Here is a 57,671-nt window from a genome sequence, read left to right as displayed (position 1 = left end):
TCCCTGCCGCGTATCCGAACCTCCTCGTCAACGGGACGTCCGGTATCGCGGTCGGCATGGCGACGAACATGCCGCCACACAACCTGGGCGAGGTGATCGCCGCCGCCCGCCATCTGATCAAGCACCCGAACGCCGATCTGGACACCCTGATGCGCTTCGTGCCGGGTCCGGACCTGCCGACGGGCGGCCGGATCGTCGGCCTGGGAGGGGTACGGGACGCGTACGAGAAGGGCCGCGGCACGTTCAAGATCCGGGCGACGACCACGGTGGAGAACGTCACCGCCCGCCGGAAGGGCCTGGTCGTCACCGAACTCCCCTTCACGGTGGGCCCGGAGAAGGTCATCTCCAAGATCAAGGACCTGGTCGGCTCGAAGAAGCTCCAGGGCATCGCGGACGTCAAGGACCTCACCGACCGCGAACACGGCCTGCGCCTGGTGATCGAGGTCAAGAACGGCTTCAACCCCGAGGCCGTCCTTGAGCAGCTCTACAAGCTCACGCCGATGGAAGAGTCCTTCGGCATCAACAACGTCGCCCTGGTGGACGGCCAGCCGCTGACCCTGGGCCTCAAGGAGCTCCTGGAGGTCTATGTCGACCACCGCTTCGACGTGGTGCGCCGGCGCAGCGAGTTCCGCCGCACCAAGCGGCGCGACCGGCTCCACCTGGTCGAGGGCCTGCTGACCGCCCTGGTCGACATCGACGAGGTCATCCGCCTGATCCGCTCCAGTGAGAACAGTGCGCAGGCCAAGGAGCGCCTGATGGAGCGCTTCTCGCTGAGCGACATCCAGACCCAGTACATCCTCGACACCCCGCTGCGCCGGCTGACCAAGTTCGACCGGATCGAGCTGGAATCGGAGCGCGACCGGCTGCGGTCCGAGATCGAGGAGCTGACCCGGATCCTGGAGTCCGACGCAGAGCTCCGGAAGCTGGTCTCCAACGAGCTGGCCACGGTCGCCAAGAAGTTCGCCACGCCGCGTCGGACCGTCCTGCTGGAGTCGGCGGGTGCGCCCGTCACCGCGGTTCCGCTGGAGGTGGCCGACGACCCCTGCCGGGTGCTGCTGTCCTCCACCGGCCTGCTGGCGCGCACCACCACGAGCGAGACGCCGTTCGACGCCGACGCCAAGCGCGTCAAGCACGATGTGATCTTCTCGGCGGTGCCGGCCACCACTCGTGGCGAGGTCGGCGCGGTGACGTCGCTCGGGCGGCTGCTGCGGCTCTCCGTGGTCGATCTGCCGCAGCTCCCGGAGACCGCGGCGGCCCCCAACCTCTCCGGTGGCGCGCAGCTCTCGGAGTTCCTGACGCTCCAGGAGGGCGAGGAGCTGATCTGCCTCACGACGCTGGACGAGTCCTCGCCGGGCCTCGCACTCGGCACCGAACAGGGCGTTGTGAAGCGCGTGGTGCCCGACTACCCGTCCAACAAGGACGAGTTGGAGGTCATCACCCTCAAGGAGGGCGACCGCATCGTGGGCGCGGCCGAGCTGCGTACGGGTGAGGAGGACCTGGTCTTCATCACCAACGAGGCGCAGCTGCTGCGCTATCCGGCGTCGCAGGTACGGCCGCAGGGCCGTCCGGCGGGCGGTATGGCGGGCATCAAGCTGGGCGAGGGCGCGCGGGTGCTCGCCTTCTCGGCGGTCGATCCGGCCGCCGATGCCATGGTCTTCACGGTCGCCGGGTCGCACGGCACCCTGGACGACTCGGTGGCGACGGCCAAGCTCACGCCGTTCGACCAGTATCCGCGCAAGGGCCGGGCGACCGGCGGTGTGCGCTGCCAGCGGTTCCTGAAGGGCGAGGACTGCCTGACGATGGCCTGGGCCGGCACCGCTCCGGTGCGGGCCGCGGACGCGAAGGGCGCCCCGGTCCACCTGCCGGAGCCGGACCCCCGCAGGGACGGCTCCGGAGTGCCGCTGGCGAAGCCGGTGGCGGCACTGGCCGGACCGGTGTAACCACGCGTTCCCGCAAGCTCTGAGACTGACGCCGCCGGACCGGTGAAGAACCGACTCGGCGGCGTCAGTTGTGCGCCGGGGAAGTCACCCTTGCGTGTGCCGAGGAAGTCACCTCTGCCTGTGCCGGGGAAGTCACTCGTGCATGTTCCGGGGGCAGCCCCTGGGGAGAAGCCGGTCGCCGACGGCTCGGCGGCGGGTGCGCGACGCAGCGTAAGCGGGTGCCGAGTCGCGAGGTGGCTGGGGTTGGGGCAGGTCGTCGCCGTTGCAGCGGTGGTCAACGTTGATTCGTGATTGCCGTTGCCGGCGTTCACCCCGCCCCCTCTTACGACGTCAACCCACCACACAGGAAGGAGCCCCTCCCCATGCGCCCGCTCATCGCGTCAAGGGGCTTGCCTCGGGGCTCACTCCTCCTGTGAAGCCACGAACCGCAACACACCCCACATGCTGTTCACGTCAGCATCCGAAGGGGTGACCTGCCGGCAGTTTTCCAGTTCCTTGCGCAATGCGGGAGCATCGATACCACTCCCGATCAGCACCAACTGGGTGCACGGCTCCTCGCCCTTCGGCCACGGCGAGGGGTAGAAGCGCAGGAAGTCACCGACCGCGTGCAGCGTGAACTTCTGACGGTTCTCCGGGACATCGAAGTACACGAAGCCTTTGATGCGGTACAGGCCGGCAGGGCGACTGTCGAGGAAATCCATCAGGCGCCGCGGATGCATCGGCTCATCCGAGGTGAACTCCACACTCTGGTACGCGGCATGAAGATGCCCCACATGCTCATGGCAGCCGTTGTGACAGCTCTGATGGCCGTGCCCATGCCCCTCGTGTGGCACGTGCTCGACGCCGTCCTCGATTCCGTACCCCGGCTGCCCATTAGCGGCGGCTTCGCGCAACACATCCTCCAAGGACAGCTGCCGTACGACTACGTCACGGTCCTCCCCCGCTCCGCTGTCGAAGAGCAACTCCGGATCGATCCGCCCATACGCCGCGCAGAGCACCGGACCTCCGGGAGCAAGATCCGCCAGCGTGTCCAGGAGCTCCTGACGCACCTCATTCCCGATCCGGTCAGCCTTGTTGAGCACCACGAGATCCGCGATGCCCACGTGCCGGTCCAGTTCGGGATGCCGGACCCGGGTCTCCGCGAACTCAGCGGCGTCGACGACCTCAATCAGTCCGCCATAAACGATGCGGTGATTGTCACTCGCCAGGATCATCCGGATGAGTTCCTGCGGCTCGGCCAGGCCACTGGCTTCGATGACGATCACGTCGATACGGGCGGCAGGGCGGGCCAGTCGCTCCAGATAGGTGTCCAGCTCGCTGGTGTCGACGGCGCAGCACAGACAGCCGTTGCCGAGCGACACCATCGAATCCACCTGCCCTGCGACGGTCATCGCATCGATCTCGATGCTACCGAAGTCATTGACGATCGCACCGATACGGGTGCCGTCGCCGGCGCGGAGCAGGTGGTTGAGGAGCGTCGTCTTACCCGACCCCAGGAACCCCGCGAGCACGACGACTGGGATCTGCTGCGTGGCCAAGCGGGTGCCTCCATGGTGCGGGTGGCGTGCCGCCCGAACCGGCGGCGAACGAGCTGTCGATCGTAACGGACTGCCTACGGGACAGCCCCCGAGCCGCGTCTGCCAACGGGCAGCGCCTATGACCTCAGCGTGTCCCGTGCCACCGCAGGCACGCGCATACCGCCGTAGCCAGGAGGGCCCTCCCAGTATCGGCAGGTGAAGTCCCCATGCCACGCCATCGCAATCCCACACTGGCCCCAGATCCGAGACACTGAGCCGCGTGCCGTCTCATGCGGCGGCTGCGGAACGTCTCGCGCTACGCTCCGGCAAAGCCCACCACTCGGGCCAGGCCCCGTACACACACAGCGCTCACCGGAACGTCGCCCCAACGCCCTCACGCCGGGCCGCACACCCCCATTGCTCGTACGGCTCCAGGAAACACTCACCGGACGTACCACAACCCTGTGCTCGGTCTGACGGCCCGCGCAGCGCTCATTCACACGTTCCGGCGAGTCATCCGTGACCTCCTCGAAGCCGGCCCTCGCCGTGGCGTCCCGGAACGTCGCCGCAGCGCGCGACTTCCATGCCCGACACCGCCGTAACGCAAGCACGACCAACCGCCGCCACTCGTGGTGGCCTCCTCCGTCACCCTCCCAGGATCCGAGGTCAGACACTCCGAGTTAGGCTCACCTTTGTGAGCACCTGCGCTACCGCTTCCCGTGAATCGGCCGAACCCGTCGCCGGGACGGCAGCCACAGCCCTCACCTGGCTGCTCATCGAGCAGACCGGACCGTGGGGAGCCAAGGCGCTGACGGACAGCCACCTCGACCCGCACGTCGGCCGGGCCCTGGAGGCCGCGGCAGAGGGGACAGGGGTACGCGTCGCCCTGATCCGCCGGCCGGGACGGCACGCCGACTGCCACGGTGTCCCCCGGCGTCGGCTGTTCCTCGCACACACCGCTCCGGGCCGTTCCTGGATCCGCACCACCACCGTCACCGACCCGCGGACGGCTCTGGGGCTGGACTTCGCCGCCTTGGGCACGGGCGAGCATGGTGGCCTCTGGGAGCCGTACACCGGAGATCCTGTGGTTCTTGTATGCACGAACGGCAAGAGGGATCGCTGCTGCGCCATCCTCGGCCGCCCGTTGGCCACCGAGCTCGCCGCCAGTAGTTCTGCGACCTGGGAAGTCACCCACATCGGCGGACACCGCTTCTCCCCCACGCTCTTCGTCCTGCCCTACGGCTACGCCTACGGACGAGCCTCGGCTCAGTTGGTCAAGGACGTCGTGGAAGCGGCGCGTCACGGCCGAGTCGGGCTCGACCACTGCCGCGGCCGCTCGACGTGGGACCGGCCGGCTCAGGCCGCTGACCTTGCGGTCCGCGAGCTGATCCGGGAGCAGCGGGCGGACGCACTGGACGTCGTACGGACCGACGCGGTGCGGCCCGAAGCGCGGTGGCGCGATGGGTCGGCGTCGGGTGGCGGGGCGGTTCCGGTGGCTCCCCCCTCCTGGGTTGTCACCGTCACGCATTCCGACGGCCGCACCTGGCACGTTGTCGTCGATCAGCGGGCCGACGGTGCTCCGGCGCCCGCCAGCTGTGGTGCGCCGCTCGGTCCACCGACGCGAATGGCGGTCACGTCCATCACCGCCATCCCGGACGCCGGCACCCCTGACCGCCCCTTCTCGCCCGCCCCGCCGCTCACCTGAAGCCGGACGCGTCGTCTGCTCACCGAGTTCGCTCATGCACCTGCAGCGCTGTTTGCCATCTGGTTGCTTTTCGCCTGTCATAGCCCGAGCCAGCACCGCGCCTGCCGCCAGCCCCAACGTCGCGGCAAGCCCCAAGCTGAACATCGCCCTCACAGCAGGCCGACGCCTACCGCCCCCCGCTGCCACGCGCCAGGCACTGGCGCCATCCCCCGTCACCCACATACCGACTCCCCTCCGCGTGCCTCACCGCACGCTTCCCCGGCTCCTCGGGCCCCAGACCTGTCCCAGCCGCCTGCCGCGCGGCACTCGCGCACTCGTCACCGAGTCCGCCGCGCCCTGCCGGAGCGCCGCTCAGCGACGTCCGCCAGCCGGAACGAGACGGCCCGTCCAGCCCCGAACTTCACTTTGCGAGGCTACGCGCACACAATCCGCAACCGCCGAGCCTGTGGATAACTCCACACCACGCCTGAATTCCTACCGACGCTCCGCAACCGCCGGTCGCACAGGTACGTCCCGGTCGGCAGCCGGTACCCGCAACACACGCGCCGAAAGGCCGTCGTAGCCTGCCCCGCATCCCACTGCTGCCATCCAGTACCGGAAGCGAGTCCGCGATACCCGACCGCGCTACCCACCCCGGATAGTGGTGTGGCAACTCAGCTGATTCGCTGATCGAGATCCTCGCCAAACACCCAACTCTCCAGATCCACTGCCCCCTTGGCCGTCCAGGCAACAGCAGATCGTTCACATGGGCAGAACGAAAGGAATGGCCCAAGACTCTTCGACGAGGGGCCCTCGCCGCGCCATCAGGTTGCAGCCGACCCTGGCGGCTCCGCGAGACCATGCCGGTACGCATAGTGGATCGCTTGGGCGCGGTCCCGTAGACCCGCCTTTGCGAAGAGGTTGTTGATATGCGTCTTCACCGTCGCAGTGGAGACATGCAACGTGCGCGCGATCTCTGGGTTTGATTGTCCCTCGGCCACGAGCCGTAGCACCTCCACCTCCCTGGCGGTCAGTCCGTCCGGGGGCTCGTCCGGCGGCGTCGGCAGGCTCCGTACAGGCTCGGCGAAGCGCTCCAGGAGGCGGCGCTGGATCTTCGGCGACAGGCCGGCCTCGCCCGACAGCACGTCTTCGACGGCGCGGACGATCTCATCGCCGTCGGCGTCCTTGGTGAGGTAGCCACGGGCGCCGGCCTGCAAGGCGGGGAAGAGCGAGTCGTCGTCGGCATACGTGGTGAGCACCACGACCTGGGTGCCAGGATGGTCCATACGGATCCTGCGGGTCGCCTCGACACCATCGCAACGCGGCATCCGCAAGTCCATCAGGACGACGTCAGGGGCGAGTTCGGCGACCATACGGACGGCCTCCTCACCGTCCGCGGCCGATCCGACAACCTCGATACCGGGCAACAGCCCCAGCAGCATCACGATTCCCTCGCGTACCACCGTCTGGTCATCGGCCACGACGACGCGCGCCACCGTGCGTGCCGTCATACGGGCACCCACAACCGCACCACGAAACCCTCCTCATCGGGGCCGGACTCCAGCGTTCCGCCTAGGAGTTCGGCGCGCTCCCGCATCCCGAGAAGACCGTACCCGGAACCGCTCCTCGCGAGCTCACCGGGCTTACCGCGCCCTCCCGAATTGCGCACCACCAGTCCTACGTGGCTCTCGGCGTACTCCAGTTGCACAGTCACCCGAGCACCCGGTGCGTGCTTGCGTACGTTCGTGAGCGCTTCCTGCGCGACCCTGCGGACCGCGAGCCCCGCCTCCGCCGGCAGCGTGCGCCGTTCGCCCACGACGTCCAACTGCGCGCCCTCAGCGGCCGCCAGACGGCCCAGGAAGTCTTCGACCGAGACCATCTCGCCGCGCAGCGCCGATAGAGCCTCACGGGTGCCGTCCAGCCCTTCTCGCGCCATCCCTCGGCATGCCACCACCCGCTCCAGGAGCTGCTCGCGGTCCGATTCCAGGTCGGTGCTGCGCTGGATCATCAGCCGAGCCGCCTCCAGGTGCACAAGCTGGGCGCTGAGGCTGTGGGCGAGGACGTCATGGATCTCACGCGCGATCCGCCCCCGTTCGGCAAGCGCCGCTGTTTCGGCCTCGGCTTTACGAGCCGCCCGTTCCTGCGCCAGCAGACGCTGGGCATTGCCGCGCGCCTCGGCGTCCAGCCGCACGACGTAGCCGGCGAGACCCAACCCTCCTGTGGTCACAGCGGTCGTCAGCCAGGTGCCCGTGTTGACCACCGCGAACGCACCCAGTGCGACGGATGAGCACGGCACGGCGATGCTCAGCGGCAGCCGCTCCATGGCCGTGATGGCGCAGGCGCACCACAGGACGATCGCCGCCATCCGGGCATCGGCCAGGTAGAAGCCGAATGCCGCGGCCTCCAGCACTGCGAACAGCCCGATAGAGGGCCACAGCCGACGCTCGCGCGTCATCCGGAGAAAGTACCAAAACATCACAAAGGCCATGGCGATCGCGGCACACGCCGCAACCAGGCCCCAGCCGCTGAAGGTCCCCCCTACCAGGGTGGTCCACAGCAGGCCCGCCACCACCAGGACACGCACGGAGCGGCCGATCCACAACCGGGCCTCGCTGAGGCCCTCGCGGGAGAGCGCCTCCCGCAGGGGCCAGCTGGTCCAGGGGTTCGGCGGCACGTACGGTCCTTTCGGTGCGCGGCGCGGAGCGTCAGCCCGCGACAGGGACACGGTACGTCTGCTGCACGGCCTGGGCCCGCCAGGTGGTGACGCCGGCACGGGTGAGCAGCATGGCCGCTACGGACAGCAGCGTGGCCTGGCTCCCCTGGTGGACGCCCAGGACCGCAGCTATGCCCATGAGGCCGAAGCGCAGTGCCATACCGCACAGCCACACACCGGCCGCCGCCCAGGTTCCCTTGGTCCAGACCGCACCGTCCGCGTCGGTCCAGATACGCGTGGTCCAGGCCCATGCCGCACCGCTGGCCAGCCCGAGCAGAAGGGTCACCGCCAGCAGGACGGCCGACGCTGCATGGTGCGCGGGGTCCAGGAGGCCAGGTTGCCGCAGCGCCATGACGCACAGGATGACGGGCATCAGCCACCACTTCTTGCCTTCCGAGGTGATGCGCTGCGCCGTGAACTGCCGGGCGAACACGATGACGACAACCGCGATCATCACAACGATGTTGAGCCAGCCGCTCATGTCCTGAAGCCTCCGTGGACGGGGAATTTCGACGTTCCCGACGCTACGGAGAGCACCCCACCGCCCGGATCGGAGCCAGGGTGGGGCGCGGGTGGAAAAGACGGCGGGCGCCCGTCCACCCGTAGGTGGAGGGGCGCCCGTACGGAGCCGCGGCCGGCTCAGGTGTCGATGCGCGAACGGTCCAGAGTGGATGCGGAGTTGGTGATGAACTCCTTGCGGGGAGCGACTTCGTTGCCCATCAGGAGGTCGAATGCCTTCTCCGCCGCTTCGAGATCACTGATGTTGATCCGGCGCAGGGTGCGGTATCGCGGATCCATGGTGGTCTCGGCGAGCTGGTCGGCGTCCATCTCACCCAGTCCCTTGTAGCGCTGGATGCTGTCCTTGTAACGGACCTTCTTGCGCTGGAGCTCCAGCAGCGTCTGACGGAGTTCGTTGTCCGAGTAGGTGTAGATGTACTTCTCCTGGCCCTTCTTGGGGTTGGTGAGCTCGACGCGGTGCAGCGGCGGGACGGCGGAGAAGACCCTGCCCTGCTCGACCATCGGCCGCATGTAGCGCTGGAAGAGCGTCAGCAGCAGGCAGCGGATATGGGCACCGTCGACATCGGCGTCGGCGAGGAAGATGACCTTGCCGTAGCGGGCGGTGTCGATGTCGAAGGTGCGGCCGGATCCAGCCCCTATGACCTGGATGATGGCGCCGCACTCGGCGTTCTTGAGCATGTCCGAGACCGACGACTTCTGGACGTTCAGGATCTTGCCGCGGATCGGCAGCAACGCCTGGAACTCCGAATTCCGCGCCAGCTTCGCCGTGCCCAGCGCCGAGTCACCCTCGACGATGAACAGTTCGCTGCGGTCGACGTCGTCGCTGCGGCAGTCCGCCAGTTTGGCCGGCAGGGAGGAGGACTCCAGCGCCGTCTTCCGCCGCTGAGCCTCCTTGTGCTGGCGGGCGGCGATACGCGTACGGGCCGCGGCGACGACCTTGTCCAGTACGGAACGCGCCTGCTGCTTGGCATCGCGCTTCGTGGACGTCAGGAACGCCTTGAGTTCCCTGCTGACCACCTGGGCGACGATCCGGGACGCGGCGGAGGTACCCAGCACCTCCTTGGTCTGCCCTTCGAACTGCGGCTCCGCGAGCCGCACCGTGACGACCGTGGTGAGGCCCTCCGTCGCGTCGTCCTTGACGACGTCGTCCTCGGCGACGCGCAACAGCTTGGTGGACCGCAGCACCTCATTGACGGTCCTGGTCACGGCGCGCTCGAAGCCCGAGACATGGGTGCCGCCCTTGGGGGTGGCGATGATGTTGACGAAGGACTTGATCGTCGAGTCGTAGCCGGTCCCCCACCGGAGGGCGATGTCGACGCCCAGTTCACGGGTGACTTCGGTCGGTGTCATGTGACCACGCTCGTCGAGCACCGGCACCGTCTCCTTGAAGGTGCCCTGGCCGGTCAGCCTCAGGACGTCGCACACGGCCTTGTCCTGCGCCAGGTACTCACAGAACTCACTGATGCCGCCGTCGTAGCGGAACGTCTCCTCCGACTTCCCGGCGCCGTCGATACCGCGCTCGTCACGGACGACGATGGTCAGCCCCGGTACAAGGAAGGCGGTCTGCCGGGCGCGGGCGTACAGCGTCTCCAGGGAGAGCTTGGCGTCCTTGAGGAAGATCTGCCGGTCGGCCCAGTAGCGCACCCGGGTGCCGGTCTTCGTCTTGGGGACCCGCTTGCCCTTGATGAGGCCGTTGCCGGGGTCGAAGGGGGCGTCAGGCCCGGATTCCGTGAAGATGCCGGGCACGCCGCGCCGGAAGCTGATGGAGTGCGTCTTGCTGCTGCGGTCCACCTCGACGTCCAGCCGCGCGGAGAGCGCGTTGACGACCGAGGCGCCGACGCCGTGCAGGCCGCCGGAGGCGGCGTACGAGCCGCCGCCGAACTTTCCGCCGGCGTGCAGCTTGGTCATCACGACCTCGACGCCGCTGAGTCCCGTCTTGGGCTCGACGTCGACAGGGATACCGCGGCCGTTGTCCTGGACCTCCACCGACCCGTCGTCGTGGAGGACCACCTCGATGTGGTCGCAGTAGCCGCCCAGCGCCTCGTCGACGGAATTGTCGATGATCTCCCAGAGGCAGTGCATCAGGCCACGACTGTCCGTGGAACCGATGTACATACCGGGGCGCTTGCGGACGGCTTCCAGGCCCTCGAGGACGAGCAGATGCCGCGCGGTGTAGTTGGAACCGTCCCGGTCTGCCCCGGTCAGCACTGCGGTGGACGGCACGGACATCTCGGCGGTCACGCGGTTCGCTCCTCGCTGAATTTCTGGCAGTCCGCATTCCGCGGACTCGGTTGTGGCGGTGTCGCCGGTGAGAGGGTACCGAGGCCCAGTAGAGCCGATGTGACGCCACCCGTGAGCATGACCATGGTAGTAGAATTTCGCTCACGCGTTCGATAGCTCGATGGGGTGACGTCCGAGTGACGTGCACATCACGTTCCCTTCGAGGCATGAACCATTTAGGCTCCGGGCACGTCCTCATCAACAACCGGCAAGCCAGCCGGGAGGGCAGACCTCCAGTAACCAACGTGAATCAGACCACCACGCAATACGGCTCATTCGCCGCCACCCGGCAGCACCCGGCCCCCTCGGAAATATTTTTTCGAGGAAAAGGCACGAGCGGGAACGTTTTCGGCCTGGTTGGATGTTGACCCTGGTACGACAGCTCGTCGAGCTAGAGAAGAGGCGACGTGACTACTGTTCTGACACCCGCGAGCCCGCTGACGGCCGCTGACCGCTGCGACCGCTGCGGCGCCCAGGCATACCTGCGCGTCGTCCTGATGTCCGGCGGAGAACTGCTCTTCTGCGCCCACCACGGTCGCAAGTTCGAGCCAGAACTCAAGAAGATCGCCGCGGAAATACAGGACGAGACGGAGCGGCTGACCGCTTCTCCGGCGTCCGCGTCCGACGAGGAACGCTGACACATCGCATCCACGACGAGCGAGTAGCGGCCCAGGGCCGTACGGCGGGCGGTTCTCCCGGCATCACCGGGGAGGCCGCCCGCACTCGTGGGCCGCGGCACCTCTGACGATCCTCGGCGGCGCTCAGCCCGCCCCGTGCTCGCGCACCGCCGGGAGCAGCGCGGAAGCGCGCGCGTAGACACCGGGGCTTCCCGCCTGCCCGCAACCGGTCCCCCACGACACCAGCCCCACCAGGCGCCCGTGCACCACCAGCGGCCCCCCGCTGTCCCCCTGGCAGGCGTCCCGCCCGCCCTTCGGCGCCCCCGCGCACATCATCGATGCGGCCTTGTACGTCCCGTCCGCGCTCCCCGGATAGGCCCTCGCACAGACCGAGTCACGCAGCACGTTCACGCGGGCCGACCGCAGCTGCGACGCATAGCTGCCCTCTCCGGTCGTATCGCCCCACCCGTAGACCGTCGCCGCGCTGCCCGGCCGGTAGGCTCCGTCATCCTCGTCGGCTATTCGAATCGGACGGTTCCGGACCTGCTCCTGCAGCGTCAGGACCGCCATGTCGCCCTCGTTGGTCCAGCTGTTGTAGCGCGGATTGACCCACACATGGGCGACTTGGACCTCCTGGCCACCGCCGTCAGCGAGGTTGTCGCGTCCGACAACGACCCGTAGATCACGCACCTCTTTCCAGGGGAGTCCCAGCACCTCCTTGCCCAGACAGTGCGCGGCCGTCACCACCGTCGCGTGCCCGACCAGCACGCCGCCGCAGAACTGCCCGGAGCGCTGGGTCCCGAACCGCTGATGTGATGCCAGGGCCACCGCCCACGGGCTGCTGGAGGGCCGTACGGGCTTGCCGCCTATCACCACCCCGTCCGCAGCGGCCGAGGTCGGTACGGCGAGTATCAGCGCGAGGGCTCCGAAGGCGGCGGGTACGGAGGGACGCATACGGACTCCTGACTCTGGGACAGTGGTCGCCCACCCAGAGTGACCCAAACGGCCGCGCCCCGCACCCGGACGGCCGCGAGCCCGGCCCGTCCACCGAGGTGGGAGGGCCGGGCTCGCGGCGCGAACGGGGCAGGTTCGGTCAGTCGAGGTAGTCGCGCAGCACCTGGGAACGCGACGGGTGACGCAGCTTGGACATCGTCTTGGACTCGATCTGACGGATCCGCTCACGCGTGACGCCGTAGACCTTGCCGATCTCGTCCAGCGTCTTGGGCTGGCCGTCCGTGAGACCGAAGCGCATGGACACCACGCCGGCCTCGCGCTCGGAGAGGGTGTCCAGCACGGAGTGCAGCTGCTCCTGCAGGAGCGTGAAGCTGACCGCGTCGGCCGGGACGACGGCCTCGGAGTCCTCGATGAGGTCACCGAACTCGCTGTCGCCGTCCTCGCCCAGCGGGGTGTGCAGCGAGATCGGCTCGCGGCCGTACTTCTGGACCTCGATGACCTTCTCGGGGGTCATGTCGAGTTCCTTGGCCAGCTCCTCCGGGGTGGGCTCGCGGCCCAGGTCCTGGAGCATCTGACGCTGGACGCGCGCGAGCTTGTTGATGACCTCGACCATGTGGACGGGGATACGGATCGTACGGGCCTGGTCGGCCATGGCGCGGGTGATCGCCTGGCGGATCCACCACGTCGCGTACGTCGAGAACTTGTAGCCCTTGGTGTAGTCGAACTTCTCGACCGCGCGGATCAGGCCGAGGTTGCCCTCCTGGATCAGGTCCAGGAAGAGCATGCCGCGGCCGGTGTACCGCTTGGCCAGGGAGACGACCAGTCGGAGGTTGGCCTCCAGGAGGTGGTTCTTCGCCCGGCGGCCGTCCTCGGCGATGATCTCCAGCTCGCGCTTGAGCTTCGGCGCGAGCTTGTCGCTGTTCGCGAGCTTGTCCTCGGCGAACAGGCCGGCCTCGATGCGCTTGGCGAGTTCGACCTCCTGCTCGGCATTGAGGAGCGGGACCTTACCGATCTGCTTGAGGTAGTCCTTGACAGGGTCGGCGGTGGCACCGGCCGCGGCGACCTGCTGCGCGGGGGCGTCGTCCTCGTCGTCGTCGGACAGCACGAAGCCGGCGCTCTCGGCACCTTCGGCGGCCTCGGGAGCGTCGCCCTTGCCGGGCGCCGCGGTCTCCTCGGTCACGTCGTCGTCGAGCAGCTCGTCGACGTCCTTCTTGGACGTCGTCTTCTTGGCCGTGGCCTTCTTGGCCGTGGCCTTCTTCGCGACCGTCTTCTTGGCGGCCGTCTTCTTCGCCGCCGCCTTCTTCGCAGGCACGGACTCGGACTCGCCCGCCGGCGGGTCCGCCAAGGGGGCGGGGGCGGCGGCGGTGGCCTTCTTCACCGTGGCCGTCTTCGCGGCCACGGTCTTGGTGGCGGTGCGCTTTGCGGGACTCTTCGCTGCGACGCTCTTGCGCGTGCGCTTGGGCGCCTCTGCGGCACTGACCATCAGCGTCACACCCTCCTCGTCGAGGATCTGGTTGAGGCTGCGCAGAACGTTCTTCCACTGGGTTGGCGGAATCTGGTCAGCCTCGAAGGCCCGACGCACGTCATCGCCGGCGATCTGCCCATCTGCCTTTCCCCGCTCGATGAGCGCCATCACAGACTCGGACTCGGCGATCTCCGGCGGGAGCGTACGGGATGTGCTGGCCGACACGAACAACCTCTCGGAACGATGGAAACGGCTTCCGGCCCCGTCCATACGGATCGGAGCCGACGACCGCCGGTGGGGATGGACCGACGGCGCAGGGGCAACCGGGGAGTTGAACAGCGTCACGAACGCCGCTCGTATTCCCTCCTCGGCTATCACCTCTTAAGTCATCGCGCTTCTCCGGAGAGCGTTACGCCCAATCTGCGTGGCCCGAGTCACACCCCATAACGACCCATTCCCAGTCATATGACATGCAACCCTCTCAAGGTCTGCCGCCGGATCCGGACGACGCCCCGGATCCGGCGATCTTGCGCTCCTTCGGTACGCACGGCACGCCCTCCATCGGGGCATGCGGGGCACGAGGTCGCGCGGGGCTTACGGTCCGCACGTGGTCAGGTACGGCCCTTCAGTGCTCGCGGGGCGCGGGGACGACGTGGTCCACGGGCGTCCCGGTGCCCTGCGCGCCGGCCTCACCATGCGCGGCGAGGAGCTGGCGCATCGCGGATTCGGCAGCCGTGGCGTCGCCGGAACCGATCGCATCGACGACCCGCATGTGCTGGCCCACGGACGTCTCGACCGGCCGCTCGCAGCCGCCTCCGGATCCGCCGGAGACATGGAGGGCGGAGGTGACGATGCCCGAGAGGTGCTCAAGCATCCGGTTGCCGGCGAGCTGGAGGAGCAGGGTGTGGAACTCGACGTCGGCGCGGGTGAAGGTCATGGTGTCGCCCTGGGCGGCGGAGTGGCCCATGATCTCGACCATGTCGGCGAGCCGCTGCTGGATGTCCTCGCGGCCGTGCCCGGCGGCGAGCCGGGCGGCGAGCGGCTCGATCGTCCAGCGCAGCTCGCACAGCTCGCGCCGCTGGTCGTCGCGCTGCGGCCCGTAGGCCCGCCACTCGATGATGTCGGGGTCGAGGAGGTTCCAGTCGCTGACCGGGCGCACCCGGGTACCTACGTTGGGACGCGCGCTGACCAGCCCCTTGGCCTCCAGGACACGCAGCGACTCACGGACGACGGTGCGGGAGACCTCGAAGCGCTGGCCGATCTCCTCGGGGACGAGCGGGCGGTCGGCGCCGAGATCGCCGGAGACGATCATCTGGCCGAGCTGTTGCACGAGTTGGCCGTGGAGGCCGCGGCCACGGCTGCCGGCCGCGCGACGGCCGACCCGGCCGATGTCTGCTTCGGAGCCTTCCCAGACCGGCGAAACGCGCTCTGCGCGCTCCTGGCCGGTCGCGTTGGCGGCGTTGGCGTAGGAGTAGCGGTCAAGCTCGCCGGGGCCTGCGAGGCCGGTGTCGCCGGGGCGAGCCGCGGTCATCATGGTGTGCGCAAGGGTACTCACGCATCCTTTGTCGGCGACACCCTGAACGGCCTTGAGGTCTTTGGTGAAAAGCACACGAAAGGGTGATCGCCCGTTATCTCGCAATTGACGCTTTATCGGAAAGAAATGCGCTTTCGGCGGCGAGTTGTGGACAGCGGGTGCAACAACGGAGCCCGGAAACGGGCGTCTTGGCCGGTCAGCGTCCCCCGGCCCGTTAGCACGGTGAACACATAAGCGCAGACCAGGGCGGACGGCGGCAACGCGGGTGCACCGCCTGAGGGTTGGGCGCACATCGCGTCGCCATCGATACGCCTCGGTCGAATCCGGACGGACGGCGAACCGCCGCCGGCAGGCTCGTGGACCGGGCACTTCGGCTGGGGCTCGGGCCGCCGCGTTGGGCATGGCGCGTGCCCCGACGGCCCACGTCGGATGGGCGTGGCGAGTTCGACCGTCCACCGCATCACCGGCCGTGGCCATACGCCGGTGACCGGTCCGTCGCGTACACCGACAGCCACCGGCGCGAGGCAACCAGTGGGGTGTACAGACCACTCGGGGATGCGGTCGGACACATGCCGGGCGAACTGCAAGCGAGTGGTGGCCTCGTGGGCGATGCATCGTGCGTAGTGAGGTGTGGTGGTGAGTACCGGGGGAGGTGCGAGGCGTCGCACTGTCGCCGAAATGGACCCAAGTTCGCCGTGGAGCAGAGGAGTTGGCGGAGCGCAAGCTGTGACCACTGAGGGTGCCGAGGCGGTGGAGTCACCTCGTCCGGTGACTTCGCGGGCGGCACGTTGACCCACGGGGTGACGCCGCGGACAGCATCGGCGGCCGGTGCGACCGGGTGGGTGGCGGCCGGCGCGTGCCCCATGAGGTGTGAGTCGGTCGGAAAGCCGACGTGGTGGCGCGAGGCCCGACGGGGGCGCGTCGGTGGGTCAGACCTCGGGGCGCAGCATCGGGGGGTTGAGGAGGGTCGCGCCGCCGGCTCGGAACAACTGCGCGGGGCGTCCGCCCTGACGGGTCGTGGTGCCGCCGGTGGGGACCAGGAAGCCGGGGGTACCGGTGACCTTGCGGTGGAAGTTGCGGGGGTCGAGGGCGACGCCCCAGACCGCCTCGTAGACCCGGCGGAGTTCGCCGACGGTGAATTCCTGCGGGCAGAAAGCCGTGGCGAGGGAGGAGTATTCGATCTTCGAGCGGGCGCGTTCCACGCCGTCGGCGAGGATCCGCGCGTGGTCGAAGGCGAGCGGGGTCGTCAGCTCGCCATCGCGGGCGTGCGCGCTTCCCTCGTGCTCCAGGAGGGTGTCCACCGGCGCCCAGCGGGCGCTGTGGGCGTCGCCGCCGGCCCTGGGGGCGGGCAGGTCGGGAGCCAGGACCAGGTGCGCCACGCTGACGACGCGCATCCGGGGGTCGCGCCTGGGGTCGCCGTAGGTGGCGAGCTGTTCGAGGTGCGCGCCGTACGTGGGCGGCGGGCCGGCCTCCGGGTGGGCGTGCAGGCCGGTCTCCTCGGCGAGTTCCCGGGCAGCCGCCTCCTCAAGATCCTCGTCGGCGCGGACGAAACCGCCGGGCAGGGCCCAGCGGCCCTGGAACGGCGGCTCACCGCGGCGTACCGCCAGCGCGCACAGGGCGTGGCGGCGCACGGTGAGCACGACCAGGTCGACGGTGACAGCAAAGGGCGGGAAGGCCGACGGGTCGTAGGGAGGCATGACGTGATCATAGTCGTCCGCCTGACGATAAACAGGTCATGCGGCCCTTCACGACCCCAGTTGCAGGCCGTCCGCCGCCGCCTCGACCATGCCCATCCCCAGCCGGCTGATCCGTACGGCGAAGGGCTGCTCGGCGATCGTGAGACCCGTGAGCTGCATCGCGCCGAGCGGGGTGGTGCCGAGCGGGCGGACGGCCACTGTTCCCGAGGGGACATCGGGGCGCAGGCCCGCGAGGGCGACGAGCATCTGGACCGCCCCGGCCGCAGCGACGGAGGCGGGGCGGCAGGCCGCCGGGTGGGGGACGGGCGCGCCGTCGGCGGTGCGCTGGTCCCCCGCGTACATCTCCGGGAGGCGGTGGCCGAAGCTCTCCGCGGCGTCGAGAACGCCCCTGGTCAGGGCGCCGGCCGCGGCTTCGTGGCCGGCCGCGGCGAGTCCGGCGGCGGCGATGGCCGTTTCCTGGACGCGGACGGCGCCGCTCCGGTGGCCGAACGGGTTGTAGCCGGTCTCCTTGGCGCCGAGTCCGCGCAGGCCCCAGCCGGAATCCATGGCCGGGCCGCGCAGCAGTCGGGCCAGCTGATCGGTCTGTGCCGCGTCCAGGAGGCCGGGAGCGAGGGTGCCGCCGCCGAGCAGACCGGTGTCGAGGAGATGGGCGGCGGTGGAGCCGAGGTGCGGCACCGGCCTGCCGTCGCCGGTGAGCAGGGCGGCGGGACGGCCGCCGGCGCGGTCCTCCAGCCAGAAGTCGGTCCGGAAGCGGGTGCGAAGGTCGGCCGCCCAGTCGCGGAGTGCGGCGGCACCGGAGGAGCCGCAGGCGTCGAGGAGGTCGGCGCCCAGGAGCGCGGCACGGTGTGCGTGGGCCTGTGTCTCGCAGCGGTAGGGGCCGTCGGGCGCCGGATCGGGGAGGTAGCCGCCGCGGCCTCCGCCCGGTGGGTCGGTGGCCGTGCGCAGCCACTGGAGGCAGCGTTCGGCGGCGGGCAGCAGCCGTTCGGTCTCCGGATCGGGGAGGCCCCAGCGGCGGGCCTCCGCGAGGACCGCCGGGAAGAGGAGGGTGGCTTCGATGCCCGTGCAGCTCGGTGGGGCGTGCGGCCCGGCGTCTCGCAGGGGGCCGGGAATTCGGCCGAAATCCGCTCCTGGGGTGGCTTGTTGAGTTCGGGCGAGGGTGCGCAGGGTGCTCGCGGCGAGCCGGGTGCCGAGGGGGAGCAGCATCCGGGCGGTCCAGAGGGCCTCGGCCGGGGCGAGGCCGCAGCGCCAGGGGAACCCCCCGGCCACGTAGACGTCCGTGGGCATGGCCGGGTCGCGCATCAGCAGGCCGCGCAGATCGTCGAGGCTGCTTGCCATGAGGGCGTCGGCGCGGTGGTCGTCGCACTCCAGGCGGGCGGCCGACCAGGGGTGCGGCGGCCGGTCGCCGCGCATCCGGGGGCCGGCGGGGGCGGGGCGCGGGGCAGGAATACGGGGTTGGCCGGGGCGCGCGTAGGCGGCCGGGTGGGCGCGGCCCCGGGGGCTGCCCGTGTTGTATTCGAGGCGGGCGTGCAGTTCGACCGTGCGCCGGCCGCCCGGTGGCAGCTCCAGGTCCCAGCGCAGCAGGCCCGCCGAAGCCAGGGCGTCCTGGGGTGTGGGCGTCGCGGAGACCACGGCGTGCGCGCCGGTCCCGGACCAGCGGAGCCCGGAGCCGTGGACCGCGGCGCGGAGTTCGGCGCCGGGGAAGCCGACGGCGACGGCTCCGAGCTCTGCGAGGTCGGTGCCGAGCCGGATTTCGACCGGCAGCCGGACGGGCCGGCCGGCGCTGCTGTGGAAGGTGATCCGTTCGGTGCCGTCGGCGGACCGGATCCGCTCCATTCGGATCTCCGGGTCCGGCCCGCGCTCGCCCGTTCTGCGGACCACACCGATGAACCGGGCGCGGTCCGCGGCGACCAACCGGCCCTGGACGACGAGCGGTTCGCCGCCCGCGGCCCGCACTTCGCAGCGGGAGAGGATCCGCCGGCCGTCCCGGTAGTAGCCCTCCAGGCCCTCGCCGGTGAGCTGCCCCGAGGGGGGCGACACGGCGAGGGACGGTAGGGCCACGCAGATGAGCGAGGAGTGGACGGGCTGCGGTTGGGGCGGCCGGGGCGGCGCGGTGCGCCGTTCTCCGGCGGGCGGGTGGGTCGGCTGGGTGGTGGGGACGATCCCTGGCACGCTCTGCGCTCCCTGGTGAGGTCGGGGCTCCGTACGGCCTGCGCCATATAGGTGAACGTTCCGGCCGGCGCCCAGGTCACGCCGGCCGGACCGCGACCGCCTCTCACCGCCGGCTCCGGTCGCCGTCCCGGCCGGTCCGGCGCTTGCCGGCGGCGCCGGGGGTACGGGTGCCGGGGCCGGTGCCGCCGCGTGGCCCGCGCGGGCGGTCGGCGGCTCCGGGGCGCGGCGGTCCGGGCCGCTTCGCGGGCCCCTGTGGTTCCTCCGGGACGACCGCCGGTCCGTCGGCGGCGCGCTCCGCCTCTCTACGCTGCTCGCGCAGGCAGCGGCGCAGCGGCTCGGGATCCAGGCCGTCGTTGATCGCGCGGTGCAGCATCTGCGCGAAGACATAGCCGGGGTCGACGGTGAGGGCGCGGGTGAGGGCGACGCGTGCGGACGGGTCGTCGGCGGTGGACCAGCAGACCCAGCCGGCGAGGGTCAGCGGCGCCGCCGCGTGCTCGACGTAGCCGCCGGCGCAGCGGCGGGCGAGAGCGCGCCAGAGCCGGAGGGCCGGGGCGGCCTCGGGCCCGTCCATCCATTCCGCGGCCCGGTCGCGGGTGCCGCGGTCCTGGAGGCCGAGGACGAGATCGGCGGCTTCGCGGTCGGTGATCAGCGCGTCGTCGCAGGCGTCCCTGGCGCGGTTGCTGCCGGTGGGGGTGTCCTGGCGGAAGCGGCAGATCATCGCGTGCGCCAGATCGAGGGTTTCGCGCCGGACGGCGGGTGCGCCGTCCCGCCGGAGCATCCGGGGCATGAGCGTCGCCGCCGCGGCGTCCAGGGCCTGCTCCTGGTCGGCGGCGCGCGGTCCGGTGCGGGGTGCCAGCCGGGCCTCCATCTCCTTGAGCGAGCCGCGCACCTGCATTCCCGCGTAGGCGGCGGCTGCGGCCATCACGGACGTACCGGGCAGGAAGAGAGGTGTCCCCTCGGTGGGGCAGCAGCGGAAGTCGGGGCAACAGTAGGACCAGAAGCGGCCGTTGGAGATGCAGAGGGCTTCGAGGACCGGTACGTCCTGTGCGCCGCAGGCGGTGCGGAGGCGTTGGGCGAGGGGGCGGAGGCGGTCCCTGACGTCCTTGCCGCTCTCTCCCTGTGACGGTTCCTGGCAGAGGAAGACGAGGATGCCCACGGGACGGGTGGCGCGGTCCCGGGCGCCGGTGATGAGGCAGTCGGCGAGCTGGTCGCAGACGTCGGGCCATTGGGTGGTGTCGGTCGGGATGCCGAGCCTGAGCCGTCCGCCGAAGCGGGCGCGCTCCCCGTGCAGCGCGACCATCACGATGCTGTCGTCCGGATAGAAACCCATGAGATACGGCAGTGCGTCGGCGAGCTCGGCGGGGCCGCGCAAGGTGACCGGGGGTTCGGTGGCCGTCTCGTCGGGCGCGGTGGCGTCGCGCGGCCGGGAGTCGGCCTGGGAACCGGCGGGAGCGGAGGACGGGCGGGAGGCGGTGGGATCGGCCGGAGCGTAGGCGTTGCAGGAGAGGGAGGGGGCGGACGGGTCGGGCACGATGAAAGGGGTCGCGGGGGTGGTGGCGGCGGTGGGATCGGCGGCGCGTGTGGGGTCGGCGGAGACGGGTGGGCCGGGCGGAGCGCCGGGGGCCGGGGGCTCGGGCGGGCTCGCGGAGGGCGGGCTCGCGGAGGCGGGTGAGGGGTTGTCGGTGCCGGGCTTGCGCGGTTCGCTGTGCGGATTCATGGCTCGAAGATCGCGCAGGTCGCCGCGGCTCCGCGACCCCTGTGGATAACTCGCGGGTGGAGTGGTTGTCCACAGGTTCGGGTGGGGGTTCGCGCGTTGTCGGTGGCATCGGGTTGCATGGGGGCATGAGCAACGAAGACCTGCGTGCCGCAGCCGATGCCGTCCTGAGCCGACTCGTCGGGGATCCCGGTGGCGACGCCCGGCTGCGCGAGGATCAGTGGCGGGCGATCGAGGCGCTGGTCGCCGACCACCGCCGTGCCCTGGTCGTGCAGCGCACGGGCTGGGGGAAGTCCGCGGTCTACTTCGTCGCGACGGCGCTGCTGCGCGAGCGGGGCAGCGGTCCGACCGTGATCGTCTCTCCGCTGCTCGCACTGATGCGAAATCAGGTCGAGGCGGCGGCGCGGGCCGGGATCCGCGCGCGCACGATCAACTCCGCCAACACCGAGGAGTGGGACACCGTCCAGGCCGAGGTGGCGGCCGGCGAGGTGGATGTGCTGCTGGTGAGCCCCGAGCGGCTCAACAACCCCGATTTCCGCGATCAGGTGCTGCCCAAGCTCGCGGCGGCCACCGGCCTCCTGGTGGTGGACGAGGCGCACTGCATCTCCGACTGGGGCCATGACTTCCGGCCGGACTACCGGCGGCTGCGCACGATGCTCGCCGACCTCCCGCCCGGTGTGCCCGTGCTCGCCACGACGGCCACCGCGAACGCCCGGGTGACGGCCGACGTCGCCGAGCAGCTGGGGACGGGCGAGGGCACCGGTGAGGCGCTGGTGCTGCGCGGCACGCTGGACCGGGAGAGCCTGAGCCTGGGCGTGCTGCCGCTGCCGGACGCGGCGCACCGCCTCGCCTGGCTCGCGGACCATCTGCACGAGCTGCCGGGCTCCGGGATCATCTACACGCTCACGGTCGCCGCCGCCGAGGAGGTCACGGCGTTCCTGCGCCACCGGGGGCACACGGTCTCCTCGTACACCGGCAAGACGGAGAACGCGGACCGCCAGCAGGCCGAGGACGACCTGCTCGCCAACCGGGTCAAGGCGCTGGTGGCGACCTCGGCCCTGGGGATGGGCTTCGACAAGCCCGACCTGGGGTTCGTGGTGCACCTGGGCTCGCCGTCGTCGCCCATCGCGTACTACCAGCAGGTGGGCCGCGCCGGGCGCGGGGTCGAGCACGCCGAGGTGCTGCTGCTGCCCGGCCGGGAGGACGAGGCGATCTGGAAGTACTTCGCTTCGCTGGCGTTCCCCCCGGAGGAGCAGGTGCGCCGGACGCTGGACGTGCTGGCGGCGGCCGACCGGCCGGTGTCGCTGCCGGCCCTGGAACCGCAGGTCGAACTGCGCCGCTCCCGGCTGGAGATCATGCTCAAGGTGCTCGACGTGGACGGTGCCGTCCAGCGCGTCAAGGGCGGCTGGACATCCACGGGGCGGCCGTGGTCGTACGACGCCGAGCGCTACGCCTGGGTGGCGCGGCAGCGGGAGACCGAGCAGCAGGCGATGCGGGAGTACGCGTCGACGCCCGGCTGCCGGATGGAGTTTCTGCGGCGGCAGCTGGACGACGAGGCGGCGGCCCCGTGCGGCCGGTGCGACAACTGCGCGGGGGCGCGGTTCGGCAGCGAGGTGTCCGCCGCGTCGCTGGACGCGGCCCGCGGCGAACTGGGGCGCCCTGGTGTGGAGGTGGAGCCGCGGCGAATGTGGCCCACGGGTCTGCCGGCTGTCGGCATCGACCTCAAGGGCCGTATCCCGGCCGGTGAACTGGCCGCCACCGGCCGGGCGTTGGGGCGGCTTTCGGACATCGGGTGGGGCAACCGCCTGCGGCCGATGCTCGCACCGCAGGCCCCGGACGGGCCGGTGCCCGACGATGTGGCGGCGGCGGTGGTCACGGTCCTCGCCGACTGGGCCAAGGGCCCCGGGGGCTGGGCCTCGGGCGCGGCGGACGCACCGGCCCGCCCGGTGGGCGTCGTCTGCCTCGGTTCGCGCAGCCGCCCGCAGCTGATCCGGTCGCTGGCCGAGCGGATCGCCTCGGTGGGCCGGATGCCGTTCCTGGGCACTGTGGGGTCGCCGGACGAGGGTCCGGACGGCAGGATTCCGCGCAGCAACAGCGCCCAGCGGCTGCGGGCGCTGCACAGCTCGCTGAGTGTGCCGCCGGAGCTCACCCGGGCGCTGGCGTCGGCCGGCGGACCGGTGCTCCTGGTGGACGACTACGCCGACACCGGCTGGACGCTGGCGGTGGCCGCCCGGCTGCTGCGCAGAGCCGGGGCCGGGAACGTGTTTCCGTTGGTTCTGGCCGTGCAGGGCTAGCCCTGCACGGACCGGTGGGCCCGTCGGTGAACGGGTGGGGGGCCATGGGCGCCGTACGGGCCGGGGCCTGGAGAGAAGGAAGGGAGGCGGCGGGTATCAGAGGCGGGTGCGGCGGGCAGGGATACGGGCGGCGGACCGGTTCATTCCGGCCGCGCGGGGGAATTGCTCGTTGCCGCATGCCTGTACGAACCGCGAGAATTGAAGTGGCTCCCCGTATCCGGCCGTTCGCGGTGCGGATGGGCCTTGTCGCGGTGCGCTCGCGTGCCGGGCCACCACCCGAAGCGCGGACGCGTCGACGAAGGGAGGACGATGACCTTCGGATTCGCCCAGCCCCCGTATGTGTCCCGGCCCCCGTCCACCGATTCCGCTGCCCGGCTAGGGCGGATGCTGGAGCCCGCGGAGTGGGCCTCGGCCGGAATTCCGCTGCTGCGCAATCCTCGTGAGGTGGTCACCGGTCTGCACGCACGGCACCTCCCGGGGCTCGCCACGGCCGTTGTGGCGGTGCTCGACCCCCAGGAGCGGGTCATCGCCAGCGCGTCGTTCACCCAGCCCGCGGTGGCTCCCGACGGCTGGGAGTTCCGCAATGCGCTGCTGACGCAGCTGCGCCGGATCATCCCGCACGACCTGCGGCTGCGCGTCCCGGTGCGGACGGCGGTGCTGCTCTACTGCCGTGCGGGCGAGCCTCGTTGGACGGAGGCGGACGGTGCGTGGATGTGGGGGCTGCGCGATGCCTGCACGCTGCACGGACTCCGTTGCGGGGCCTACATCACGCTCACGCGGGACCGCTGGCAGGTGCTGGGCGAGGGGCGGGGCGGACGGCGCCCACGGGCGTCCGCCGCGGAGCAGCCCCGGAGCGATCCGGACGGGGCGCGGATGGGCATGCGGGGCGCTACCGCAAGCGCGGCCAGCGGCGCCGACGGCACGGCAGTGCGCCCTACCGAACCGGATGCACCTGGTGGCGAGCCGTTGCCGGGGCCTGAGGCGACGCCGCACACGGACCCGCGGCGCACAGCACCGCCCGAAACGGCGGCAGCCCGTACGCAATCGCCCGGTACAGCGGCACCGTTGACGGACGCACCGCCTGCGCCCCCCGGGGCCGTCGCGCCGCCGATGGAGACGCCGGGCGCGCCGGAGGCGCTGCCCGCCGCACGGCTTCGGGCGCCCGGCACGGCCGCCGCGTCCCCGCAGCGCACCGCCCCTCAGGCGCCTACCGTGCCGCTGCCCGAGCAGCCGCGCAGCGGTGGCCGCGGGGCGCCGCGCCGGGCCGGAGGCAGCCCGGCCGGGGCGCACCGGCACACGGCGGCGCGCTGACCAGCGCGGCCCGGCCGCCGCGGATTCCCGGCGCGCGCCTGCCCGGAAGCGTCCGGGCAGGCGAACGAGCCCCGCCGGCCTCTGAGGCCGGCGGGCTGCGTCGAGCCGCGGCGGTCAGGCGTTCGCGCCGAGAGCGGTGTTGATCCGCTGCGCGTCACCGCAGACGATCAGCAGCGTTCCGGCACGGGCCATCGCGGCGGGCAGCACCCGTGCGGCGGTCTCGTCCGTACCACCGTTGACGGCGACGACCACCACGGGCCGCCCGGCAGCGCGTTCGGCGGAGGCGTCCGCGTAGAACACGTCGTCCGCGGCGTCGTGTTGGGCCCAGTAGGACGCCTCGCCGAAGGACAGTTCGTGGGCCGCCCACGGGTGGTTCTCGCCGGTGGTCAGCACCAGGATCTCGCCCGGTGCGCGCCCGGAGTCCAGGAGCAGGTCGACGGCCTCGTCCGCGGCGTCGACGGCGCCCCCGGCGGGCGCCGGGATCAGCTGGAGCTGGGCTCCCGTGGCGGTATCGGTCTGGGCGGCGGGGGGCTGCGGCGGGCCGGTGCGCTGCGCCGGCGGAGCGGCGACAGGCCCACGCGGCGGGGCAGCGGGTCCGGGCTTGCCCGGACGGGCACTGGACGCCGGAGCGCCACGCGGCGGGGCGGGGCGGGGACCGGGACCAGGGACAGGACGGGGGGTCGGCGCGGTGCGGCCGGCGGCCGGAGTAGCGCGGGGACCCGGGACACTCTCGTGAATCTGAGGCTCCTCGGGGATGAGAGGCATAAAAGGATGTCTATCAAACGTAAGTGCGGGACGCGTCAGTGGGTACCGAATTCATGCCCGCACCGCTCAGAAGTCGAAGCCGAGTTGGCCACCGGCTTCCAGAGCGGCTGCTTCGGGGGTGATGCGCACCTTCTTCAGATGCCGCCACCGGGGCAGTGCGTCCATGTAGGACCACGACAGTCGGTGGTGCGGCGTGGGACCGTACTCCTCCAGGGCGATGCGATGGGTCGGCGAGGGATAGCCGGCGTTGGCCGCGAAGTCGAAGTCGGCGTATTCCAGGCCCAGTTCGGCCATCAGCGCGTCCCGCCGCACCTTGGCGATCACGGACGCGGCGGCGACCGCGACACAGGACTGGTCGCCCTTGATGACCGTGCGGACCCGCCACGGCGCACCCAGGTAGTCGTGCTTGCCGTCGAGGATGATCGCGTCCGGTCGGACCGGCAGCGCCTCCAGGGCACGTACGGCGGCGAGCCGCAGCGCCGCGGTCATCCCCAGGGCGTCGATCTCCTCCGGCGAGGAGTGCCCCAGGGCGTACGAGGTGACCCAGTCGGCGAGCACCTCGCTGAGTTCGGTGCGGCGCTTGTGGGTCAGCAGTTTGGAATCGGTGAGTCCATCCGGCGGCCGGCGCAGTCCGGTGACGGCTGCGCAGACGCTGACCGGACCGGCCCAGGCTCCGCGCCCGACCTCGTCGATCCCTGCGACGATCTTGGCGCCCGTCTTGGCGCGCAGTGATCGCTCGACGGTATGGGTGGGAGGCTCGTACGGCATGGCGCCAGCCAGGTTACGCCTATTCGGCCCAGTCGTCCGCATCGGATCCCGACCTGATGGCGGTCGGTTGCGGCGGGGGCGCGGACGGGGCGGCTCCGCGCACTTACCGGCGGGTATACGCGGCGGGCGCGGACGGGGCGGCGCAGGCGCCGGCACGGGCACGGGCAGGCGCCCGCGCAGAACTGAAGTCGCCCTTCCACGGGGGCTGTTGGCGGCGTGGGCGGGCGCGCGCGGACGGGTGGTGGCCATGTCGCGGGCGGACGGTGCGGGCGCGCCGGGGCGCCGGGGCGCGGGGGTGTGGTCAGGCGGCGGAGCCGGGCGCCCAGGACGGGAGGGGTTCGGTGCCGTCGCGCCATGCCTGGGGCGGGGCGCCGCCGGGGGACGCCGCGATGATGCCGCCGACGATGGCGCAGGTGGTGTCGACGTCGCCGCCGGCCCGGACGGTGGTCCAGAACGCCTTCTCGTAGTCGCCGAGGTTCCGTGCCGCGGCCCAGAGGGTGAACGGCACGGTGTCATGGGCGCTGGTGCGGCGGCCGCACCCCAGGACGGCGGCGACGGTGCCGGGGTCGGCGTAGTCGAGCATGTCGCGGGCCCGGCGCAGGCCGGCTTGTACGGCGCTGCGCGGGATCAGGGCGAGGACGCCGTCGAGCAGTTCACCGGGGCCGAGGGCGCGCGCCGGGTCGGCGACCAGGGCTGCCGCGGCGGCCACGGCCATCGCGCCGACGACGGCCTCGCGATGCTGGTGGGTGGTGTAGGCGGAGATCTCCGCCTGGTGGGTGGCCTGCTCCGGGTCATCGGCGTACCAGGCGCCGAGGGGGGCGATGCGCATGGCGGCGCCATTGCCCCAGGAGCCGCGGCCGTTGAAGAGACCGGACGCCAGCTCGCGCCAGTCCTCGCCCTCGCGGATCAGCCGGAGCATGCGGTCGACGGCCGGGCCGTAGTTGCGGTCGACGTCGTGGTGGTCGGCGAAGGAGCGGGCCAGCGCATCCTGGTCGATGCGGTGGTGGGTGGCGAGCACGGCCAGGACGGAGCAGGCCATCTCGGTGTCGTCGGTCCACCGCCAGGGGGCAGGGGGCAGCTCGCGGTGCTTGAGGGCGGGGTAGTGGGCGGGGACGAAGAACTGCGATCCGAGGGCGTCACCCACGGCGAGTCCGCGCAGGCTCGCCAGAGCCCGCGCCCAGCGGTCGGCGTCACGACGGTCGGCGGTCATCGGTGGCACTCTAACCGGTGACGCCATAAGGCTCGGGTTCACACCAGCGGTCGAAGGGGCGATCGAGGGAGTAGCGGCCTTCCAGGCCGAGGAGCAGGGTGCGCCATTCCGCGTTGCCCGGATTGGACAGCGACTCGAACTCCGCGACCGTCCAGTGGAACCAGCGCATGCAGAACAGGCGCATGGTGAGGCCGTGCGTGACGATCAGGACGTTGGGTGGGTGGCGGGGGTCCTCGAAGCTGCGCCACAGGCTCTCCAGGAACGCCCCGACCCGGTCATAGACGTCCGCGCCGGACTCCCCTTGGGCGAAGCGGTAGAAGAAGTGGCCGTAGGCGTCGCGGTATGCCTTCTGGAGGCGTACGTCGTCGCGGTCCTGCCAGTTTCCCCAGTCCTGCTCGCGCAGCCGGGGCTCCTCGCGGACGCGGACCCTGCCGGGGTCCAGGCCGAGGAGCCGGAAGGTCTGGTGGGTGCGGCGGTACGGCGACACATAGGCGGAGACCCGTTCGTGGCCGAACATCTCGCGCAGCTGCACGCCGGCTTCCTCGGCCTGCCGCATACCGGTCTCGGTCAGGGAGAGCGCGTGGTCGGGCTCGCGCTCGTAGATGGTGTCGTCGACGTTGCCCTCGGACTCTCCGTGGCGGACGAGGACAATGCGTCGGGGCCGGGCCATGCCGCCAGCCTAAATCCGCTGCCCTGTACATGCCGCATCCGGCCTCCCTGCCGGGCCCTCGTCTCCGGTGCCGTCCTGATCGCACGACGCTCCTCTCCGCGCATTCCGTGTGCTTCGTACTTCCGTGGCCCTTCCGGGTACTTCCACGGCCCTTCCGGCCGTCCGCCCTCCGCCTCTCCGTCTCGCGGTCCGCGGGGCCGCTGCCCCGGGCGCTGCTGCGTCCGCCGTTGCGCGCAGCCCGCCGCCGGTGGATTCGGTGCGGGCGGTCAGCAGGGGACGAGGACCGGGCGGCCGTCGCGTATCTCGTACGGGCGGCCCGCGAAGCGACGGCGCAGCAGGCGGTCGTGGGAGACGACGACCAGGGCGCCGGGCCATTGCGCCAAGGCTTCCTCCAGTTCCTCGACCAGGGCGAGGGCCAGATGGTTCGTCGGCTCGTCGAGCAGCAGCAGATCCGCTGGACGGGCGAGCAGGCGAGCCAGCGCGAGGCGGCGGCGCTGGCCGGCGGAGAGTGCCCCTACCGGCACCTGCAGATCGCGCTCCCGGAACAGGCCGTAGGACAGCAGAAGGGCGGCCCGTTCTTCAGCGTCACCGGCCAGGCCCCGGCCGAAGGTGGTCAGCAGCGGCTCGGCGGGGCGGGAGACCGGTATCTCCTGGGCGAGGAACCCGATGCGTCCTCGGCGGACGACCGTGCCGCGCTCCGGTTCGGTGACGCCCGCCAGGACGCGCAGCAGTGTGGACTTGCCCGCGCCGTTGGCGCCGTGGACCAGCAGCCGCTCGCCGGCGCCCACGGTGAGCGAGTCCACCGCGAGCCGGTCGCCGACCCGCACCCCGTCGAGCTGGACGAGGGTGCCCTCGGCCTCGCCGACGCCGGGCGCCGCGCGGAAGCGGAGCGGCTCGGGAGGTCTGGGGACCGGCTCCTCGCGGAGCCGGCGCAATCGCTCCTGGGCGTTGCGCACCCTGGTGGAGACGGATGCCTGGACGCGGCCCCTGTCCCGGTCGTAGGCCATTTTGTTGTTGTCCTTCATGAGCCGTCCCTGGGCGACGCCGTGTGCCGTGCCCGCCGCGTACTCGGTGAGTCGGTCGATCTCGTCGCGCCACCGGGCGTGGTCCTGCTCCCAGCGGCGGCGGGCGGCGGCTTTGGTGGCGATGAAGGTGCCGTAGCCCTCGCCGTAGCGGGCGAGGTCGCGGCGGTCGGCGTCGACCTCGACGATCGTGGTGGCGATGCGCTGGAGGAAGAGCCGGTCGTGGGAGACGGCCAGGACCGTGCCGCGGTGGGCGAGCAGGGCGTCTTCCAGCCAGTCGAGGGCGGTCGCGTCGAGGTGGTTGGTCGGTTCGTCGAGGAGCATGACCTCCGGTGATGCGGCGATGAGGCAGGCGAGACCCAGCCGGCCCTGCTCGCCCCCGGAGAGGCTGCCGAGCCGCCGGTCGTGGTCCAGCGCCTCCAGGCCCAGGCCGTGCAGGGCCTTGGCGACGCGGGCATCGGCTTCGTAGCCGCCGCGCAGTTCGAAGAGGGTGAGCAGGTCTCCGTACTCGTCGAGCCTGCCGGTCCCGGCGCCGCCCAGGTCGGACTCCAGGGAGCGCAGCCGGCGTTCGATGGCTCTGAGCTCGGTCAGGGCCGCGTCGATCGCGTCCCGGACAGTGTGGTCCGGGGGGAGGTCGGGGGTCTGTCCGAGGTAGCCGACACCGCCGTCGGCGCTGAGCACGGCGCGGCCTTCGTCGGGCTGCTCGATGCCCGCGATGATGCGGAGCAGCGTGGACTTGCCGGCCCCGTTCTCTCCCACGATCCCGACGCGGTCACCAGGACGTATCGACAGGGCGACACCGTCGAGCAGCAGTCGGTCGGCATAGGACTTGGTGACGTCGTGCAACGAGATCTGGGTGGGCAAGCGAACCTCCAGGTGATGCCGCGGCACTCCGGGCACCCCCGGAGCCAGCAAATGCAACTAGCGTTGCGTTACGCTGATGATGACACGGGAGACCATCTAATGCAACAGGAGTTGCAATTGTCTGGCGAGGACGAGAAGAAGCAGGCCGGAGCGGCACCCGGCGGCGGCACACCCGCGACCGCACCCACCCCTGGCACCCGGCGTCCCGGCGGCCGCACCGCCCGCACCCGGGCCGCCGTCCGCGACGCCGTCCTGACCGGCCTCACCGAGCACGGCTATCCCGGACTGACCGTCGAATACGTCGCCGAGCACTCCGGCGTGCACAAGACGACGCTCTACCGCCGCTGGGGCGACGTCGAGGGACTGGTGGCCGACGCCCTGGACCTGGCGGGCGAGGACACCTGGACCGCGCCCGACACCGGCTCCTTCGAGGGCGACCTGCGGGCGCTCGCGCACGAGGTCGTCACCTCGTTCGCCGACCCGGCAGCGGCCGCGTCGGGGTCCGCGTTCATCGCAGCCGCCTTCCAGTCGGAACGGGCCGCCGCGGCGCTGCGCGCCTACTACACCGAGCGGTTCGCGCGCTGCGAGACCATCGTGGAGCGCGCCGTCCACCGCGGGGAGCTGACCGGACCGGAGCCCCTCCCCGGCTCCCCCGAGGGGGCCGCCATCGACGCCGGGGCACTGGTCCGGTCGGTCTCCGCGCCGCTGTTCTTCCGGTTGTTCATCAGCCGGGAGCCGGTCGACACGGCACTCGCCGACCAGGCCGCGGCGGCAACCCTGGCCGCCGCCCGCGCGGGCGTCTTCACCACGGAACGGCCGGCCGCGGCGGCCTCGGGCGACAACTCCCCCGGCGCCGCCACCTGACCGCACCGGCCGCGCCGTTCACCTCCGCGGCACGACGGCCGGCGAAGCGCTCACACCGTCCAGGACGGTTCGAGCTGCACCACATCGCCCGCGATCGCGCGTACGTCCGCGGCTATCTGGGCCCGCAGCGCCAGCCGTTCCACCCGCTCCGGCCGGTACTTCCCGCGCTCGGCCGCGGACTGCCACATCGACAGGACCAGGAATTCCTCGCCGGGGGCCCGGCCGACCATCCCCCGCAGCATGCCCGGCGAACCGGCCATCGCCGGGTTCCAGACCTTCTCCTGCATGAGGACGAAGTGGTCCACCCGCTCCTGGCGCACCTGGCAGTGCGCCAGCCGCAGCACGTCCGCGTCGCCGAACGCCGGCCGGAAACCGACCTTTACGTCGAATTCGTGCTCGAACAGCCGAACTTGGCTGTCCTTGTAGGTGCCGACCTGGGAGGCGGCCAGCCGGTCGTGGGAACGCGCCATGAAGGAGTCATAGAACGCCCGGCTCTCCCAGAAGGCGACCAGATGCGCCACGCCCGGACGCCCCCGGCTCCACCCTCCGGCCTGTCCTCGGAACCCTGGCTCCCCCAGCAGCCCCGCCCATTTCCGCTGCCCCCGCTCGAACCCTCGACGGTCCACGACGGTGAGGCGAATCCACTTGACCAGCACCGCGCCATCGTACGGCCCACGGGCACGCCGAATAGCTGCGCGTCACACGGCGACCTCCCCGAACTGCCTTACGGGCGCGGAGCAATAGGGGCGGCGCGCCCTGCCCCCTCGCTCCTCCCTCGCGGCTTCCGGCACAAATCCTCCCGGGAGGAACGCCTGACCAGCAGGAGCGCTCGATTCAGCCGCACGCCATACGGGAGCCCGTTCACCACCCCTGTGGGCGCCGCCACCGCGGGCGGGGCGGCGCACACCGGGGCCAGGACCGGCCGATGCCCGTCCAGGAACACCGCCCGTCCCGCCGGGTACCGAGCCGCTCACCGGTCATCCGCAGATACCCGGCCGACTCCACGGAGCCGCGCACAGCCCTCACCGGTGCGATGGAGCGGTTCCCGCCCTCCACGGGGATCACACCGCGTGAATTCCCGTCGACCGGTCCGCGGTTGCCGGGCGGCGGCACCGTTCGTCACGGGTTTCCACAGGCGGAGTTCGCCTCGTCCGCCGGACGCCCCTGCGTGGCACCATGGCAAACACGGGGAAATCCTGGGGAGTTGCCCGCCTGCACGCGGGTGAGCTGCGCCATGGGAGCTGACGGAAGGGGAGCCCGGTGAGCACGCTCAACAAAGGCATCGACAAGGTCGAGGTAGCGCTCGGGTGGGACCCCAGCCCCCTCGGTGAGCCGGACAACGACCTCGACATCATCGCGGCGACGTACCCGGCGGACGCGCCGCACGGCGAGCCGGCATATCTGGTGCACTTCGACAGCCGGTCGCCCGACGGAACCATCACCCTCAACCGTGACAGCCGGACCGGCCAGGGATTCGGCGCCGACGAGGTCATGACGCTGGAACTGAACCGGCTGTCCGAAAGCTACTCCCGCGTGGTGGTGGGCGTTCTCATACAGCAGACCGACGGCCGGAAGGTCTTCGGCGAGGTGGCGAACACCGTCGTCGTGGTGCGCGAGGGATACCACCAGCTGGCCGAGAACGACCTCGCCGAAGTCGCGGAGGCCACCGCGGCGGCGGTCGCCGAATTCTCCCGGGACGCGGCGGGCGAATGGCGGTTCCAGCCCGTCATGCGCGGGTTCGACGCCGACCCGGACACCTTCGCCGGGCTCATGGGCGGCTGATGACCGGCTGACGGGCGCCGTTGGCAACGGAAATGCGCCCGTACGGAGGGGAGGCGGCGGCCGGCCACTTCCCCTCCCTCTCCTTCGGCCGCTCCCGCTCTCACGTTTCTTTCCCCGCGGTCTCCTGCCGCTTGCGGCGGCGGTGCGCCGCGACCCGTTCCCTGGAGGCGCAGGTGGCCGAGCAGTAGCGGCGGGCACTTCCGGGGCCGGTGCCCGAATAGAGGGTTCGGCAGCCGGACGCGGCACATACGCCCCAGGGGATGCGGCCGTATTCGGTCAGAACCTGGGCCAGCGCCAGGGCACTTGAGGCCAGGAACCAGTCGGCCCAGCTCGCGTCATCGCCCCGGTCCACGTGGAGGTGCCAAGGGTGGCCGCCGTGCCGGGAGAGATGCGGACGGGCGCCGCACTCGGCCAGCAGCGCGTTGATGGCGAGCGCGGCCCGGTCGATGTCGGTCTCCGCGAGGAGGTGCGCGATACGGGCCGCGGCGCCGCGCAGGGCATCGGCGTCGTGCTGCGAGAACGCCGAGTCGGTGAGGTCGTCCGAGCTTTCTCCATGGCGCGCGAGGAGTTCGGCGAGGGCCGTACGCGGCAGGCCGGGAGCGGCGCGCACCGCGTTCGCCAGGTCGATCAGCCGGTCCATGGACCGGAAGCCGTGCTGTGCGGCGCCACTGATCCCGGTCATGTCGCCCCCTCTCCCTGCTGCCGAGTCCCGGTGACCGCTCGGATGATCCTCGCGCCGGCGACGTGGTCCGGCTCGGGTGTAGCGTCTTATACGGCTAACACGTTACACCTGCCCGACGCTCGCCGCCCGTTTCCCGCCCGCCCGTGGAGGAATCGCCGTGCGCACACCCCAACTCCCCACCGGATTACGGCTCTATCCGGCCACCGCCTTCCTCGCGCGGCTCGCCGAGGAAGGCGCCGGCGTGGCCGTGGTGCTGCTGGCTCTCGCCCGTACCGGAAGCGCGGCTCAGGGGGCGTACACCCTCACCGCCTGGATGGCACCGCACGCCCTCGCCGCTCCCCTGGTGGGCGCCGTCGCCGCCCGGATGCGAAGGCCCCGGATCTTCTACGCTGGCGCGCTGGGCGGTTTCGCCGCGGCCATCGCCGCACTGGCACTGCTCACGGGTCGCGCCCCCGCCCCCGTCACCCTGACCGCAGCCCTCATCGGCGGCTGCTGCGGTCCGGTGGTCTCCGGCGGGCTGTCGGGGCTGATCGCCGGCCTGGTCCCGGCGGGCGCCTCGCGCGACCGCGCCTACGCACGGGACGCGGCGGTCTACAACGCCGCATCGGTGGCCGGGCCCGCGGTCGTCAGCGTCATCGCCGGGCTGACCGCGCCGGGACCCGCGACGTGGCTGCTGGCCGGAGCGGCAGCCACTGCCGCGGTACTGGCCACCGCGCTCCCCTACCGGCGCGCGCTTCCCGGAGCACTTCCCGGCACGTGTCCCGCGGAAGCGTCCCCGGCGCCGGTCCCGCCCGCCGCGCCGACCACGCTGCGGTCCGATCTGGCGGCGGGCCTCGCGGCCGTACGGCACATCCCCGAGCTGCGGGCGATCACCGCGGCGACCTGTCTGGCATTCGTCGGGATCGGCGGGCTGACCACCGCCACGGTGCTGCTCGCCGCCTATCGGGGCGGCCCGGGGAGCGGTGGCGCCCTGATGACCGCGTTCGCCGTCGGGGCGCTCGCGGGCTCCCTGGCGGTTGCCCGCCGGGAGCCGCGCCTTACGGTCCAACACCAGGCCACCGTCGCCCTGTTGGGCACCGGGCTGGCACTGGGCGCCGCCGCCCTCATCCCGGCGCCGCCGGCCATCGTGGCGCTGTTCGTCCTCGCGGGGCTCTTCGACGGTCCGCTCCTGACCGCGACGCTGCGGATCCGGGCGGATCACGCACCGGCGCGCGTACGGGCCCAGGTCTTCACCCTGGGGGCGGGCCTGAAGATCACGGCGGCGGCCTGCGGGGCGGCCCTCGCCGGACTGGCCGCGCCACTACCACCGCCCGCACTGCTGCTGGCCATTGCCGCCCTCCAGCTCGCCGGCGCGCTGCTCCATGCGCGCGGCCGGTCGGCCACTCGCCACTCCCCTGGTGCGGCGGACCGGCTCCCGGAGTCGCGGTCCCGCGCGGCCCGATAGCCGTCTCCGGCGGCCTGCTCCGGCGCAGGCGGTGGGGAGCCCACGACAGCGCGGTGGCCTGGCCGGTTCGCCCCCGCCCGCCATATCGGCCACCGCACCTCGCCAGCCGCATCACGGACGAAAGATCATGGAGAGAAGGCTCGTAAGGGGAAAGTCCGGCGCGGCAGGAATCCACGGACAGAAGGTCCACGGGCAGGGAGTTCCACGGGCAAGGAGTTCGCGAACGCGCAGAGGATTCGGCAGACCTGCAGGGAAGTCCACGAGCGCTCGTCCCGGGTGTCGGGAATTCGGCGGCCGGAAATGCCCGGGGCGCGCCCTCACGACCCAACGCCGCAATCCGGACCAGGAGCACCGCTCCGGCAGGTAATCCCCTTGCCGTGATCGTCAGGCCCTCACGAAGATGGCGCCATGCCCACCTTCAGCGCGCCCGACGGGACCCAACTCGCTTACCAGGAACAGGGAGAAGGCGGAGAACCGCTGCTGTGTATTCCCGGTGGGCCCATGCGTGCCGCCGCCTATCTCGGCGATCTCGGCGGGCTCTCGCGGCACCGCCGGCTGATCATGCTCGATCTGCGCGGCACCGGCGGCTCGGCCATCCCCGCCGACCCGGCGACGTACCGCTGCGACCGGCAGGTCGACGATGTCGAGTCGCTCCGCGCTCACCTGGGAACGGACCGCGTCGATCTTCTCGCCCACTCCGCGGGCGGTGATCTCGCGCTGCTCTACGCGGCCCGGTACCCGCAGCGCGTCCGCTCGCTCACGCTGGTCACCGCCCGCGCGCGGGCCCTGGGCGTCGATTTCACCGAGGAGCACCGCCGGGAGGCGGCCTCGCTGCGGTCGGCCGAGCCGTGGTTCCCGGAGGCGTACGCCGCCTACGAAGCCGTGTGGGCCGGTTCCGCGACGGACGCGGAATGGGACGCCATCGCCCCGTTCTTCTACGGCCGTTGGGATGCGGTCGCCGCGGCCCACGCCGCCGGCGACGTGGCGCAGACCAACGAACCGGCCGCGGAGATCTACGCGAGCTGCGGCGCGTTCGACCCGGCCGCGGCACGTGCCGCCCTCGCCGCCTGGGAGGCACGGGTCCTGGTCCTCGCGGGTGGGATGGACAGCGGCCCGCTCCCCCGCGTCGCCGCCGACATCGCCGCACTGCTCCCCGGCGCCGAACTGGCCGTCCAACGGGACGCCGGCCACTACCCATGGCTCGACGATCCCCGCCGCTTCACCCGGACCGTCGAGGAGTTCCTCTCGGCGGGGAAACCCGGCCGATAGACCGGGAGAAGCATCAACCGGCCGCCGAGGGTACCCGCCGACGGGGATTTCCGGTCAGGCGGTTCAGGGCCGGGAGCAATGGGTGCGCACTGCACCCGGCCCGGAGGCAGGCACCAGGTCAACGACAGCCCGGCCGGAGCGCTCCCGGGCTTCCACCCGGCCGGCCCGGCAAAAAACCAGGGCGGTGGAGACCGGATGTCCGGTTCCACCGCCCTGGCCGACTCTTCACGCCGGCTCATGCCCCCCGGCTACGTACCTACGTACGCGCCGGGGAGCGTGCGCCGTCAGCTGCAGCCGCTCGTGGAGCCGCAGCCCTCGCAGAGGTAGCAGCTGCCGGCCCGCTGCATCTTCGTGCCGCAGGAGAAGCAGAGCGGCGCGTCGGCGTTGATGCCCAGCTGCATCTCGACCAGTTCGGCGTTGGTGTGCGCCTGCTTCGGGGCCGGCACGGTGGGCTCCTCGACGATCTTCACCGTCGGGGTGGCCTCCATCTGGCGCGGGGCGGACTGAGCCAGGCCCTCGACGTCGACCTCGTCCTCGGCCGGCTCGTACGAACCGGTCTCCAGGTGGCGCTGGCGCTCCTCGACGGAGTGGATGCCCAGTGCCGAGCGGGTCTCGAACGGCAGGAAGTCCAGCGCCAGGCGGCGGAAGATGTAGTCGACGATCGACTGCGCCATCCGCACGTCCGGGTCGTCGGTCATACCGGCCGGCTCGAAGCGCATGTTGACGAACTTCGAGACGTACGTCTCCAGCGGCACGCCGTACTGGAGGCCGACCGACACCGCGATGGAGAAGGCGTCCATCATGCCCGCGAGGGTCGAGCCCTGCTTGGACATCTTCAGGAAGACCTCGCCGAGACCGTCGTCCGGGTAGGAGTTGGCGGTCATGTAGCCCTCGGCGCCGCCGACGGTGAAGGAGGTGGTGATCCCCGGGCGGCCCTTGGGGAGGCGCTTGCGGACCGGGCGGTACTCGACGACCTTCTTCTCCGCGGTCTGCGCGACGGGCTCGGCCTTCTTCGCCTCCTCCTTCTTCTTGGCGGAGAGGGGCTGGCCGACCTTGCAGTTGTCGCGGTAGATCGCGAGCGCCTTCAGGCCGAGCTTCCAGCCCTGGAAGTAGACGTCCTCGATCTCCTCGACGGTGGCGGTCTCCGGGACGTTGACCGTCTTGGAGATCGCGCCGGAGAGGAACGGCTGGGCCGCGGCCATCATGCGGACATGGCCCATCGGGGAGATGGAGCGCTCACCCATCGCGCAGTCGAAGACCTCGTAGTGCTCCGGCTTGAGGCCGGGGGCGTCGACGACGTTGCCGTGCTCGGCGATGTGGGCGACGATCGCCTCGACCTGCTCGGGCTGGTAGCCGAGCCGCTTGAGCGCCTTGGGGACCGTGTTGTTCACGATCTGCATGGAGCCGCCGCCGACCAGCTTCTTGAACTTGACCAGGGCCAGGTCCGGCTCGACGCCCGTGGTGTCGCAGTCCATCATCAGGCCGATGGTGCCGGTCGGGGCCAGCACGGACGCCTGGGCGTTGCGGAAGCCGTTCTTCTCGCCGAGGCGGAGCACGTCCTGCCAGGCTTCGGTGGCCGCGGCCCAGACGGGGGTGTCCAGGTCGTCCATCCGCACCGCGCTGCCGTTGGCGTCGGAGTGCTGCTTCATGACGCGCTTGTGGGCGTCGGCGTTCCGGGCGTAGCCGTCGTACGGGCCGACGACCGCGGCCAGTTCGGCGGAGCGCTTGTAGGAGGTGCCGGTCATCAGGGAGGTGATGGCACCCGCCAGCGCGCGACCGCCGTCGGAGTCGTAGGCGTGGCCGGTGGCCATCAGCAGAGCGCCGAGGTTGGCGTAGCCGATGCCCAGCTGGCGGAAGGCGCGGGTGGTCTCGCCGATCTTCTCGGTGGGGAAGTCCGCGAAGCAGATCGAGATGTCCATCGCGGTGATGACCAGCTCGACGACCTTGGCGAAGCGCGCGGCGTCGAAGGACTGGTTGCCCTGGTCGTCGTCGCGGAGGAACTTCAGGAGGTTGAGCGAGGCAAGGTTGCACGAGGAGTTGTCCAGGTGCATGTACTCACTGCACGGGTTGGACGCGGTGATCCGGCCCGTCTCCGGCGAGGTGTGCCAGTGGTTGATGGTGTCGTCGTACTGGATGCCGGGGTCGGCGCAGGCCCAGGCGGCCTCGGCCATCTTGCGGAACAGGCCCTTGGCGTCGACCTCCTCGATGACCTCGCCGGTCATCCGGCCGCGCAGCCCGAACTTGGCGCCGGACTCGACCGCCTTCATGAACTCGTCGTTCACGCGGACCGAGTTGTTGGCGTTCTGGTACTGGACGGACGTGATGTCGTCGCCGCCCAGGTCCATGTCGAAGCCCGCGTCGCGCAGCGCGCGGATCTTCTCCTCTTCCTTGACCTTGGTCTCGATGAACGCCTCGACGTCGGGGTGGTCGACGTCGAGGACGACCATCTTGGCCGCGCGGCGGGTGGCGCCACCGGACTTGATCGTTCCGGCGGAGGCGTCGGCGCCGCGCATGAAGGAGACCGGGCCGGAGGCGTTGCCGCCGGAGGAGAGCAGCTCCTTGGAGGAGCGGATACGGGAGAGGTTCAGGCCGGCGCCGGAGCCGCCCTTGAAGATCATCCCCTCTTCCTTGTACCAGTCCAGGATCGACTCCATGGAGTCGTCCACGGAGAGGATGAAGCAGGCGCTGACCTGCTGCGGCTGCTGGGTGCCGACGTTGAACCACACCGGGGAGTTGAAGCTGAAGATCTGGTGGAGCAGGGCGTGGGCCAGCTCGTGCTCGAAGATCTCGGCGTCGGCCGGGGAGGCGAAGTAACCGTTCTCCTCGCCGCTCTTCCGGTACGTCTTGACGACCCGGTCGATGAGCTGCTTCAGGCTCGACTCCCGGTTCGGGGAGCCCACCGCACCGCGGAAGTACTTGCTCGTGACGATGTTGACCGCGTTCACCGACCAGAAGTCGGGGAACTCGACGCCACGCTGCTCGAAGTTGACCGAGCCGTCGCGCCAGTTGGTCATGACGACGTCACGGCGCGCCCACTCGACCTCGTCGTACGGATGCACGCCGGGGGTGGTGTGGATGCGCTCGATACGCAGACCCTTGCTCGCCTTGCTGCCCTTGGCGCGGGAGCCTCGTGCCGGGCCGCTCGTCGTCTCTGTCATTCCGCCTCCCTGTATAGGCAAACGCCCATATGTGCACACTCATTCCGTGGCACGGTGTATGTCTTTCTGCGACCGGGACGCCCTGCTCTCGCCCCGGCCCAGGTCTGGATGCGCGCCGAGCTCAGTCGGCGGCGGTGGCGGGCACGGGAACGGCCGGGTCGCCGGCCTCTTCGTCCGTCCCGCGGTCCTGCTCGGGCGGTCCCTGCTCGCGCTGCTCCCGCAGCTCGGCGATGGCCGCCTCGAAGTCCTCTAGTGAGTCGAACGCCCGGTAGACGGACGCGAAGCGCAGGTACGCGACGAGGTCGAGTTCCTGCAGCGGGCCCAGTATGGCCAGCCCGACGTCATGGGTGGTCAGCTCGGCGCTGCCGGTGGCGCGCACCGCCTCCTCGACGCGCTGGCCGAGCTTGGCGAGCGCGTCCTCGGTGACCGGCCGCCCCTGACACGCCTTGCGCACCCCCGCGATGACCTTGTTGCGGCTGAAGGGCTCGGTGACCCCGCTCCGCTTGATCACCATCAGTGACGCCGTTTCGATCGTCGTGAAACGGCGGGAGCAGTCGGGGCACTGACGGCGCCGGCGGATCGCCGCCCCGTCATCCGTGGTGCGGCTGTCGACGACCCGACTGTCCGGGTGCCTGCAGAAGGGGCAGTGCATGGCTCCACCCTCCTCACCCTCGAATACGGACGCACGCCAAAGGAACCGGCGTACGGCGACTGACCTCCGGCCGGTCCGTACGGGCCCTTCGGAGCAGCCACCAGCATAGGCGATCCACGGGGCCTCGAAGGACCCGGCACCACAACTTGTAGGCGGCCGAACGCATCTAAGCACTAGATATGGTGTCGGGGCGCTTATGCGCGCCTACCGCGTGTCGCGGTGGAGGCGGGCCGGCGGGCCGTCCAAGAGGGTACGGGAAGACACCCGGGGGGCCGGCCGGAGGGGCGGGGATGACACAATCGGCGACGTCGCGGCGGCCCGCCGGCGCGACGGCCGTTCACCGGTTTCCCGGAGGGGCCGCCGGCCGGAAAACCGGGGTGGAAACCGACTCGGAGGCCGGAGGGAAACCCGGTGGAATGCACCCCGGGGACCCGAATTGCCATTGGGCCATACACCCCGCTGCGTGATCAGGTCAGCCAATCGCTGAATTTTTCACTCGAACGTGTGTTTGGCGCAACCTTTCGAAAGCAACTACCGTTGGCTAACTAGGGAGAACATTTCGAGAGGGGCCGACGTGACCACCACCGCAGACAGCGCGACCATCACCGCACAGAGCCACTCCCAGAGCCGATTCGAACAACCGCAAAGGGCACAGCGGCCGATGGATGACGCCACGTCGGGCTCCGAAGAGAACAAGCCGACCCGCTCGCTTCCGGGACGCCCCCCGGGAATTCGCGCCGACAGCTCCGGGCTCACCGATCGCCAGCGCCGGGTGATCGAGGTGATCCGGGATTCGGTGCAGCGGCGCGGCTATCCACCGTCGATGCGCGAGATCGGCCAGGCCGTCGGGCTGTCCAGCACCTCCTCCGTCGCCCATCAGCTGATGGCGCTGGAACGCAAGGGCTTTCTGCGGCGCGACCCGCACCGCCCGAGGGCGTACGAGGTCCGCGGCTCGGACCAGCCCACGAGCGCGGCGACGGAGACCGCCGGCAAGCCCGCCGCGTCCTACGTCCCCTTGGTCGGCCGGATCGCGGCCGGTGGCCCGATCCTCGCCGAGGAGTCCGTCGAGGACGTCTTCCCGCTCCCCCGGCAGCTGGTCGGTGACGGCGAGCTGTTCGTGCTGAAGGTCGTCGGCGACTCCATGATCGAGGCTGCGATCTGCGACGGCGACTGGGTCACCGTCCGCCGCCAGCCGGTCGCCGAGAACGGCGACATCGTCGCCGCGATGCTCGACGGCGAGGCGACAGTCAAGCGCTTCAAGCGCGAGGACGGCCATGTGTGGCTGCTGCCGCACAACTCCGCGTATCAGCCCATCCCCGGTGACGAGGCGACCATCCTCGGCAAGGTGGTCGCGGTGCTGCGCCGGGTCTGACCCCGCGCTCGCGACCGGGCCCCGGAACCACTGCGCCGGTTCCGGGGCTCGCCTCTGTCACGGAACCGGCGCCGCTCTCGCGGGCCTGCTCCGTGACCGGTCGTGGTCACCGCCGGTTACCCGGCCTCCTTGGCTGCCTTGTCGATGGCCGCGAGGGAGCGGCGGACCTGATTCCGGTCGGTGGTGTACCAGAAGTCCGGCATGGACTTGCGGAGGAAGGAGCCGTAGCGGGCTCGCTCCACGCGCGGGTCCAGCACCGCGACCACACCGCGGTCGCCGGTGGCCCGGACCAGGCGGCCCGCCCCCTGCGCCATCAGCAGCGCCGCATGGGTCGCGGCGACCGCCATGAAGCCGTTGCCGCCGGCCTCCTCCACGGCCTTCTGCCGGGCGCTCATCAGGGGGTCGTCCGGGCGCGGGAAGGGCACCCGGTCCATCACCACCAACTGGCAGTTGGGGCCGGGTACGTCGACGCCCTGCCAGAGCGACAGCGTGCCGAACAGGCAGGTCCGCGCGTCCGCGGCGAAGTTCCGGATCAGCTCGCCGAGGGTCTCCTCGCCCTGGAGCAGGACCGGCATGTCCAGCCGGCCGCGCATCGCCTCGGCCGCGGCCTGGGCGCCGCGCATCGAGGAGAACAGCCCGAGCGTCCGCCCGCCGGCGGCTTCGATCAGTTCGGCCAGCTCGTCGAGCATGTCCGTACGGCTGCCCTCGCGGCCGGGCTGGGCGAGGTGCTTGGCGACGTAGAGGATGCCCTGCTTGCCGTAGTCGAACGGCGAGCCGACGTCCAGCCCCTTCCACACCGGCTCGTCGTCACCCTGGGTGCCCTCGGGGGCCAAGCCGAGGGAGGCGCCGACGCCGTTGAAGTCGCCGCCCAGCTTGAGGGTGGCGGAGGTCAGCACCACGGAGCGGTCGGCGAACAGCTTCTCGCGCAGCAGGCCGGAGACGGAGAGCGGGGCCACCCGCAGGGAGGCGCCGAAGCGGTCGTGCCGCTCGCACCAGACGACGTCGTACTCGGAGCCGTCGGCGATCCGCTCGGCGACCGCGTGGACGTTCTCCACCGAGGCGATGGCCTGCTTGCGGACGGCGTCCTCGTCCTGGACGGACTTGTCGCGGGTCGCGCCGAGCGCCGAGATGACCGTGCGGGCCGCGTCCCGCAGCGCCATCAGGCAGTAGCCCAGCTCCTCCGGGATCTCCTCCAGGCGGCCCGGCAGCGCCAGCTCCATCAGCCGCTCGAAGGTCTCGGCGGCGGTCTGGAGCTGGTCGGCGGCCTTCTCGTCGACCAGCTTGGCGGCACGGCGGACGGCGCGGTTGACCTGGCCGGGGGTGAGTTCGCCGGTGGCGACGCCGGTCACCCGGGAGACCAGCTCATGGGCCTCGTCGATGATCAGGACCTCGTGCTGCGGCAGGACCGGGGCGCCCTCGATGGCGTCGATCGCCAGCAGCGCGTGGTTGGTGATCACCACGTCGGCGAGCTTGGCGCGCTCGCGGGCGGCCTCGGCGAAGCACTCCGCGCCGTACGCGCACTTGGAGGCGCCCAGGCACTCCCGGGAGGAGACCGAGACCTGTCCCCAGGCGCGGTCGGAGACACCGGGGGTGAGGTCGTCGCGGTCGCCGGTCTCGGTCTCGTCCGCCCAGTCGCGCAGCCGGAGCAGGTCCTTGCCGAGCTTGCTGGTGGGCGTCGCCTGCTCGAAGACGTCGAAGAGGCCGTCCTCCTCTTCCTGCGGGGCGCCTTCGTGGAGGCGGTGCAGGCAGAGGTAATTGGAGCGGCCCTTGAGCATCGCGAAGCTGGGGCGGCGGCGCAGCAGCGGATGCAGCGCCTCGACGGTCCGCGGCAGATCGCGCTCGACGAGCTGGCGCTGGAGGGCGAGGGTGGCGGTGGCGACCACCACCCTCTCGCCGTGGGCCAGCGCCGGCACCAGATAGCCGAGGGACTTTCCGGTGCCGGTGCCGGCCTGCACCAGCAGATGGGAGGTGTCGTCCACGGCCTCGGCGACGGCTTCGGCCATGGCTACCTGGCCGGGCCGCTCGGTGCCACCGACGGCGGTGACGGCGGCATGGAGCAGATCGGGGAGAGAGGGCTTCGTCATAGCGCTTGCCAGCCTACGCGGGACCACTGACAGCGGGGTCGGTCACGGGACGTGCAGGGGGTTCGGGACGGTGCCGTGCACGGCGGCGTGCGGGCGGTCGCGGCGGTCGCGGTAGCCGTCGACGTGCAGCCGGTTGCGGTTCAGGCAGAGCCGCTCGATCTCCGGGGTGAGCAGGTCGAAGGTCTCCTGCCGTTCCTTGAGGTGCGGGAAGCGCTCGTGGTGGCGCAGGATCTCCGCCCGCACGAGTGACCAGAACTCGTCCTCGGGCACGCCGAGTTGGTCCTCGCACAGCGGCGCCAGATAGCGGAAGACGCCGACGAAGAGTCCGGAGTGAATGAACTGGGTGAGAAATGCGGGCGGTTCGGTCAGCAGCACCGCCCGGACGTCGTCCGGCATGGCGTCGTGCTCGGGCAGCGGCTGGGCGCTGGTGTTGACGTCGTCGACGAAGTCCTTCATGGCCAGGCGGGTGGGGATGTCGTGCTCGTCGAAGACGACGATGGCGTTCTCGCCGTGCGGGGAGAAGACCGTGCCGTACTGGTAGAGGAAGTGCAGCAGGGGCGGCAGCAGCGCGGCGAAGAGGTGGGCCAGCCAGACGCGGGCGGGCAGTCCGGAGCGGTGCACCAGCTCGGTGGTCAGGGCGCGTCCGGCGGGGTCGGTCTGGAGCAGGGAGGCCAGGGTGCGGGCCCGTTCACCCGGGTCGAGGCAGCGGCTGACGGGCTCTCGCCAGATGCAGCCGAGCAGTTCCCTGAACTGGTAGGGGACGCCGGGCAGCCGGTCGTAGAGGGGGTGCTCGACGGTGACCGAGGCGGTCTCGCCGAGCAGGATCACCCGGGTCTCGTCGCGCAGATACGTATCGCCGTCGCGCAGGCCGTGGACCCAGCGGGTGACCGCCGGGGCGGCGAGGGTGCGCTCGGTGGGCAGGCCGCGCCAGACCAGGGTGTTGAGGATGGACAGCGGCAGCTTGACCGTGCGCGCCTGGGGCCGGCTGACGTTGAGGAAGGTGCGGATCGACTGCTGCGGCAGCCGGAGGTCGTTGTCGGTGGGCAGCGCGATGATGGATCTGTCGGCGAGCTGCGGGGCGAAGAGCGGGGCGATGGTCTCGTCCCACTGCCAGGGGTGGACGGGGAGGTAGAGGTAGTCGGCGGGGTCCTGGCCTGCGTCGGTGATGGTGCGGGCGAAGGCGCGGTGGGTGGCGGGGGACAGTTCGTCGCTGTAGAGGCGGTCGGGGGTGGCGAGAGCGGGGACGCCGCGGTAGTGGGCGATGCGGTGGTGGGCGGCGAGCCAGGGGAGCCGCTGGGGGCTGCGGGCCTCGGGGGCCCAGGTCTCCGCGTCGGTGGCGGAGAAGCCGAGCCGGCCCTTGTTGGCGACGAGCCAGGGGTGGCCGGTCTGGTGTCCTTCGAGGTCGGCGTAGTCCAGGTCGGCGAGCTGGGCGGCGGTCAGGGCGGCGGCGTCCAGGCGGGTGTCGGCGGCGAGGGTGGCGGTCAGCTCGCGGAGGAGGTGGCCGGTGGTGTCGCCGGACAGGCCCAGGACGGTGTCGTGGGCGTGGGTGAGGAAGCGGAGGGGATCGGTGTCGGGGGTGATCGAGTGGGGGTCGACGCGCCAGTGCCCGTAGGAGCCTCTGCGGGCGGTGAAGCGGTAGATGAGGTCGTTGCCGACGGGCAGGCGGTAGCGCGGGGCGCCGTCGGGGGCGGTGCCGTCGGGCTCGGGGGTGAGGATTTCCTCGTAGGCGAATTCCGCGAGGGTCTTGGCGAAGAGGCGGCGGGCGGCGCGCTGCCAGGCGCGGTGCGACGGCTGGGACGCGGGGAACGCAGGGAACGCAGGAGACAATGTGGGACTCCTCGATGCGGGACCGGCCCGGCACGTGCGGGGGACAACCGGGGCGGCGGGGTGGATGGCGGACCGGATCGGGGCCGTCGACGGACGGCCCCGGGGTCAGAGCAGGTGGCGCAGGGCGCGGTCGCGGATCATCAGCGCCGCGCGTTTCTCCGGGAGTTCGATCTCCTCCGCGTAGCGGAACCCCGCGCTCAGGAAGGCCGCGACGGAGGCGGTGTTGCGCAGGTCGGGTTCGGCGATGACGCGGTCGCATGGGGGGCGTTGGTCGAGGACGAGGTCGGCGGTGGCCCGCAGGAGCGTCGCGCCCAGGCCGTGGCCCCGGTCGCCGGCACCGCCGATGAGCAGGTGCACTCCGGTGTCGTGCGGCCGGGCCCCGTAGTGGCGGGCGACGCGGTCCAGGTCGGCGCGGTAGATCTCCCAGTAGCTCATCGGGACGCCGTCCAGCACTCCCAGGCAGGGCACGCTGCGCCCGTCGCCGTCCAGCTGGGCGCGCAGGTGGTCGGCGGTGGTCTCCGGCGGGCCGGCCAGTTCCCAGAAGGCGGCGACGGCGGGATCGTTCATCCAGGCGGTGATCCGGCCCAGGTCGCACTCCGGCCGGACGGGGACGAGGGCGAACAGCCCGGCCGGGGTGTCGGCCGCCGGCCAGCCCGCCAGGTTGTCCAGCAGCGGGCCGGCGGCGGGGGTGCCGTCAGCGGGCGGGCGGTCCGCGTCGGCGGGCAGCGCGCCGGGTTCGGGCGGGATCCGGAGGTCGAGGATGTGGTCCGAGGCGGCGTGGAGGTCGGAATCGGTCGGTGGCACGGTGTCGCTCTCCTCTGATGGCTGGGGACCGCGTCATCTAGGGCGCGAGCGGGTTGGGCAGGGTGACGTAGACGGACTGGGTGTCGACGGGGCCGACGAGTTCGTCCAGGCCGTGCAGCCGGGTGGCGAGGTTGGCCTTGCAGCGCAGGGTGCGGGCCTGAAGCAGCTGCTCCGGCAGGGGCGAGCGGTGGGCGCGGGGAGCCGCGGCGGCGTCGGCCAGGAAGCGCCGGAAGGCGGCGAGCAGGACCTCCTCGCGGATCAGGCGGGCGGCGCCGAAGGCCCCGATGAGGCCGAGGACGTTGTTGATGCCGAGGTAGTAGGCGAAGCGCTCGTCGGTGACGTCGTCGGCGACGAAGGTGTCGCTGGTGGCGCCGATGCCGGGCAGCCGCCGCTCCAGTTCGGCGCGGCGGGAGGTGCGGAAGTAGTAGCCCTGGTTGTCGCGGTAGCGGCCGCCGGCCGGCCAGCCGTCGCGGTCCAGCAGGACGAGGGTGTTCTGCTGGTGGGCCTCCAGGGCGATGCCGGCCGTGCCGTCGAGCCAGAGGACGGGGCGGACGACCGCTTCGAGGTAGCGCAGGAACCACTCCGTGGCCACCGCCCCGGCGGGCCGCCCGGTGCGCGCGCTCAGCGCGCCGACCAGGCTTTCGAGGCGGGAGCGCATCTCGCCGTGTCCGGGCCAGGGCCGCGGCGAGGTGAGTCCGGCGATGCAGACCGCGTCGTCGGTGGTGCCGAAGGGGTTGTGGCGGATGACGACGTCGAGACCCTGGACGGGCGCTCCGTCGGGGCCGTCGACGGCGAGGTAGGCCGGGTCGCGGACGATGTCGAATCCGGGAGCGCTCGGGAAGGCGGCCTGCCACTGCTCGCCGAGGCCGGTGCGCATCAGCCGGTGGACCTCGACGCCGCGCTCCAGTTCCTTGCGGAGGTTCTCCCGCCGGGAGTTGGTGATGCGCAGCCCGAGGGAGAGCTTGAGCATGGCGGGCGCGCCGGGGCGGTAGACCGTGCGCACGGAGGAGGTGGGGTGCCAGAGCGCGCCGTGCGGGCCGAGGTCGTGCAGCAGTCCGGCGTCGCGCAGCGCGGCGGTGTCCGGGCGGGCGGCGAGGTCCCGCGCCTGCCAGGGGTGCAGCGGCAGCGGCACGGTGTCGTCGGGGAGCACGAGCCCGTCGCCGGCCAGGTCGGCGGCGAGCTGGCCGGCCGGTACGGTCTTGCCGCGTTCGGTCCAGGCGGAGTCGGCGGCGACGGCGGAGCGGTGGACGGCCATCCAGTGGAGCGGGAAGGCGCCGCGGAGTTCGGGCGAATAGGCGCGGGTCTCGGCGTCGGTGAGGCCCTCGCGGCTCTTGGGGGTGGGGTGCAGCGGGTGGCCGAGCAGCAGTGACTGCTCGCCTTCGAGGAAGCCGGAGTCCTGCTCGACGGCGGGGTGGGCGCGCCGGTCGGCGATGAACACGGCGGTGGTGCGTACGGAGTTGGCGACCCGGCCGACGAGTTCGGCGCCGTCGCCGTCCGGTGCCTGCGGCGCGTCGTCCGCCGCCGGGCGCTCGTCGCCGTCCGCGACCCGGTGCTCGCCGCCGTCCGAGGCCCGGCGGTCGCCGCCGTGTGCGGCTTCGCGGCGCAGCAGCGCGGCGAGGGTGACGGCGTCCAGGGGGGCGGAGCCGGGCAGGGTGCCTTCGAGGGTGGGCGCGCCCAGGCGGTGCCAGCCGGTGGGTGACCAGTAGCGGACGGGGATGTGCAGGGCGGTGGCGCTGGCGTGCAGCGGGAGGCGCAGCCGGCCGCCGGCCGGGCGGGGGGTGCCGTTCTCGCGGAGCCAGCAGCGCAGCAGGTTCTCGATGCCGGCGGCGTCGGCGGCGACCGCCGCGTCGGGGTGGTCGAGGGGGTCGGCGTCGGGGTGCCGGGCCGTGTCGTGGGGGCCGGGGGCGCCGTAGGCGGCCGGGGGGCGGTCGCGGCCTTCCGGGGTCTGCTGATGGCAGGCGTCGTCGCCGGGCCGCCGCTGCTGCCGCGGAACGGACGGCTCGATCAGCCCCGGGCCGGGGTGGTGGGCGGGGAGTCGTTCGGCGGCCTGGGTCCCGTCGGGGCCGGGGCGTTCGTTCATGCGGAGGTGCCTCGCAGGGTGGTGGGGGACGAGCCCAGGGGCCCGGGGGTGGTGCGGACCGCCGCCGTGATGGCGTCGGCGAGGCGGTCGAGGATCGCGTCCGCCTGTTCGTCGGTGATGGTCAGGGGTGGCAGCAGCCGGACGACGGCGGAGTGCCGGCCGCCCAGTTCGACGATCAGGCCGCGGTCCAGGCACGCCTGCTGGACGGCGGCGGCGAGCACCGGGTCGGCGGGCCGGGCGCCGTCGGCGTCGGTGTCGGCGGCCCGGTCGACCAGTTCGACGCCGAGCATCAGCCCGCGCCCGCGGACGTCGCCGACGCAGTCGTGGGCGGCGGCGAGTCCGCCGAGCCGGGCGAGCATCCGGCTGCCGAGTTCGGCGGCGCGCCGGTCGAGGCCGTTGCGGCGGACGTAGGCGAGGGTGGCGGTGCCGGCGGCCATGGCGAGTTGGTTGCCGCGGAAGGTGCCGGCGTGGGCGCCGGGCCGCCAGGCGTCCAGTTCCTCGCGGTAGACGATCACCGCGAGCGGCAGGCTGCCGCCGATCGCCTTGGACAGCACGAGGACGTCGGGGACGATGCCGCTCTGCTCGACGGCCCAGAAGGTGCCGGTGCGGCCGACGCCGGTCTGCACCTCGTCGACGATCAGCGGGATGTCCCGGGCGGCGGTGATCTCCCGCATCCGGCGCAGCCAGTTCAGCGGCGCCGGGATCACCCCGCCTTCGCCCTGGACCGGTTCGAGGATCATGCCCGCGGGCCGCGGCACTCCGCTCTTGTGGTCGTCGAGCAGGTTCTCCGTCCAGCGGGCGGAGAGTTCGGCGCCGCGCTCGCCGCCGGTCCCGAACGGGCAGCGGTAGTCGTACGGGTAGGGCAGCCGGGTCACGGTGGTGTGCCGGGCTCCCCCGGAGGCGGCGAGGGCGTCCGACGTCATGCCGTGGTAGGCGCCGGAGAAGGCCATCAGGCCGCTGCGCCCGGTCGCGGTGCGGACGAGGGTGAAGGCGGCCTCGACGGCGTCCGTACCGGCCGGACCGCAGAACTGGATACGCCCCTTTTCGGACAACTCCCTGGGCAGGGTGGCGAACAGCTCGGTCGTGAAAGCGTCCTTGACGGGCGTGGCCAGGTCGAGGACGTGCAGCGGCGCCCCCGAGTCGAGGACCGTGCGGATCGCTTCGAGGACCACCGGGTGGTTGTGGCCCAGCGCGAGGGTTCCGGCTCCGGAGAGGCAGTCGAGATAGCGCCGGCCGTCGGCGCCTTCGATGGTCAGCCCGCGGGCGCGCACCGGGACGATGGGCAACGAGCGCGCGTACGTACGGGCAGCGGACTCACGCAGGGACTGCCGTCGCAGGATCCCTTCGTGGGCCGGCGGTGCGCCCGCCGGCACGGTTTCGGTCAACGCCACGGCAGTTGTGTCCTCCTGCTGGTGAACTGTTGGATTCCGCGCGGGCGCTGCGGGCAGCCCGGCCGTCCCCCGTACGTACCAACGACGGCACCGGCGGGGGAACACGGCCGCCGGCAAGATCCTTGACGGCCGGGAACCGGGGACCCGGGTACCGCCGTCCCCCTCGACACCGGCATAGTGGGGGGTTGCACCCGGATCTTGGGGTTCATGACAAGGACTCGTGGGGGTGCGCACCACACGAGCCGCTCCGGCTCAGCCCGATTCACTCAGGGGGAACTGACCCATGCGATCGATACGTCGGCCAGTCCTGGCCGCCGCCGCCCTCACCGCCGTGGTGGCGCTGACCGCGACCGGCTGCGGGCCGTCGGGCGACAACGCGGACGCCAAGCCGAGCCAGTCCGCCCAGGACACCACGGGCGGGGGTGAGATCAAGATCCCCAAGGACCTCCAGGACAAGCTCAAGCAGCACGGCATCAACCTGGACAAGTGGAAGAACGGGGAGTGGAAGAACTGGGACAAGGACAAGTGGCTCCGCGAGGCGGGGCAGTTCATCAACCCGGTCATCAAGGGCTTCTGGAACCCGGACAAGATCGACCACGTCAAGCCGCCCCAGGACCCGAGCAAGCCGTCGGACATCGCCGAGGACCAGGGCAAGACCGACCCGGAGCCGGCCGCGGTCACCGCGCAGCCCGTCAAGACGCCGTACACCTCCACCGCGCCGGGTGTCGGCCTGCTGGTCTTCAGCACCCCCGAGGGTGAGTCCCGCTGCTCGGCCACCGTCGTCAAGGACCCGGCACACCCCGGCAAGTCCAACCTCGTGTGGACCGCCGCGCACTGTGTGCACGCCGGCAAGAACGGCGGCTGGTACCGCAACGTGATGTTCGTGCCGAACTTCAACCGGACCGGCAAGCCGGTCACCCAGATGAAGAACACGCCCTTCGAGGACCGGGTCCCGGCGGGCAAGTGGTGGGCGGACGACATGGCCACGTCCCAGGAGTGGATCAAGGACGGCGGCGCCGTGCCGGGCGTCCCGATGGCCCCGTACGACTTCGCGCTGATGCATGTGAAGGCGGAGGAGGGCACCAGCGGCAAGTCGCTGGAGGAGATGGCCGGCGGTGCGTACCAGGTCGACTTCAACGCCCCGGCGATCGGCAAGATCCCGAGCCTGACCGCGCAGGGCTACCCGGCCGAGGCGCCGTTCGACGGCGCGGTGCAGGAGTCGTGCACCGACAAGCCGACCCGTCTGTCGCTGGACGCCAAGAAGCCGACCATGTACCGCATCGGCTGCACCATGACCGGCGGTTCCTCCGGCGGTCCGTGGTTCGTCAAGGGCCCGGACGGCAAGCCGGTGCTGGTCTCCAACATGTCGATGGGGCCGCGCCCGGCCCGTTGGTCGGCGGGTCCGCACCTGGGCCCCGAGGCCAAGTCGCTCTTCGACGCGATGAGCAAGAAGTGGGCGAGCCAGAGCTAGGGATGTGAGAGGGGCGGTGCCGGTGTCCGGCGCCGCCCACCGCGCACCGCCCACGGCAGGCATGACGAAGGCCCGCCCCCGGGGAACCGGGGGCGGGCCTTCACCGTACGGACGTCGTACGCGGCGCCGCGCGGGCCGCTAGGCGGCCGGGACGAACGGGCGGAACTCGGCGGCCAGTTCCTCGTGCACCCGCGCCTTGAGGACCGTGCCGTCGGCGGTGTGCTCCTCGGAGATGACCTCGCCCTCGGCGTGCGCCCGCGAGACCAGGGCACCCTGGGTGTAGGGCACCAGCACCTCGATCTCGACCTGGGGGCGCGGGAGTTCCTCGTCGAGGAGGGTCAGCAGCTCCGTCAAGCCCTGGCCCGTACGGGCCGAGACCACGATGGCGCGCTTCTCCTGGCGCAGCAGCCGCTGGAGCACCAGCGGATCGGCCGCGTCGGCCTTGTTGACGACCACGATCTCGGGCACGTTCGTCGCGCCCACGTCGCGGATCACTTCGCGCACCGCCGCCAGCTGCTCCTCGGGCACCGGATGGGAACCGTCGACCACATGGAGGATCAGGTCGGAGTCGCCGACCTCCTCCATCGTGGACCGGAACGCCTCGACGAGGTGGTGCGGCAGATGCCGGACGAAGCCGACGGTGTCGGCGAGGGTGTACAGCCGCCCGCTGGGGGTCTCGGCCCGCCGGACGGTCGGGTCCAGGGTGGCGAACAGGGCGTTCTCCACCAGGACTCCGGCACCGGTGAGGCGGTTGAGCAGCGAGGACTTGCCGGCGTTGGTGTAGCCGGCGATGGCGACCGAGGGGACCTTGTTGCGCCGGCGCTCCTGGCGCTTGATGTCGCGGCCGGTCTTCATCTCCGCGATCTCCCGGCGCATCTTCGCCATCTTCTCGCGGATCCGCCGCCGGTCCGTCTCGATCTTGGTCTCACCGGGACCGCGGGTGGCCATACCGCCGCCCGCCGAACCGGAGCCACCGCCACCCATCTGCCGGGACAGCGACTGACCCCAGCCGCGGAGCCTGGGGAGCATGTACTGCATCTGCGCCAGCGAGACCTGCGCCTTGCCCTCCCGGGACTTGGCGTGCTGCGCGAAGATGTCGAGGATCAGGGCGGTCCGGTCGACCACCTTGACCTTGACGACGTCCTCCAGGTGGATCAGCTGGCCCGGGGAGAGCTCACCGTCGCACACCACGGTGTCCGCCCCGGATTCGAGCACGATGTCGCGCAGCTCCAGCGCCTTGCCGGAACCGATGTACGTGGCCGGGTCCGGCTTGTCGCGACGCTGGGTCACGCCGTCGAGCACCAGGGCGCCGGCGGTCTCGGCCAGCGCGGCGAGCTCCGCGAGGGAGTTCTCCGCGTCCTGCACCGTCCCGGACGTCCAGACGCCGACGAGCACCACGCGCTCCAGGCGCAGCTGGCGGTACTCGACCTCGGTGACGTCTTCGAGCTCGGTGGACAGGCCGGCCACGCGGCGCAGCGCCGCGCGCTCGGAGCGGTCGTACTGATCGCCGTCGCGCTCCCCGTCGATCTCGTGGCTCCAGGCGACGTCCTCTTCCATCAGGGCGTCGGCCCGAAGGCTCTCGGGGAGGCGCTGCCGGTCCTGCGGAAGGGAAGAAGAGGAGGTCATTTGATCCTTTGCGTCGTTGGGAAGCCCTCGGGGGACCGGCCGGTCCCCCTGGGACTATCGCTGGTGACAACGTCCGGGCCGCCCCGGAGATTCCCGGGCGCCCGTCCGCGTCGACCCGTTGATGGTCGCACGGCCGCGGAGGGGCGTCACGCGGGTTTTCCGGTGGTTTCCCGCTGCGGGGCCGCGTGCCGTCCGGGCAGCGGCCACCCGGGATGCAGGGCGGTCCGGCCCGACACCCCGGGCTGCGCGCCCGGCACCCGCGCCTTCCGGCCGCCGGCGCTCCCGGCCGCCCGGGGCTTCCAGTCGGGGTGGCCGGGCATCGGCGGGGTCTTGGTGCCGTACAGCCAGTCCCAGAAGAAGCCGGAGAGGTTGTGCCCGTAGATCTGCGAGGCCAGGTTGATGAAGTCGGCGGTGCCGGCCACCCCGTCGCGGTGCTTCTGCACCCAGGCCCGTTCGAGGCGGTCGAAGCCCTCCGTGCCCAGCTTGTGACGCAGCGCGTACAGGACCAGGGCGCTGCCGTCGTAGATCACCGGCCGGAAGATGCTGATCTTCTGGCCGTGGTCGGGGAGCTTGGGCAGGGCGGGCGGGCCGCCTTCGGCGCGCCAGCCGTCCGAACTCTCGTACGCGTGGCGCATCCGTGTCTCCATGGAGGCGCGGCTGTCGCCCTTCTCCTGGGCGTAGAGCATCTCGTACCAGGTGGCGTGCGCCTCGTTGAGCCAGACGTCGGACCACCGGCGGGGGCTGACGCTGTCGCCGAACCACTGGTGGGACAGCTCGTGCACCATCACCGACTCGACGTACCAGTCGGGCAGCTGCACCATGGTGAACAGGCGCTTCTCGAAGAGCGAGAGGGTCTGGGTCTCCAACTCGAAACCGGTGCTGGCGTCCGCCGTCAGCACCCCGTAGGTCTCGAACGGGAAGCGTCCGACCTTGTTCTCCATCCAGGCCACCTGGCCCGGCGTCTTGGCGAGCCAGCGCGCCAGGAGGGGCCGGTCGACGGCTGGGACCACATCGCGGATCGGCAGCCCGTGCGGCCCGTGCTGCGTCAGTACGGCGGACCGCCCGATGGAGATCTGCGCCAGCTCGGTGGCCATGGGGTGGGAGGTGCGGTAGGTCCAGGTGCGGCGCGGCCCGCGGGTGGCCTGCCCCACGGGCAGCCCGTTGGCGACCACCACCAGCCCCTGGGGCGCGGTGATGTGGAAGGTGAAGTACGCCTTGTCGGAGGGGTGGTCGTTGCAGGGGAAGACCCGGTGCGCGGCGTCGGCCTGATTGGCCATCGCCAGCCCGTCCTTGGTACGGATCCAGCCGCCGTCGCCCGCGCCGACCGGATTGCTGGTGTGGTGGACGACGATGCGCAGCTTCTGCCCCGGGGAGATGTGGGCGGCCGGGGTGAGCACCAGGTGCTCGCCTTCCTGCTGGTACCTGGCGGGCGCCCCGTCGATCTCCGCGGAGCGGACGGCGCCGCGCGCGAAGTCGAGGCTGAGCCGGTCCAGGTTGCCGGTGGAGCGGGCGTTGATCACGGTGACCGCTTCCAGCGGCCGGTCGCTGCGGCCGGAGTAGTTCATCGACACGTCGTAGGACGTGACGTGGTAGCCGGTGTTGCCGAGCGTCGGGAAGAGACGGTCGCCGAGGCCCAGTGGCACGACCGGCGGCTCGGCCGCGGCGAGCGTGGCGGCGATCGCGAGGCCGAGGGCCGCGGCCCGGCGCGGGATCCGGCCGGGTACGGCGTGGAAGCGGCGCCGTGCGGGCGCGGAGTGGTCGGTAGCGGGGCGGGCGGCGGGCCCGTCGGACCCGCCGGACGGGCGGCGCAAGGGAAGGGACATGGGTTACCGCTATCAGCGCGGCCCGCTCCCCCGTGGACGGCGCGGCAGGACGGCACCCGAACGAGCGGCCCAAAGGCGTCCGGCTTGCGCCGGTCTGCCGGATCTGCCCCTCGGCCCGTCAGGGCCGCATCGCGGCGGCGGGGCGGGGCCGGCCGGCCCGCAACACGTCGAACACGCCGGGCACTTGGCGCATCGCCCGCATCAGGGAGGGCAGCCCGGCGGCGTTGGGCAGGTGGAGCGTGTACGTGTGCCGCACCAGCTGTTCGTGCGGGGGCTCGACGGCGGCCGACACCACGGCGGCGCCCTGGGCGGCGATCGCCTCGGTGAGGTCGGCCAGCAGGTGCGGCCGGCTGAACGCCTCCGCCAGGAGGGTCACCCGGCAGCCGTGGCCGCCCTTCCCGGCGCCCCGCCAGCGCACCCCGACCGGCTGCCGGCCCATCGCCGCCATCCGCGCCACGGCGGGACACAGCGCGCGGTGGACGGTGACCGTGCCGCCGCGGACCGCGAATCCGGTGACGGTGTCCGGTGGCACCGGGGTGCAGCAGCCGGCCAGCCGGACCGCGGCCCCGGGCAGGTCCACCACCGCGAGCCCGGAGGCGGCGGCCTGCCGGTCCGGTCCGGTGGGGCGGTGCCCGGGGGCCCTGCGGCGTTCGCCACCCTGACCGGCGGGGGCGGCGGGCGGCTCGCCGCCGCCCGGGGGGCGGGCCAGCCAGCGGGCGATGGCAAGCCGGGCGGCGGGCGTCCGGGCATGGTCGAGCCACTCGGGCGAGGGGCCGGCGGCCGAGTCCGGGGCCATCAGCAGGTGCAGGCTGTCGCCGTCGTGCAGGACGGTGCCGAGCGTGGCGAGCCGGCCGTTGACCCGGGCGCCGATGCAGCAGTGCGCCGCCTCGCCGTGCCGGGCGTACGCCCCGTCCACGCAGCTCGCGCCGGCCGGCAGGCCGATGGCGCCGCCGGCGGGGCCCGCGGAACCGTCCGGCGCCCCGTCCGCGGGCGCGCCGGTGCAGAAGACGGTGATCTCCCGGTCCTGGGCGAGGTCGTCGCGCAGCGAGGTCCAGAAGGTGTCCGGGTCAGGGGTGGTGCGCTGCCACTCCAGCAGCCGGTCGAGCCATCCGGGGCGGGTGGGGTCGGCCCGCTCGCCCTCGGGGGCGTCCGCGCCGTCCGTGGGCGCGTACGGATTGCCCAGCGCGATCACCCCGGCCTCCGCCACCCGGTGCATCTGGTGCGTGCGGATCAGGGTCTCGGCGATCTCGCCGGCCTCGCCGCTCACGGCGGTGTGCAGCGACTGGTAGAGGTTGAACTTGGGTGCGGCGATGAAGTCCTTGAACTCGGAGACGACCGGCGTGAAGCAGGTGTGCAACTCACCGAGGACGGCGTAGCAGTCGGCGTCCTCCGCCACCAGCACCAGCAGCCGTCCCAGATCCGCGCCGGTCAGCTGCCCGCGCGCCAGCAGGACGCGGTGCACGGAGACGAAGTGCCGTGGCCGGACCAGGACTTCGGCCTCGATCCCGGCGTCGGCCAGGATCGTACGGGTCCGCCCGGCGATCGCGGCGAGCGGATCGGGCCGCCCGGCGTACGACCGGACCAGCTGCCGGGTCGTGGCGTACTCCTCCGGGTGCAGGATCGCGAAGACCAGGTCCTCCAGCTCGGTCTTCAGCGCCTGGACGCCGAGGCGTTCGGCGAGCGGGATCAGGACGTCACGGGTCACCTTGGCGATCCGGGCCTGTTTCTCGGGCCGCATCACGCCGAGCGTGCGCATGTTGTGCAGCCGGTCGGCGAGCTTGATGGACATCACCCGCACGTCGTTGCCGGTCGCCACCAGCATCTTGCGGAAGGTCTCCGGCTCGGCCGCGGCGCCGTAGTCGACCTTCTCCAGCTTGGTGACGCCGTCGACCAGATAGCAGACCTCCGCGCCGAACTCCGTCCGTACCTGATCGAGCGTCACTTCCGTGTCCTCGACGGTGTCGTGGAGCAGGGAGGCGGTCAACGCGGTGGTCTCCGCGCCCAGTTCGGCGAGGATCAGGGTCACCGCGAGGGGGTGGGTGATGTACGGCTCGCCGCTCTTGCGCAGCTGCCCGCGGTGCGAGGACTCGGCGAGCTGGTACGCCTTGCTGAGGATGTCCAGGTCGGCGTCGGGGTGGTGACGGCGGTGCACCTTGGCGACGTGCTCCAGGGCGTCCGGGAGGCCGTCGCGGGCGGTCGGGCCGAGCAGCGCGGCGCGCCCGATACGGCGCAGCCCCCGCAGCGCCGGCCGGGGGCGTCCGCGCTTGCGGCCCGCTGCTTCAGGGTTACCAGGGTTCGTGGCCTCTGCGCTCATGGGCACCTCCGGCAGCGTCGACCGGCGGTGGGACGCCGTCAGTTCTGGCGCCTGGGCCGGTGCTTGATGCTACCGAGCCCATCACGCAGCGCTGTCCGGCTCTCGCTCAGCGTGAACCGGATCACCCATTCGAGCGAATTTCCCGGTCAGAACCGTTTCTGCTCTGAAAAGGCGAATCACGAAGCGGGATACGGAACATGTGGGCCAGATGGCGGAGGGCCCCGACGGCCGGGCGTGGCGCGTCCGCCGCGACGTACTACCGGCCGCCGACCGGCGAGCGGCACTCCGTACGGAGCGGGACCCCATACGGGGCAAGTACCGCCCGTCGGACGGAAAGCGGGTCGTTCCCCGCCCTCAGGCGGCGAGCGCGCCGGTCAGCCACTCCGGCTCGAAGCTGCCCTCGGCGACGATCACGGCTGGGCCGGTCATCTCGACCGTGCCGTCCGGCAGCTCGGTGATCGTCAGGCTGCCGCCGAGCACATCGACGGTGTACGTGACGGGCGTGCCGGTCTCGGCCGGGTCCACGCCGTCGCGGCGGGCGGTGGCCACCGCCACCGCGCAGGCGCCGGTGCCGCACGAGCGGGTCTCGCCGGAGCCGCGCTCGTGCACCCGCATCGCCACATGGCGCGGGCCGCGGTCGACGACGAACTCGATGTTCACACCGTCCGGATACACCGCTGCCGGGCTGAACGGCGGCGTGGTGTACAGGTCACCGGCGTGCGCCAGGTCCTCGACGAACGCGACGGCGTGCGGATTGCCCATGCTGACGTTGCGGGCCGGCCAGCTTCGCCCGCCGAGCGTGACCACCACGCCCGCCTCGGGCAGCTCGGCCCGGCCCATCGCGACGGTGACGTCGCCGGACTTGGCCAGATGGACCCGGCGCACCCCGGCGCGCGTCGCGATCGCGAGGTCGCCGGCCTCGACCAGCCCCGCGTGCAGCAGGTACCGGGCGAAGACCCGGACGCCGTTGCCGCACATCTCCGCGATCGAACCGTCGCCGTTGCGGTAGTCCATGAACCACTCGGCCTCGCCGGCCTGCGCCCGCGCCTCCGGGTGGACGGCGGACCGTACGACGCGCAGCAGCCCGTCGCCGCCGACACCGGCCCGCCGGTCGCAGATCCGGGCGACGGCCGCCGCGGACAGATCGAGCCGACCGTCCGGATCCGGGACGATCACGAAGTCGTTCTCGGTGCCGTGGCCCTTGAGGAAGGCGATGCGCTGCGTGCTGGTCACCCTTGAATCCTACGGGTCGCGAACCGGCCCGGCGCCACGGGGCCGAGACCGCCCACGGGACAGACCGGGGGCCGAGCCGTGGGGGGTG

39 protein-coding genes and 1 pseudogene (1 of these 40 running past the window's edge) are annotated in these 57,671 nt (G+C 71.8%); 11 read left to right on the top strand and 29 right to left on the bottom strand.

Annotated elements, in window-relative coordinates:
• Positions 1–1,940 carry the 3' portion of a DNA gyrase/topoisomerase IV subunit A gene (locus tag ACO1BR_RS29270; RefSeq protein ID WP_426798108.1) on the top strand. The gene continues 508 nt to the left of window position 1, outside the view, so 1,940 of the gene's 2,448 nt are visible here — the last part of the coding sequence; the start codon falls outside the window, past its left edge; it ends in the stop codon at positions 1,938–1,940.
• A 401-nt stretch (positions 1,941–2,341) separates the two neighbouring features.
• Here the strand turns inward: ACO1BR_RS29270 and ACO1BR_RS29265 are convergent, their stop codons facing one another.
• Positions 2,342–3,478: a CobW family GTP-binding protein gene (locus ACO1BR_RS29265; protein ID WP_426798107.1), complete on the bottom strand. Its 1,137-nt coding sequence runs from the start codon at positions 3,476–3,478 to the stop codon at positions 2,342–2,344.
• A 673-nt stretch (positions 3,479–4,151) separates the two neighbouring features.
• Between ACO1BR_RS29265 and ACO1BR_RS29260 the strand changes: the two genes are divergently transcribed.
• On the top strand, positions 4,152–5,162 hold the full coding sequence (locus tag ACO1BR_RS29260) for a sucrase ferredoxin (RefSeq protein ID WP_426798106.1): 1,011 nt from the start codon (positions 4,152–4,154) through the stop codon (positions 5,160–5,162).
• A gap of 803 nt (positions 5,163–5,965) precedes the next feature.
• Here ACO1BR_RS29260 and ACO1BR_RS29255 read toward each other — a convergent pair.
• The 4 genes from ACO1BR_RS29255 to ACO1BR_RS29240 form a co-directional block, all read right to left on the bottom strand.
• Positions 5,966–6,652, bottom strand: coding sequence for a response regulator transcription factor (locus ACO1BR_RS29255; protein ID WP_426798105.1), 687 nt, complete (start codon positions 6,650–6,652; stop codon positions 5,966–5,968).
• Positions 6,649–7,815: a sensor histidine kinase gene (locus ACO1BR_RS29250; protein WP_426798104.1), complete on the bottom strand. Its 1,167-nt coding sequence runs from the start codon at positions 7,813–7,815 to the stop codon at positions 6,649–6,651. The genes ACO1BR_RS29255 and ACO1BR_RS29250 overlap by 4 nt, the downstream gene beginning before the upstream one ends.
• A gap of 31 nt (positions 7,816–7,846) precedes the next feature.
• Positions 7,847–8,335: a DUF1453 domain-containing protein gene (locus tag ACO1BR_RS29245; protein ID WP_426798103.1), complete on the bottom strand. Its 489-nt coding sequence runs from the start codon at positions 8,333–8,335 to the stop codon at positions 7,847–7,849.
• Positions 8,336–8,493: 158 nt separating this feature from the next.
• On the bottom strand, positions 8,494–10,614 hold the full coding sequence (locus ACO1BR_RS29240; protein ID WP_426798102.1) for a DNA gyrase/topoisomerase IV subunit B: 2,121 nt from the start codon (positions 10,612–10,614) through the stop codon (positions 8,494–8,496).
• A 446-nt stretch (positions 10,615–11,060) separates the two neighbouring features.
• Here ACO1BR_RS29240 and ACO1BR_RS29235 point away from each other — a divergent pair, with 446 nt between their 5' ends.
• A complete protein-coding gene (locus ACO1BR_RS29235) occupies positions 11,061–11,291 on the top strand; it encodes a DUF7455 domain-containing protein (RefSeq protein ID WP_003981845.1) in 231 nt (76 codons plus the stop codon).
• Positions 11,292–11,414: 123 nt separating this feature from the next.
• Here ACO1BR_RS29235 and ACO1BR_RS29230 read toward each other — a convergent pair whose 3' ends face one another.
• From ACO1BR_RS29230 to ACO1BR_RS29205, 6 genes are all read right to left on the bottom strand, one after another.
• A complete protein-coding gene (locus tag ACO1BR_RS29230; RefSeq protein ID WP_426798101.1) occupies positions 11,415–12,224 on the bottom strand; it encodes a serine protease in 810 nt (269 codons plus the stop codon).
• A 139-nt stretch (positions 12,225–12,363) separates the two neighbouring features.
• A complete protein-coding gene (locus ACO1BR_RS29225; RefSeq protein ID WP_426798100.1) occupies positions 12,364–13,914 on the bottom strand; it encodes an RNA polymerase sigma factor in 1,551 nt (516 codons plus the stop codon).
• A gap of 400 nt (positions 13,915–14,314) precedes the next feature.
• Complete coding sequence (locus tag ACO1BR_RS29220) at positions 14,315–15,298, bottom strand: FadR/GntR family transcriptional regulator (RefSeq protein ID WP_426798099.1); 984 nt, start codon at positions 15,296–15,298, stop codon at positions 14,315–14,317.
• Between the two features lie 854 nt (positions 15,299–16,152).
• On the bottom strand, positions 16,153–16,920 hold the full coding sequence (locus ACO1BR_RS29215; protein WP_426798098.1) for an NUDIX hydrolase: 768 nt from the start codon (positions 16,918–16,920) through the stop codon (positions 16,153–16,155).
• A 48-nt stretch (positions 16,921–16,968) separates the two neighbouring features.
• Positions 16,969–18,978, bottom strand: coding sequence for a glycogen debranching N-terminal domain-containing protein (locus ACO1BR_RS29210; RefSeq protein ID WP_426798116.1), 2,010 nt, complete (start codon positions 18,976–18,978; stop codon positions 16,969–16,971).
• A 214-nt stretch (positions 18,979–19,192) separates the two neighbouring features.
• A complete protein-coding gene (locus tag ACO1BR_RS29205; protein ID WP_426798097.1) occupies positions 19,193–20,806 on the bottom strand; it encodes a DUF4192 domain-containing protein in 1,614 nt (537 codons plus the stop codon).
• 125 nt (positions 20,807–20,931) lie between these two features.
• Between ACO1BR_RS29205 and ACO1BR_RS29200 the strand changes: the two genes are divergently transcribed.
• Both ACO1BR_RS29200 and ACO1BR_RS29195 read left to right on the top strand, forming a co-directional pair.
• Positions 20,932–23,097, top strand: coding sequence for a RecQ family ATP-dependent DNA helicase (locus ACO1BR_RS29200; RefSeq protein WP_426798096.1), 2,166 nt, complete (start codon positions 20,932–20,934; stop codon positions 23,095–23,097).
• Between the two features lie 309 nt (positions 23,098–23,406).
• Positions 23,407–23,932 (top strand): annotated as a pseudogene (locus ACO1BR_RS29195) (hypothetical protein); the annotation flags it as partial.
• A 590-nt stretch (positions 23,933–24,522) separates the two neighbouring features.
• Here the strand turns inward: ACO1BR_RS29195 and ACO1BR_RS29190 are convergent.
• From ACO1BR_RS29190 to ACO1BR_RS29170, 5 genes are all read right to left on the bottom strand, one after another.
• Positions 24,523–25,173, bottom strand: coding sequence for a hypothetical protein (locus tag ACO1BR_RS29190; RefSeq protein ID WP_426798095.1), 651 nt, complete (start codon positions 25,171–25,173; stop codon positions 24,523–24,525).
• A 66-nt stretch (positions 25,174–25,239) separates the two neighbouring features.
• A complete protein-coding gene (locus tag ACO1BR_RS29185; RefSeq protein WP_426798094.1) occupies positions 25,240–25,941 on the bottom strand; it encodes a ribonuclease HII in 702 nt (233 codons plus the stop codon).
• A 301-nt stretch (positions 25,942–26,242) separates the two neighbouring features.
• Positions 26,243–27,151 (bottom strand): ADP-ribosylglycohydrolase family protein, encoded by a 909-nt coding sequence (locus tag ACO1BR_RS29180; protein ID WP_426798093.1) that lies wholly within the window; start codon positions 27,149–27,151, stop codon positions 26,243–26,245.
• 10 nt (positions 27,152–27,161) lie between these two features.
• Complete coding sequence (locus tag ACO1BR_RS29175; RefSeq protein ID WP_426798092.1) at positions 27,162–27,821, bottom strand: histidine phosphatase family protein; 660 nt, start codon at positions 27,819–27,821, stop codon at positions 27,162–27,164.
• Between the two features lie 266 nt (positions 27,822–28,087).
• Positions 28,088–29,707, bottom strand: a complete 1,620-nt coding sequence (locus ACO1BR_RS29170) for an ABC-F family ATP-binding cassette domain-containing protein (protein WP_426798091.1) — start codon at positions 29,705–29,707, stop codon at positions 28,088–28,090.
• A 117-nt stretch (positions 29,708–29,824) separates the two neighbouring features.
• On the opposite strand from ACO1BR_RS29170, the gene ACO1BR_RS29165 reads away from it, so the two are divergent.
• The gene (locus tag ACO1BR_RS29165) at positions 29,825–30,571 is read left to right on the top strand and encodes a TetR/AcrR family transcriptional regulator C-terminal ligand-binding domain-containing protein (RefSeq protein ID WP_426798090.1); all 747 of its coding nucleotides are present in this window, start codon (positions 29,825–29,827) and stop codon (positions 30,569–30,571) included.
• Between the two features lie 50 nt (positions 30,572–30,621).
• On the opposite strand, the gene ACO1BR_RS29160 is transcribed toward ACO1BR_RS29165, so the two are convergent.
• Positions 30,622–31,227, bottom strand: coding sequence for a YdbC family protein (locus ACO1BR_RS29160; protein ID WP_159507707.1), 606 nt, complete (start codon positions 31,225–31,227; stop codon positions 30,622–30,624).
• 604 nt (positions 31,228–31,831) lie between these two features.
• Between ACO1BR_RS29160 and ACO1BR_RS29155 the strand changes: the two genes are divergently transcribed.
• Entirely contained in the window at positions 31,832–32,353 is a 522-nt protein-coding gene (locus tag ACO1BR_RS29155) for a TerD family protein (protein WP_426798089.1), read from the top strand.
• 100 nt (positions 32,354–32,453) lie between these two features.
• On the opposite strand, the gene ACO1BR_RS29150 is transcribed toward ACO1BR_RS29155, so the two are convergent.
• The gene (locus ACO1BR_RS29150) at positions 32,454–33,035 is read right to left on the bottom strand and encodes a CGNR zinc finger domain-containing protein (protein ID WP_426798088.1); all 582 of its coding nucleotides are present in this window, start codon (positions 33,033–33,035) and stop codon (positions 32,454–32,456) included.
• A gap of 157 nt (positions 33,036–33,192) precedes the next feature.
• Between ACO1BR_RS29150 and ACO1BR_RS29145 the strand changes: the two genes are divergently transcribed.
• Positions 33,193–34,479: an MFS transporter gene (locus tag ACO1BR_RS29145; protein WP_426798087.1), complete on the top strand. Its 1,287-nt coding sequence runs from the start codon at positions 33,193–33,195 to the stop codon at positions 34,477–34,479.
• A 408-nt stretch (positions 34,480–34,887) separates the two neighbouring features.
• Positions 34,888–35,748, top strand: a complete 861-nt coding sequence (locus tag ACO1BR_RS29140) for an alpha/beta fold hydrolase (RefSeq protein WP_426798086.1) — start codon at positions 34,888–34,890, stop codon at positions 35,746–35,748.
• Between the two features lie 284 nt (positions 35,749–36,032).
• On the opposite strand, the gene ACO1BR_RS29135 is transcribed toward ACO1BR_RS29140, so the two are convergent.
• Together ACO1BR_RS29135 and nrdR are read right to left on the bottom strand one after the other, a co-directional pair.
• Positions 36,033–38,906, bottom strand: a complete 2,874-nt coding sequence (locus ACO1BR_RS29135; protein ID WP_426798085.1) for a vitamin B12-dependent ribonucleotide reductase — start codon at positions 38,904–38,906, stop codon at positions 36,033–36,035.
• A gap of 121 nt (positions 38,907–39,027) precedes the next feature.
• Positions 39,028–39,558: a transcriptional regulator NrdR gene (gene nrdR, locus ACO1BR_RS29130; RefSeq protein WP_426798084.1), complete on the bottom strand. Its 531-nt coding sequence runs from the start codon at positions 39,556–39,558 to the stop codon at positions 39,028–39,030.
• Between the two features lie 574 nt (positions 39,559–40,132).
• On the opposite strand from nrdR, the gene lexA reads away from it, so the two are divergent.
• Positions 40,133–40,930, top strand: a complete 798-nt coding sequence (gene lexA, locus ACO1BR_RS29125; protein WP_043266465.1) for a transcriptional repressor LexA — start codon at positions 40,133–40,135, stop codon at positions 40,928–40,930.
• A 116-nt stretch (positions 40,931–41,046) separates the two neighbouring features.
• Here the strand turns inward: lexA and ACO1BR_RS29120 are convergent, their stop codons facing one another.
• From ACO1BR_RS29120 to ACO1BR_RS29100, 5 genes are all read right to left on the bottom strand, one after another.
• Positions 41,047–43,014, bottom strand: coding sequence for an ATP-dependent DNA helicase (locus ACO1BR_RS29120; protein ID WP_426798083.1), 1,968 nt, complete (start codon positions 43,012–43,014; stop codon positions 41,047–41,049).
• 42 nt (positions 43,015–43,056) lie between these two features.
• A complete protein-coding gene (locus ACO1BR_RS29115) occupies positions 43,057–44,841 on the bottom strand; it encodes an IucA/IucC family protein (RefSeq protein ID WP_426798082.1) in 1,785 nt (594 codons plus the stop codon).
• Between the two features lie 105 nt (positions 44,842–44,946).
• Positions 44,947–45,645: a GNAT family N-acetyltransferase gene (locus ACO1BR_RS29110; RefSeq protein WP_426798081.1), complete on the bottom strand. Its 699-nt coding sequence runs from the start codon at positions 45,643–45,645 to the stop codon at positions 44,947–44,949.
• A gap of 37 nt (positions 45,646–45,682) precedes the next feature.
• Positions 45,683–47,725, bottom strand: a complete 2,043-nt coding sequence (locus tag ACO1BR_RS29105; protein WP_426798080.1) for an IucA/IucC family protein — start codon at positions 47,723–47,725, stop codon at positions 45,683–45,685.
• Positions 47,722–49,116, bottom strand: a complete 1,395-nt coding sequence (locus tag ACO1BR_RS29100; RefSeq protein ID WP_426798079.1) for a diaminobutyrate--2-oxoglutarate transaminase family protein — start codon at positions 49,114–49,116, stop codon at positions 47,722–47,724. Before ACO1BR_RS29100 ends, ACO1BR_RS29105 begins: the two co-directional genes overlap by 4 nt.
• Positions 49,117–49,399: 283 nt before the next feature.
• Between ACO1BR_RS29100 and ACO1BR_RS29095 the strand changes: the two genes are divergently transcribed.
• Complete coding sequence (locus tag ACO1BR_RS29095) at positions 49,400–50,587, top strand: trypsin-like serine peptidase (RefSeq protein ID WP_426798078.1); 1,188 nt, start codon at positions 49,400–49,402, stop codon at positions 50,585–50,587.
• A 138-nt stretch (positions 50,588–50,725) separates the two neighbouring features.
• Here ACO1BR_RS29095 and hflX read toward each other — a convergent pair whose 3' ends face one another.
• The 4 genes from hflX to dapF all read right to left on the bottom strand — a co-directional run bounded on the left by hflX (position 50,726) and on the right by dapF (position 57,583).
• On the bottom strand, positions 50,726–52,213 hold the full coding sequence (gene hflX, locus ACO1BR_RS29090) for a GTPase HflX (protein WP_426798077.1): 1,488 nt from the start codon (positions 52,211–52,213) through the stop codon (positions 50,726–50,728).
• A 146-nt stretch (positions 52,214–52,359) separates the two neighbouring features.
• Positions 52,360–54,036, bottom strand: a complete 1,677-nt coding sequence (locus tag ACO1BR_RS29085) for a M1 family metallopeptidase (protein WP_426798076.1) — start codon at positions 54,034–54,036, stop codon at positions 52,360–52,362.
• 118 nt (positions 54,037–54,154) lie between these two features.
• Positions 54,155–56,350, bottom strand: a complete 2,196-nt coding sequence (locus tag ACO1BR_RS29080) for a RelA/SpoT family protein (protein ID WP_426798075.1) — start codon at positions 56,348–56,350, stop codon at positions 54,155–54,157.
• 354 nt (positions 56,351–56,704) lie between these two features.
• Positions 56,705–57,583: a diaminopimelate epimerase gene (dapF, locus tag ACO1BR_RS29075; RefSeq protein ID WP_426798074.1), complete on the bottom strand. Its 879-nt coding sequence runs from the start codon at positions 57,581–57,583 to the stop codon at positions 56,705–56,707.
• Positions 57,584–57,671: the final 88 nt, after the last annotated feature.

The organism is Streptomyces sp. YGL11-2, assembly GCF_050054615.1.
Lineage (GTDB): Bacteria > Actinomycetota > Actinomycetes > Streptomycetales > Streptomycetaceae > Streptomyces.
The sequence above is the reverse complement of the archived record's forward strand: the minus strand, read 5'-3'. Positions and strand labels throughout refer to the sequence as shown.

Excerpts from the sequence above, each read along its gene's own strand:
- ACO1BR_RS29255 (WP_426798105.1), bottom strand. The coding sequence starts at position 6,652 with ATGACGGCACGCACGGTGGCGCGCGTCGTCGTGGCCGATGACCAGACG.
- ACO1BR_RS29245 (WP_426798103.1), bottom strand. The coding sequence starts at position 8,335 with ATGAGCGGCTGGCTCAACATCGTTGTGATGATCGCGGTTGTCGTCATC.
- ACO1BR_RS29230 (WP_426798101.1), bottom strand. The coding sequence starts at position 12,224 with ATGCGTCCCTCCGTACCCGCCGCCTTCGGAGCCCTCGCGCTGATACTC.
- ACO1BR_RS29215 (WP_426798098.1), bottom strand. The coding sequence starts at position 16,920 with ATGCCTCCCTACGACCCGTCGGCCTTCCCGCCCTTTGCTGTCACCGTC.
- ACO1BR_RS29205 (WP_426798097.1), bottom strand. The coding sequence starts at position 20,806 with ATGAATCCGCACAGCGAACCGCGCAAGCCCGGCACCGACAACCCCTCA.
- ACO1BR_RS29200 (WP_426798096.1), top strand. The coding sequence starts at position 20,932 with ATGAGCAACGAAGACCTGCGTGCCGCAGCCGATGCCGTCCTGAGCCGA.
- ACO1BR_RS29190 (WP_426798095.1), bottom strand. The coding sequence starts at position 25,173 with ATGCCTCTCATCCCCGAGGAGCCTCAGATTCACGAGAGTGTCCCGGGT.
- ACO1BR_RS29185 (WP_426798094.1), bottom strand. The coding sequence starts at position 25,941 with ATGCCGTACGAGCCTCCCACCCATACCGTCGAGCGATCACTGCGCGCC.
- ACO1BR_RS29180 (WP_426798093.1), bottom strand. The coding sequence starts at position 27,151 with ATGACCGCCGACCGTCGTGACGCCGACCGCTGGGCGCGGGCTCTGGCG.
- ACO1BR_RS29175 (WP_426798092.1), bottom strand. The coding sequence starts at position 27,821 with ATGGCCCGGCCCCGACGCATTGTCCTCGTCCGCCACGGAGAGTCCGAG.
- ACO1BR_RS29150 (WP_426798088.1), bottom strand. The coding sequence starts at position 33,035 with ATGACCGGGATCAGTGGCGCCGCACAGCACGGCTTCCGGTCCATGGAC.
- ACO1BR_RS29140 (WP_426798086.1), top strand. The coding sequence starts at position 34,888 with ATGCCCACCTTCAGCGCGCCCGACGGGACCCAACTCGCTTACCAGGAA.
- ACO1BR_RS29135 (WP_426798085.1), bottom strand. The coding sequence starts at position 38,906 with ATGACAGAGACGACGAGCGGCCCGGCACGAGGCTCCCGCGCCAAGGGC.
- nrdR (WP_426798084.1), bottom strand. The coding sequence starts at position 39,558 with ATGCACTGCCCCTTCTGCAGGCACCCGGACAGTCGGGTCGTCGACAGC.
- ACO1BR_RS29120 (WP_426798083.1), bottom strand. The coding sequence starts at position 43,014 with ATGACGAAGCCCTCTCTCCCCGATCTGCTCCATGCCGCCGTCACCGCC.
- ACO1BR_RS29105 (WP_426798080.1), bottom strand. The coding sequence starts at position 47,725 with ATGAACGAACGCCCCGGCCCCGACGGGACCCAGGCCGCCGAACGACTC.
- ACO1BR_RS29095 (WP_426798078.1), top strand. The coding sequence starts at position 49,400 with ATGCGATCGATACGTCGGCCAGTCCTGGCCGCCGCCGCCCTCACCGCC.
- hflX (WP_426798077.1), bottom strand. The coding sequence starts at position 52,213 with ATGACCTCCTCTTCTTCCCTTCCGCAGGACCGGCAGCGCCTCCCCGAG.
- ACO1BR_RS29085 (WP_426798076.1), bottom strand. The coding sequence starts at position 54,036 with ATGTCCCTTCCCTTGCGCCGCCCGTCCGGCGGGTCCGACGGGCCCGCC.
- ACO1BR_RS29080 (WP_426798075.1), bottom strand. The coding sequence starts at position 56,350 with ATGAGCGCAGAGGCCACGAACCCTGGTAACCCTGAAGCAGCGGGCCGC.